56 protein-coding genes and 1 pseudogene (2 of these 57 running past the window's edge) are annotated in these 55,858 nt (G+C 71.1%); 21 read left to right on the top strand and 36 right to left on the bottom strand.

Features of this window, described 5'->3' with window-relative positions:
• A protein-coding gene (locus tag NO900_RS09945) for a hypothetical protein (RefSeq protein WP_256409071.1) crosses the window boundary here: on the top strand, positions 1–824 show its 3' portion. The gene continues 256 nt to the left of window position 1, outside the view; the window shows 824 of its 1,080 coding nt (coding positions 257–1,080); its start codon lies beyond the left edge, outside the window; the stop codon is at positions 822–824.
• 39 nt (positions 825–863) lie between these two features.
• Here the strand turns inward: NO900_RS09945 and ncsA are convergent, their stop codons facing one another.
• The 5 genes from ncsA to NO900_RS09920 form a co-directional block, all read right to left on the bottom strand.
• On the bottom strand, positions 864–1,847 hold the full coding sequence (gene ncsA, locus NO900_RS09940; protein WP_256409070.1) for a tRNA 2-thiolation protein NcsA: 984 nt from the start codon (positions 1,845–1,847) through the stop codon (positions 864–866).
• Between the two features lie 557 nt (positions 1,848–2,404).
• Complete coding sequence (locus NO900_RS09935; protein WP_256409069.1) at positions 2,405–3,190, bottom strand: response regulator; 786 nt, start codon at positions 3,188–3,190, stop codon at positions 2,405–2,407.
• A gap of 96 nt (positions 3,191–3,286) precedes the next feature.
• Positions 3,287–4,243: an alpha/beta fold hydrolase gene (locus NO900_RS09930; RefSeq protein WP_256409068.1), complete on the bottom strand. Its 957-nt coding sequence runs from the start codon at positions 4,241–4,243 to the stop codon at positions 3,287–3,289.
• 46 nt (positions 4,244–4,289) lie between these two features.
• A complete protein-coding gene (meaB, locus tag NO900_RS09925; RefSeq protein WP_256409067.1) occupies positions 4,290–5,414 on the bottom strand; it encodes a methylmalonyl Co-A mutase-associated GTPase MeaB in 1,125 nt (374 codons plus the stop codon).
• Positions 5,415–5,834 (bottom strand): cobalamin B12-binding domain-containing protein, encoded by a 420-nt coding sequence (locus NO900_RS09920; RefSeq protein WP_256409066.1) that lies wholly within the window; start codon positions 5,832–5,834, stop codon positions 5,415–5,417.
• 90 nt (positions 5,835–5,924) lie between these two features.
• On the opposite strand from NO900_RS09920, the gene NO900_RS09915 reads away from it, so the two are divergent.
• A complete protein-coding gene (locus tag NO900_RS09915; RefSeq protein WP_256409065.1) occupies positions 5,925–6,881 on the top strand; it encodes a VOC family protein in 957 nt (318 codons plus the stop codon).
• Positions 6,882–6,928: 47 nt separating this feature from the next.
• Here NO900_RS09915 and NO900_RS09910 read toward each other — a convergent pair whose 3' ends face one another.
• From NO900_RS09910 to NO900_RS09870, 9 genes are all read right to left on the bottom strand, one after another.
• Positions 6,929–7,981, bottom strand: coding sequence for a sodium:calcium antiporter (locus tag NO900_RS09910; protein ID WP_256409064.1), 1,053 nt, complete (start codon positions 7,979–7,981; stop codon positions 6,929–6,931).
• 140 nt (positions 7,982–8,121) lie between these two features.
• Entirely contained in the window at positions 8,122–8,958 is an 837-nt protein-coding gene (gene pstB, locus NO900_RS09905; RefSeq protein WP_256409063.1) for a phosphate ABC transporter ATP-binding protein PstB, read from the bottom strand.
• A 1-nt stretch (position 8,959) separates the two neighbouring features.
• Positions 8,960–10,726, bottom strand: coding sequence for a phosphate ABC transporter permease PstA (gene pstA, locus NO900_RS09900; RefSeq protein ID WP_256409062.1), 1,767 nt, complete (start codon positions 10,724–10,726; stop codon positions 8,960–8,962).
• Complete coding sequence (gene pstC / locus NO900_RS09895) at positions 10,726–11,700, bottom strand: phosphate ABC transporter permease subunit PstC (protein ID WP_256409061.1); 975 nt, start codon at positions 11,698–11,700, stop codon at positions 10,726–10,728. Before pstC ends, pstA begins: the two co-directional genes overlap by 1 nt.
• 57 nt (positions 11,701–11,757) lie before the next feature.
• The gene (locus NO900_RS09890) at positions 11,758–12,795 is read right to left on the bottom strand and encodes a PstS family phosphate ABC transporter substrate-binding protein (protein ID WP_256409060.1); all 1,038 of its coding nucleotides are present in this window, start codon (positions 12,793–12,795) and stop codon (positions 11,758–11,760) included.
• A gap of 167 nt (positions 12,796–12,962) precedes the next feature.
• On the bottom strand, positions 12,963–15,155 hold the full coding sequence (locus tag NO900_RS09885) for a (Fe-S)-binding protein (protein ID WP_256409059.1): 2,193 nt from the start codon (positions 15,153–15,155) through the stop codon (positions 12,963–12,965).
• A gap of 101 nt (positions 15,156–15,256) precedes the next feature.
• Positions 15,257–15,970: an energy-coupling factor transporter transmembrane component T family protein gene (locus NO900_RS09880; protein WP_256409058.1), complete on the bottom strand. Its 714-nt coding sequence runs from the start codon at positions 15,968–15,970 to the stop codon at positions 15,257–15,259.
• Positions 15,967–16,746, bottom strand: a complete 780-nt coding sequence (locus tag NO900_RS09875; RefSeq protein ID WP_256409057.1) for an energy-coupling factor ABC transporter ATP-binding protein — start codon at positions 16,744–16,746, stop codon at positions 15,967–15,969. Before NO900_RS09875 ends, NO900_RS09880 begins: the two co-directional genes overlap by 4 nt.
• A gap of 78 nt (positions 16,747–16,824) precedes the next feature.
• On the bottom strand, positions 16,825–17,406 hold the full coding sequence (locus NO900_RS09870; RefSeq protein ID WP_256409056.1) for a biotin transporter BioY: 582 nt from the start codon (positions 17,404–17,406) through the stop codon (positions 16,825–16,827).
• 171 nt (positions 17,407–17,577) lie between these two features.
• On the opposite strand from NO900_RS09870, the gene NO900_RS09865 reads away from it, so the two are divergent.
• Positions 17,578–18,270 (top strand): hypothetical protein, encoded by a 693-nt coding sequence (locus NO900_RS09865; protein ID WP_256409055.1) that lies wholly within the window; start codon positions 17,578–17,580, stop codon positions 18,268–18,270.
• A 427-nt stretch (positions 18,271–18,697) separates the two neighbouring features.
• Here the strand turns inward: NO900_RS09865 and engB are convergent, their stop codons facing one another.
• Both engB and NO900_RS09855 read right to left on the bottom strand, forming a co-directional pair.
• Positions 18,698–19,318, bottom strand: coding sequence for a GTP-binding protein EngB (gene engB, locus NO900_RS09860; RefSeq protein WP_256409054.1), 621 nt, complete (start codon positions 19,316–19,318; stop codon positions 18,698–18,700).
• Between the two features lie 82 nt (positions 19,319–19,400).
• Positions 19,401–20,117, bottom strand: a complete 717-nt coding sequence (locus NO900_RS09855) for a DUF4013 domain-containing protein (protein WP_256409053.1) — start codon at positions 20,115–20,117, stop codon at positions 19,401–19,403.
• Positions 20,118–20,277: 160 nt separating this feature from the next.
• On the opposite strand from NO900_RS09855, the gene NO900_RS09850 reads away from it, so the two are divergent.
• A complete protein-coding gene (locus tag NO900_RS09850; protein ID WP_256409052.1) occupies positions 20,278–21,117 on the top strand; it encodes a 5-formyltetrahydrofolate cyclo-ligase in 840 nt (279 codons plus the stop codon).
• Positions 21,118–21,155: 38 nt separating this feature from the next.
• On the opposite strand, the gene NO900_RS09845 is transcribed toward NO900_RS09850, so the two are convergent.
• The 3 genes from NO900_RS09845 to NO900_RS09835 form a co-directional block, all read right to left on the bottom strand.
• Positions 21,156–21,359, bottom strand: coding sequence for a DUF8106 domain-containing protein (locus NO900_RS09845; protein WP_256409051.1), 204 nt, complete (start codon positions 21,357–21,359; stop codon positions 21,156–21,158).
• 172 nt (positions 21,360–21,531) lie between these two features.
• On the bottom strand, positions 21,532–22,626 hold the full coding sequence (locus tag NO900_RS09840; RefSeq protein ID WP_256409050.1) for an archaeosine biosynthesis radical SAM protein RaSEA: 1,095 nt from the start codon (positions 22,624–22,626) through the stop codon (positions 21,532–21,534).
• A 37-nt stretch (positions 22,627–22,663) separates the two neighbouring features.
• Complete coding sequence (locus tag NO900_RS09835; RefSeq protein WP_256409267.1) at positions 22,664–23,152, bottom strand: hypothetical protein; 489 nt, start codon at positions 23,150–23,152, stop codon at positions 22,664–22,666.
• Positions 23,153–23,440: 288 nt separating this feature from the next.
• On the opposite strand from NO900_RS09835, the gene NO900_RS09830 reads away from it, so the two are divergent.
• The 3 genes and pseudogenes from NO900_RS09830 to NO900_RS17695 all read left to right on the top strand — a co-directional run.
• Positions 23,441–25,372 carry an aldehyde ferredoxin oxidoreductase family protein gene (locus NO900_RS09830; protein ID WP_256409266.1) on the top strand — a complete coding sequence of 644 codons (1,932 nt, stop codon included), beginning with the start codon at positions 23,441–23,443 and terminating at the stop codon, positions 25,370–25,372.
• A gap of 77 nt (positions 25,373–25,449) precedes the next feature.
• Entirely contained in the window at positions 25,450–25,767 is a 318-nt protein-coding gene (locus NO900_RS09825) for a DUF8066 domain-containing protein (RefSeq protein WP_256409049.1), read from the top strand.
• Between the two features lie 62 nt (positions 25,768–25,829).
• A pseudogene (locus NO900_RS17695) lies at positions 25,830–25,997 on the top strand (DUF8147 domain-containing protein); the annotation flags it as partial.
• A gap of 272 nt (positions 25,998–26,269) precedes the next feature.
• On the opposite strand, the gene NO900_RS09815 reads toward NO900_RS17695, so the two are convergent.
• The 4 genes from NO900_RS09815 to NO900_RS09800 are packed head-to-tail and all read right to left on the bottom strand — an operon-like array spanning position 26,270 to position 28,767.
• Complete coding sequence (locus NO900_RS09815) at positions 26,270–26,623, bottom strand: AzlD domain-containing protein (RefSeq protein WP_256409048.1); 354 nt, start codon at positions 26,621–26,623, stop codon at positions 26,270–26,272.
• Positions 26,620–27,309 (bottom strand): AzlC family ABC transporter permease, encoded by a 690-nt coding sequence (locus NO900_RS09810; RefSeq protein ID WP_256409047.1) that lies wholly within the window; start codon positions 27,307–27,309, stop codon positions 26,620–26,622. The genes NO900_RS09815 and NO900_RS09810 overlap by 4 nt, the downstream gene beginning before the upstream one ends.
• Position 27,310: 1 nt before the next feature.
• Entirely contained in the window at positions 27,311–28,177 is an 867-nt protein-coding gene (locus NO900_RS09805) for an RNA methyltransferase (RefSeq protein ID WP_256409046.1), read from the bottom strand.
• A complete protein-coding gene (locus NO900_RS09800; protein WP_256409045.1) occupies positions 28,174–28,767 on the bottom strand; it encodes a DUF8114 family protein in 594 nt (197 codons plus the stop codon). The genes NO900_RS09805 and NO900_RS09800 overlap by 4 nt, the downstream gene beginning before the upstream one ends.
• Before the next feature lie 146 nt (positions 28,768–28,913).
• Between NO900_RS09800 and NO900_RS09795 the strand changes: the two genes are divergently transcribed.
• Positions 28,914–29,507: a DUF192 domain-containing protein gene (locus NO900_RS09795; protein ID WP_256409044.1), complete on the top strand. Its 594-nt coding sequence runs from the start codon at positions 28,914–28,916 to the stop codon at positions 29,505–29,507.
• A 31-nt stretch (positions 29,508–29,538) separates the two neighbouring features.
• Here the strand turns inward: NO900_RS09795 and NO900_RS09790 are convergent, their stop codons facing one another.
• Entirely contained in the window at positions 29,539–30,933 is a 1,395-nt protein-coding gene (locus NO900_RS09790) for a sensor histidine kinase (RefSeq protein ID WP_256409043.1), read from the bottom strand.
• Between the two features lie 389 nt (positions 30,934–31,322).
• On the opposite strand from NO900_RS09790, the gene folP reads away from it, so the two are divergent.
• Together folP and NO900_RS09780 are read left to right on the top strand one after the other, a co-directional pair.
• Entirely contained in the window at positions 31,323–32,597 is a 1,275-nt protein-coding gene (gene folP, locus NO900_RS09785; RefSeq protein WP_256409042.1) for a dihydropteroate synthase, read from the top strand.
• A gap of 174 nt (positions 32,598–32,771) precedes the next feature.
• Positions 32,772–33,479, top strand: coding sequence for a 6-hydroxymethylpterin diphosphokinase MptE-like protein (locus NO900_RS09780; RefSeq protein ID WP_256409041.1), 708 nt, complete (start codon positions 32,772–32,774; stop codon positions 33,477–33,479).
• Here the strand turns inward: NO900_RS09780 and NO900_RS09775 are convergent.
• Positions 33,473–34,258 carry a creatininase family protein gene (locus tag NO900_RS09775; protein WP_256409040.1) on the bottom strand — a complete coding sequence of 262 codons (786 nt, stop codon included), beginning with the start codon at positions 34,256–34,258 and terminating at the stop codon, positions 33,473–33,475. The two genes, NO900_RS09780 and NO900_RS09775, sit on opposite strands and share 7 nt — an antisense overlap.
• Positions 34,259–34,402: 144 nt before the next feature.
• On the opposite strand from NO900_RS09775, the gene NO900_RS09770 reads away from it, so the two are divergent.
• From NO900_RS09770 to NO900_RS09740, 7 genes are all read left to right on the top strand, one after another.
• Positions 34,403–34,825 carry a nascent polypeptide-associated complex protein gene (locus tag NO900_RS09770; RefSeq protein ID WP_256409039.1) on the top strand — a complete coding sequence of 141 codons (423 nt, stop codon included), beginning with the start codon at positions 34,403–34,405 and terminating at the stop codon, positions 34,823–34,825.
• Between the two features lie 10 nt (positions 34,826–34,835).
• On the top strand, positions 34,836–35,576 hold the full coding sequence (locus tag NO900_RS09765) for a methyltransferase domain-containing protein (RefSeq protein WP_256409038.1): 741 nt from the start codon (positions 34,836–34,838) through the stop codon (positions 35,574–35,576).
• Between the two features lie 41 nt (positions 35,577–35,617).
• Entirely contained in the window at positions 35,618–36,748 is a 1,131-nt protein-coding gene (locus tag NO900_RS09760; protein WP_256409037.1) for a transcriptional regulator TbsP domain-containing protein, read from the top strand.
• An 87-nt stretch (positions 36,749–36,835) separates the two neighbouring features.
• Positions 36,836–37,957 (top strand): pyridoxal phosphate-dependent aminotransferase, encoded by a 1,122-nt coding sequence (locus NO900_RS09755; protein WP_256409036.1) that lies wholly within the window; start codon positions 36,836–36,838, stop codon positions 37,955–37,957.
• A gap of 93 nt (positions 37,958–38,050) precedes the next feature.
• Complete coding sequence (locus NO900_RS09750) at positions 38,051–39,253, top strand: methionine adenosyltransferase (protein WP_256409035.1); 1,203 nt, start codon at positions 38,051–38,053, stop codon at positions 39,251–39,253.
• Between the two features lie 88 nt (positions 39,254–39,341).
• Positions 39,342–39,794 (top strand): DUF5804 family protein, encoded by a 453-nt coding sequence (locus NO900_RS09745; RefSeq protein WP_256409034.1) that lies wholly within the window; start codon positions 39,342–39,344, stop codon positions 39,792–39,794.
• Positions 39,795–40,269: 475 nt separating this feature from the next.
• Positions 40,270–41,013 carry a ThuA domain-containing protein gene (locus NO900_RS09740; RefSeq protein WP_256409033.1) on the top strand — a complete coding sequence of 248 codons (744 nt, stop codon included), beginning with the start codon at positions 40,270–40,272 and terminating at the stop codon, positions 41,011–41,013.
• 265 nt (positions 41,014–41,278) lie between these two features.
• On the opposite strand, the gene NO900_RS09735 is transcribed toward NO900_RS09740, so the two are convergent.
• From NO900_RS09735 to pyrB, 3 genes are all read right to left on the bottom strand, one after another.
• Positions 41,279–42,139, bottom strand: coding sequence for a family 10 glycosylhydrolase (locus NO900_RS09735; protein WP_256409032.1), 861 nt, complete (start codon positions 42,137–42,139; stop codon positions 41,279–41,281).
• Between the two features lie 283 nt (positions 42,140–42,422).
• Positions 42,423–42,881, bottom strand: coding sequence for an aspartate carbamoyltransferase regulatory subunit (gene pyrI, locus NO900_RS09730; protein ID WP_256409031.1), 459 nt, complete (start codon positions 42,879–42,881; stop codon positions 42,423–42,425).
• Positions 42,878–43,819: an aspartate carbamoyltransferase gene (gene pyrB / locus NO900_RS09725; RefSeq protein ID WP_256409030.1), complete on the bottom strand. Its 942-nt coding sequence runs from the start codon at positions 43,817–43,819 to the stop codon at positions 42,878–42,880. The genes pyrI and pyrB overlap by 4 nt, the downstream gene beginning before the upstream one ends.
• A gap of 187 nt (positions 43,820–44,006) precedes the next feature.
• Between pyrB and NO900_RS09720 the strand changes: the two genes are divergently transcribed.
• Positions 44,007–44,327, top strand: a complete 321-nt coding sequence (locus tag NO900_RS09720; RefSeq protein WP_256409029.1) for an ASCH domain-containing protein — start codon at positions 44,007–44,009, stop codon at positions 44,325–44,327.
• Between the two features lie 42 nt (positions 44,328–44,369).
• On the opposite strand, the gene NO900_RS09715 is transcribed toward NO900_RS09720, so the two are convergent.
• Positions 44,370–44,729, bottom strand: coding sequence for a 2Fe-2S iron-sulfur cluster-binding protein (locus NO900_RS09715; RefSeq protein WP_256409028.1), 360 nt, complete (start codon positions 44,727–44,729; stop codon positions 44,370–44,372).
• Positions 44,730–44,879: 150 nt separating this feature from the next.
• Between NO900_RS09715 and mvaD the strand changes: the two genes are divergently transcribed.
• On the top strand, positions 44,880–45,878 hold the full coding sequence (gene mvaD, locus NO900_RS09710) for a phosphomevalonate decarboxylase MvaD (RefSeq protein ID WP_256409027.1): 999 nt from the start codon (positions 44,880–44,882) through the stop codon (positions 45,876–45,878).
• 329 nt (positions 45,879–46,207) lie between these two features.
• Here the strand turns inward: mvaD and NO900_RS09705 are convergent, their stop codons facing one another.
• The 7 genes from NO900_RS09705 to dacZ form a co-directional block, all read right to left on the bottom strand.
• Positions 46,208–47,740, bottom strand: a complete 1,533-nt coding sequence (locus NO900_RS09705; RefSeq protein WP_256409026.1) for a cryptochrome/photolyase family protein — start codon at positions 47,738–47,740, stop codon at positions 46,208–46,210.
• Positions 47,741–47,837: 97 nt separating this feature from the next.
• Entirely contained in the window at positions 47,838–48,284 is a 447-nt protein-coding gene (locus NO900_RS09700) for a phosphate-starvation-inducible PsiE family protein (protein ID WP_256409025.1), read from the bottom strand.
• 37 nt (positions 48,285–48,321) lie between these two features.
• Entirely contained in the window at positions 48,322–50,733 is a 2,412-nt protein-coding gene (locus NO900_RS09695) for a DEAD/DEAH box helicase (protein ID WP_256409024.1), read from the bottom strand.
• 122 nt (positions 50,734–50,855) lie between these two features.
• A complete protein-coding gene (locus NO900_RS09690) occupies positions 50,856–51,515 on the bottom strand; it encodes a GNAT family N-acetyltransferase (RefSeq protein WP_256409023.1) in 660 nt (219 codons plus the stop codon).
• A gap of 72 nt (positions 51,516–51,587) precedes the next feature.
• Complete coding sequence (locus NO900_RS09685) at positions 51,588–52,805, bottom strand: ATP-binding protein (RefSeq protein ID WP_256409022.1); 1,218 nt, start codon at positions 52,803–52,805, stop codon at positions 51,588–51,590.
• Positions 52,806–52,868: 63 nt separating this feature from the next.
• The gene (locus tag NO900_RS09680) at positions 52,869–53,657 is read right to left on the bottom strand and encodes a mechanosensitive ion channel domain-containing protein (RefSeq protein ID WP_256409021.1); all 789 of its coding nucleotides are present in this window, start codon (positions 53,655–53,657) and stop codon (positions 52,869–52,871) included.
• A gap of 6 nt (positions 53,658–53,663) precedes the next feature.
• On the bottom strand, positions 53,664–54,473 hold the full coding sequence (gene dacZ / locus NO900_RS09675; protein ID WP_256409020.1) for a diadenylate cyclase DacZ: 810 nt from the start codon (positions 54,471–54,473) through the stop codon (positions 53,664–53,666).
• A gap of 171 nt (positions 54,474–54,644) precedes the next feature.
• Between dacZ and NO900_RS09670 the strand changes: the two genes are divergently transcribed.
• Both NO900_RS09670 and NO900_RS09665 read left to right on the top strand, forming a co-directional pair.
• The gene (locus tag NO900_RS09670; RefSeq protein ID WP_256409019.1) at positions 54,645–55,682 is read left to right on the top strand and encodes a hypothetical protein; all 1,038 of its coding nucleotides are present in this window, start codon (positions 54,645–54,647) and stop codon (positions 55,680–55,682) included.
• Positions 55,683–55,741: 59 nt separating this feature from the next.
• Positions 55,742–55,858 carry the start of an aldo/keto reductase gene (locus NO900_RS09665; protein ID WP_256409018.1) on the top strand. 1,002 nt of this gene lie beyond the right edge of the window, so the window shows 117 of its 1,119 coding nt (coding positions 1–117); the start codon lies at positions 55,742–55,744; the stop codon falls past the right edge of the window.

Genomic DNA, 55,858 nt, shown 5'->3' with positions numbered 1-55,858 from the left:
CGCCGGGCGAGACGCGGTACGTCGCCGTCGACCGCGACGCGGAGGCGCTCGCCGGGGTCGAGCCGTTCCTCCGGGAGTGGGCGGCGAGTAGGGAGGAACCGGCGTCCGTCGACGACGCCGACGGCGACGCGCTCGTCGTCGAGACCGACGCGCGCACCGTCGCGGTCGAGCCGGTCGCCGCCGACGCGGTCGCGCACGCCGCGGAGCGACCGGGGGAGTTCGACGCGCTGATCGGGATGGCGCTGCTCGACGTGCTCGACCTCGACGGGCTCGACGCCCTGCTCGGCGCGCTCGCGCCCGGCGGGACGTACTACTTCCCGATCACGTTCGACGGCGGGACGCGCTTTCGCCCGGCGCACCCCGACGACGAGGCGATCGAGCGGCGCTACCACCGGCACATGGACGGGAAACCGGGCGGGAACAGCCGCGCCGGCGGCGAGGCGCTCGCGCGGCTGCGCGAGGCGGACGGCTCGACGCTCCTCGGCGTCGCCGGCTCCGACTGGGTCGTGCGCCCGGTCGACGACGAGGGCGGTCGTCCGGACGACGACGAGGGCGGTCGTCCGGGCGACGGAGCCGGCTACCCGGGCGACGAGGCGTTCTTCCTCCGACACATCCTCGACACCGTGGAGGCGGCGGTCGGCGAGGTGATCGCGGTCGACGGGGACGCCGCCGGTGAGGTGGTCGTCGACGGGGACGCCGCCGGCGTGTCGGCCGCCGACCTCGACGCGTGGCTCGAAACCCGCCGCGAGCAGGTCGATTCCGGCGAGCTCGTCTACCTCACCCACCAGCTCGACCTGCTCGGGCGCGTCGACGGTGACGCCTGACCGCCGCCGGTCGGGCGGTTCACCCGGCCGGCGTCGAGGTCAGGTCGCCGCCTCGATCGAGTCGAGCAGGCGACACTTCCGACAGACGTCGCGGCTCGTCTTCGAGCCGCAGCGCTCGCACTCCCCGAGGTCGGGCGAGTCGTCGGCGGCGTCGCCGCCCTCGCGGTACGCCTCTGCCGCGAGCGCGGAGAGCTCCTCGTAGCCGGCCATGATCGAGTGGCGGGCGCCGGGGTGGTTCGCCTCCAGCTCGTGGATCGTCGACTGGATCTCGTCGCGGTACGCCTCCGACGAGTGGGGACATTCGGCCATGTGGGTCGGGAGATCGCGGACGTGGCAGTAGAGGGCGACCTCCTTCTCGGGCACGTCGCGGAGGGGCTTGGCGCGCGGGACGAACGCGTCCGTCTCCTCCCGCTCGTCGAAGGGGCCGAGCGAGGCGTCGAAGTGTTTCGCCACCTGTCGCACGTCGCCTTCGAGGAAGTTCATCATCGCCGTCTGCGCCTCGTCGTCGAGGTTGTGACCGGTGAGCAGCTTGTCGGCGTCGAACTCGGCGGCGTACGCTTCGAGGAGGTCGCGCCGGAACACGCCGCAGTACGCGCAGGCGGCCATGTCCTCCGGGTCGCTCTCGACGACGTCGTCCATCCGCACGTCGAACTCCTCCTCGTAGGAGACGACCTCGTGGCGCAGCGAGAGGTCTTCGGCGAGCTCGACGCAGGCGTCGAGGCTCTCGTCGCGGTACCCCTCGATCCCCTCGTGGATCGTCAGCGCGAGCATCTCGACGCGGGGGTCCTCGCCGAACACGTCGTCGAGAATCCGCGTCAGCGCGACGCTGTCCTTCCCGCCCGAGAGGCCGATCACCCAGCGGTCGGGATCCTCGGGTGTCGCGTCCGGGTCGAGGAGGGCGTCCTCGCGGATCCGGCGCTTCACGCGCTTCTCGACCGACCGGCGGAGGTGGTGGCCGCAGAGGTGCGCCCCGGAGTAGGCGGCGTGGTGGACGGCGTCGGCCCCGCACTTGTCGCACTCCATCGGTGTCGGGTTGCGGACGCGCGCGGATACCCGTTTCGGGCCGCATACGTGAGAATGGTATCGAGACTGAGTGGGAGCGACATCGACGCGAACGCCCCCGAAGCTCCGACCGCTCGGTGATAGATACCAGACCGTGAGTCGACGGGTAATTCCTCCAGAGCTTCAGCCCCTCGGCCGTACGTGATCGTCGAGATTGAGACCAACCACAAAGCCCCAGCCGTGAGGCGGGCACACGCTCGCTGCGCGCTTCAGTCGCTCGCGGGGCTCGCTCCTTGCAGTGCTTCCGTCGCCTGTGCCCGCCTCACGGCTGCCCCTTTGAGTCCCGTCCGACCGCACAGCGACCGCACCTCACGCCTCCCCAGCCTCGCGGCTCCCTTCGGTCGCCGCGTCCCTCGCGCGTGCTCCTCGCGCCCGATGGGCGCTCGGAGGCACGCGCCACCGTAATTAGCGTCAGGAAGCGTCCACTGTCGACGACCCCGGGCGCGCTGCCGTCGGTTCCGACACGGGCTTGTCGTCGTCGAAGAGTTCCCCCGGAACGCGACTAATTCGCCACCGCCTCAGTCGCTCGCGGCCCGTCCGCCGGCGACCTCGTCGAACGGGGACACCGAGATGACGAGCCGGCCGTCGCCCGCCGCGCTCACCAGCTTCGACTCGGTGAACGTCGTCCCGTCGGCGCGGAGCCCCTCGCTCGTCCCGGTCCACCGCTCGCCCTCCATCACCGCCGGGATGACGTGCGTCCGGATGTGTTCGACCTCCTCGTCCGGGTGGAGGCGCTGCCAGCGCTCGCCGACGAGCTCGTCCGGCTCGTAGCCGTACAGCCGCCCGTACTCATCGCCGACGAACTCGAAGGTCCCGTCGGGCGCGACCGTACAGACCCCGTCGAGCGCGACGTCGGCCGCGGGGTCGACGGCCGCGGCCGACTCGCCCTCGTCGCCCGCCCCGAAGCTCCCGCCGTCGCCGTCGATCGCGTGTCCGACGCGGCGCAGGAGCGCGGTGTACCCGTCGACGCCGCCGCGCTTGGCGACGTAGTCGCTGACGCCCGCGCGGACCATCTCGGCCGCGATGGCGTCCGGCTCGGTCGCGGAGAAGAGGAGGAAGGGGAGGTCGGGCTCGCTCTCGCGCGCCGCCGAGAGGAGCTCGATCCCGGTGCGGCCGGGCATGTCGTAGTCGCTCACGACGCAGTCGAACGCCTCGCGCTCGATGCGGTCCAGCGCCGCCTCCGGGTCGGTCTCGGCGACGGCCTCGCAGCCGATCCCGTCGTCGCGTTCGAGGTACGCGGCGACGAGGGCCGCGAGCCCCGGCTCGTCGTCGACGCAGAGCACTCGAAGCGATGAGTCGGTCATGGCTCGGAGTCGCCGGTTCCGGAATAAACCGGTTACCCCGCGATACTCAGCGCTGATACTCGCGCGCCGGACGCCGGACCCTACGGGATGCCCGCCTCAGGCGGTCGCGCCCGCGACGAGGCTCTCCCGCACCGTCTCGACGAACCGGTCCGGGTGTTCGACGTGCGGGAGCAGTCGCGCGCGGTCGAAGACGACGAGGCGCGCGTCGGCCGCGTCGGCCAGCTCGCGGCCCTCGGAGAGGGGGCTCACCTCGGCCTCGCGCCCCCAGACGACCGTCGGCGGCACGTCGAGGTCGGCGAGCGCGGCCGCGAGGTCCAGGTCGCTGTTGAGGTAGCCGGAAACGAACGAGGCCGGCGCGAACCGGGCGTTCTCGACGTGGGTCGTCCGCCACTCGTAGTCGGTCCACTCCTCGCTCGGGTTCGTCGGGTCGTCGTAGCCGTGGTCGGCGTTGAAGTAGCGGATCGACGGCTTCGACGCGATGACGTTGAAGAGGGCGTCGCCGATCAGCGGCGACCGGAGCAGCTCGCGGAGCCACGACTTCGGCGGGCTCGGTCCCGCGGTGCTCGTCGGACAGACCCCGACGAAGCCGCGCACGTCGACCGCGTCGCTTCCGGACCCGTCCCCGGTCGCCGCGGCGGCGGCGTACGCGGCCGACAGCGACGAGGCGACGACGGCCGGCTCGTGGAGGTCGGCGAGGAAGTCGCGGACGAAGTCCTCGTACAGCGCCGCGGAGTACCGGAGCGGCGGCCGGTCGGAGCGGCCGTACCCCGGGAAGTCGGGCGCGATCACGTGGTAGTCGGCCGCCAGGTCGTCGAACACCGCGCGCCACTCGCCCGAGGAGCCGGCGGCGTTGATCCCGTGGAGCAGCGCGAGGTCCGGGTCGTCGGGGTCGCCCGCCTCGGTGAACGCGACGTCCATCCCGCGCCAGCGGAAGACGCCGTCGTCGCCGTCGAGCGGGGCCTCCAGCTCGCCCTCGTAGCGGAGTCCGGTGTTGACCGCGGCGAGCGCGCCGACGCCGAGGAGGGCGGTCCCGGCGAGGTTCCTGAGCTTCATGGAAACCTGTTGGTCCGCGGGCGACTTATACCTCGTGGCGGAGGGGTCACTCCCCGTCCGGCTCGACGCAGTCGACGATGGGGGCGACGACCTCGGCGGCGACGCTGTACGGGTCGGTCTCGCGTCTCCGGACCGCCTCGGCGAGCCGGTCGATCCCGCCGCGGCGCTCGATCTCGCCGGCCGCGAGCGCGCCCACGTCCGAGCGCACGAGCGTCCGGATCTCCTCGGCGTAGCGCCGGCGCTCCGTCGCCTCGATCTCGCCCGACTCCCGGAGGTGCGCGGCGTGGGCGTCGAACGCCGCGATCAGCTCGTCGACGCCCTCGCCCGTGTTCGCGACGGTCCGGAGCACCTCGGGGGTCCACTCGGGGGAGCCCGAACTGTCCTCCGCGTCCGAATCGTCCGAATCCTCCGGGTCGTCCGGATGCTCCGGCGCGTCGAACCCGTGGTGGCCCGTTTCGAGCCCCTTCGTGGGCCCCTCCCGCCGGTGGACCATCTCCTCCAACTCGGCGAGGGTGCGCTCCGCGCCGTCCATGTCGGCCTTGTTGACGACGAACACGTCGCCGATCTCCAGGATGCCGGCCTTCAGCGTCTGCACGTCGTCGCCGGAGCCGGGCTGGACGAGCACCGCCACCGTGTCGGCGGTGCGGACCACGTCGACCTCGTTCTGCCCCGCGCCGACCGTCTCGATGATCACGGCGTCCTTCCCGAAGGCGTCGAGCGCCTTCACGGCGTCCGCCGTCGCCATCGAGAGCCCGCCGAGCTGGCCGCGCGCGCTCATCGACCGGAAGAACACGTCCATGTCGCCGACGTTCGACCCCATGCGGATCCGGTCGCCGAGCACGGCGCCGCCGGTGTACGGCGAGGAGGGGTCGACGGCGACGACGCCGACGGTGTCGCCGCGCTCGCGGTAGGCGGCCGCCAGCTTGTCGACGAGCGTCGACTTCCCCGCGCCGGGCGAGCCCGTGATCCCGATCACGTCGGCGCCGCCGGTGTGCCCGTGGAGCGCGGAGACGATCGCCCGGTGGCCCGCCGCGCGGTCCTCGATCCGCGTGATGACCCGGGCGAGCGCCCGGTGGCTCCCGGCGAGCAGCTCCTCGACGAGCTCGGCGTCGCGGTCGCTCAGCTCCGGGGCCCGCGCCGTCGACTCCTCGTCGGGGGTCGGCCCGCCCATCTACGCCCGCTCCGGCACGTTGTCCCGGATGAACTCGATCGTCTCCTCCATCGGCGTGCCGGGGCCGAACACCTCGGCGACGCCGAGCGACTTGAGCTCGTCCTCGTCGTCGTCGGGGATGATCCCGCCCACCAGGATGAGGGTGTCCTCGAACGCGTCGTACTCCTTGAGCCCCTCGATCACCTTCGGCACGAGGGTGTTGTGGGCGCCCGAGAGGATCGAGATGCCGAGCACGTCGACGTCCTCCTGGACCGCCGCCTGCACGATGTCCTCGGGCGCGCGGTGGAGCCCGGAGTAGACGACCTCGAAGCCGGCGTCGCGGAACGCCCGCGCGATCACGTGTGCGCCCCGGTCGTGGCCGTCGAGGCCGACCTTCGCCACCAGACACCGGATGGCCCGCTCCTCCTGTTCGACGCTCATGTCGGGTACTGCGTCGCCCCGCCGTTTGACTCTAACGGACGATCGGGTGGGATCGACGCGTTGAACGCGCGGGCGCCCCTCGACGGGGGTATGCCCGACGACCCTCGCGTCGACCGCCCCGACGCCGACCGATCCGCGAGCGACCGCCTCCCCGCCGACACGCGGATCGGCCGCGTCGCGCTCCGCGTCGCCGACCTCGACGAGACGACCGCCTTCTACCGCGACGTCGTCGGCCTCGCCGTCCTCGACCGCGACGGCGACGCGGCCGTCCTCGGCGTCGACGGCGCGGAGGCCGCGGGGCGCGAGGCCGTTCCCCTGCTCGCCCTTCGCCGCGACCCGGACCGCCCAGAGCGCGGCCCAACCGAGGCCGGCCTCTTTCACGTCGCGTTCCGGGTCCCCTCTCGGGCCGCGCTCGGCGGGGCGCTGGGCCGGGTGCGCGAGCGCTGGCGGCTCGACGGCGCGTCCGACCACCTCGTCAGCGAGGCGCTGTACCTCGACGACCCGGAGGGGAACGGGGTGGAGATCTACCGCGACCGCCCCCGCGAGGAGTGGCCGGTCGACGACGACGGGACGCCTCGGATGGCGACCGAGCCGCTCGACGTCGAGGGCGTCGCGGCGGCCGCGGGGGCGGCCGACGCGGGCGACGCCCCCGCCGACCCCTCGCCCGTCGACCGCGTCCCGTCCGGCACCGACGTCGGCCACGTCCACCTCGAAGCGACGTCGCTGTCGGCGTTCGAAGCCGTCTACGTCGACGGGATCGGCTTCGAGGTCGGCGAGGCCGGCCCGGACGTCCGGTTCGTCGCGGCCGGCGGCTACCACCACCACCTCGCCGCGAACGCGTGGCGGGGGCGGACGACGCCGGCCGCGGGCCGCGGGCTCGCGTGGTTCGAGGTCGTGGTTCCCGACGCCGCCGCGCTCGACGCGGTCCGGACTCGGCTGGAGGCGGTCGCGGCCGGCGGCGACGTCGACGTCGCGGTCGCAGAGCGGGAGGGCGGAGTCGCCGTCACCGACGCCGACGGGATCGAGGTCTGGATCCGGACGGAGTAGCGGCGGGCCGGGGACTCGGTCGCGCCACCGATCGAGTCACCGCCGGCTCACCCGACGATCGTCCGGAGCGTCGACTCGGTCAACAGGGTGGTGATCCCGAGCGCCTCGGTCGTCATCCAGCCGAGGAAGGCCGCGTACATCGCGAGGAAGGCGTACCCCTCCTCGGTGGTGATCTCGAAGTCCGTCGCGGCCATCACCACGACGACGAGGGTGGTGTAAAACAGGAACAGCATGAGGGGGACCGAGGTGAGGAACCCGATCGAGACGCCGCCGGCGAGGATGACGCCGATTGGCAGCGCGGCGACGAGGTTGAACGTGTTCGTCCCGAAGACGTTGGCGACCGCGGCCCGCTTGTCGCCGGCCTTGCCCATCTTCACGCCGACGAGGAGGTCCGGGAACGAGCTCATCACCGACAGCACGGTGACGGACATCAGGAACGGCGGCGCGCCCAGCGCCTCGGAGGCTTCGAGCGTCATCCCGATCATCGACTCGACGCCGACGAGCACGACGGCCAGCCCGGCCGCGAACAGCCCGACCTGCTTCGGGACGTTCGTCGACTCGGCCTTCTTGCGCGCCGACGCGCCGCTCTTCCCGCCGACGAGCAGGATGACGTACACGCCGTACAGCACCAGCAGTCCGACGCCCATCTGCGGCGTGATCCGCGCGAGCTCCCGCCCGTCGGTGCCGAGGACGCCCAGGGCGATCACGCCGAAGAGCGCGAGGACGGCGACCATGTAGAAGATGGCGTCGCGGTAGACGATCCCCTGCGTCGTCGTGGTGTCGCCGCTCGTGACGGCGACGGCCGCGGGGATGACCAAGATGTTGAACACCGCGGTGCCGATGAGCGCGCCGGCGCCGACGCCGAACTCGCCGAGGACCAGCACGGAGATCACGATGATCGCGAGCTCGGGGAACGAGGTCGCGGCCGCGACGATCAGCCCGCCCTGGATCGCCTGCGAGACGCCGAAGTGGTCGCTGATCTTCGACGTCGTCGACTCGACGACGTTCGCGCCCTTCCAGGTCAGGAGGAACCCGACGACGCCGATCGGGATCCAGACGAACAGCGACTGATCGCCGATGAGCTCCCCGAGTAACGTCACGGTGGAGGATGCGCGCGGAACCGATTAGTGGTTCCGGAAGCGGGCGCTCCGGCCCGCCCCTCACGCGCCGGTCCGCACCGCCCGCCGTCGAACGGTCCGGACCGCTCGCCGCGGAGCGAGCGGCGGGCGACGCGGGGCGCCTACCCGAACTTCCCCGTGATGTAGTCCTCGACGCGCTGCTCTTCCGGATCCTCGAAGATCTTGGTGGTGTCGTCGTACTCGACCAGCTCGCCGCCGGTGAGGAACACCGCGGTCCGGTCGGAGATGCGGGCCGCCTGCTGCATGTTGTGCGTGACGATGATGACGGTGTACTCCTCCGCGAGGTCGTCGATGAGGTCCTCGATCTTCGAGGCCGCGACGGGGTCGAGCGCCGAGGTCGGCTCGTCCATCAGGATGACCTCCGGGTCGGGCGCGATGGCGCGGGCGATACAGAGCCGCTGCTGTTGCCCGCCCGACAGTTCGAGCCCCGAGGAGTCGAGCTGGTCTTTCACCTCGTCCCACAGCGCGGCGCCCTTCAGCGACTCCTCGACGCGCTCGTCGACGTCGCCCTCGTACCCCTGGATCTTCAGGCCGTACGCGACGTTGTCCCGGATCGACTTCGGGAAGGGGTTCGGCTTCTGGAACACCATCCCGATCTTCCGGCGTAAGGCGACCGGGTCGACGTCGTCGTCGTACACGTTCTTGCCGCCGAACTCGACGTCGCCCTCGACGCGGCAGATCTCGATCATGTCGTTCATCCGGTTGATACACCGGAGGAACGTCGACTTGCCGCAGCCCGACGGCCCGATCAGCGCGGTGACGCGCTTCTCGGGGATCTCCATCGTCACGTCGTCGATCGCCTGCTCGTCGCCGTAGTAGACGTCGAGGTTCCGCGCCGCCACCGCGGTGCCGGCGTCGGCGAGCGGCGCCCGTCCGTCGTCCGTTTCCGCCTGTACCTCCGTCGTGATCAGCGAGTCGTCTGATGTCGTGTTACTCATGTTAGCTCCCCCGCTCCGCGCGGTTCCGCAGCAGTATCGCCGTCCCGTTCATGCCGACGAGGATGATCAGCAGCGTGATGACGCCCGCGGCGACGACGCCGTACCGGAAGTCGGCCTGCGGGAAGCCGGCCCACGTGTAGATCTGCATCGGCATCGCGCTGAACCGGCTGAAGAGGCTGTCCGGCGCCCTGAACACCGTCGTCGCCGCGCCGATCATGATGAGCGGCGCGGTCTCGCCGATGGCCCGCCCGAGCGCGAGGATCGTCCCGGTGAGGATCCCCGGCATCGCCTCGGGCAGCACCACGTTCTTCGTCGTCTGCCAGCGCGTCGCGCCCATGGCGTCCGAGCCCCGCCGGAGGTCGTCCGGCACCGACCGGATCGCCTCCTGTGCCGAGATGATCGTGATCGGCAGGATGAGCAGCGACAGCGTCAGCGCCGCGGTCACCGCCGTCCCGATCCCGAGGCCGAGGAGGTTCGCGAACAGCCCGAGGCCGAGGAGGCCGTAGACGACCGACGGCACCGCCGCGAGGTTCGCGACGTTGACCTGCAGGATCCGCGTCAGGGTACCGAGCGGCCCGCTCTCCGGCGTGTACTCCTCCAGGAATACGGAGGTGCCGACGCCGAGCGCGAACGACAGCACCGCGACCATCGCGATGATGATGACGGAGCCGACGATGGCCGGGTAGAGCCCCGCCTCGGTCGGCGTTCGGGAGGGCGCCTCCGTGAGGTACGACGGGTCGAGCCACGGGTCGGGCGCCGGGACGCCCCACGCCTCGACGATCAGCGCTCCGGCGACCACGCCCGCGGCGAGCAGCAGCGGGAGCCCCAGCCCGACGAGGCCCTCCCCGCTGTCGACCACGCGGGAGACGTAGACCGCGGTCGGCACGCCAGTCAGGACGAGCACGAGGAGGACCGTGGGGGCCGGCAGCCCGGCGCCCGCGGCCAGGAACCCGCCGGCGGTCGCGACGGCGAGCGGAACGCCGCCGGCGACCGCCGCGGCGGTCCGGCCCCGACGGTCGGCGACGAGGAACGCCCCCGCGGCCGCGACCGGGACCGCGATCGTCCAGAGGTAGATGACGAGGTCCGACGGGAACACCGGGACCACGCCGCGGAGGAACACCGCGGCGACCAGCCCGACGAGCCCGACCGGCGCCGCCGCGGTCTGCGCGCGCGACGACGACCGACCCCGCCCGAGCGCGTACAGCCCGACGGCCGGCAGGATCCCGAGCGTGTACGCGAGGAACCACACGAGCGGGTCGAGCACCAGGAACAGGGTGCCGACCGCGAGCCCGATCGCGACGCCGCCGATCAGCCGCCCGAGGAGCCCGAAGCCGACCGCGCCGACGCGGCCGCGGCTCCCGACGTACGCGAGGTACGCCGCGACGGGCCCGGCGACGACGAAGAGGTACGCGAGCTGCCAGTTGAGTCGCGGGATCGGGGCGACGAGCGCCTCGACCGCGGTGAAAAGCACCGCGACGGCGACGAGGCCGCCGCCGAGCGCGCCGAGCGAGCGCCGGGTGACGTCGGGGTCGCTCGCGCTGAACAGGCAGAACGCGAGGAACGGGACGACCAGCGTGAGGAAGTACGTCAGCAGCCACTCGGGGCTGGCGTTCGCCAGGTCGAAGGCGTCGATCGCGACGTACACCAAGAGGACGCCGAGCGCGACGAGGCCGAACACGCTCGCGCCGAACGAGAGGTACTCGAAGGCGATCCCCCTGACCCGGCTGACCTCGCCGAAGCCGTCGGCGTTCGGGTTCTCGGTCGCCATCAGTACTCCTCCCGGTAGCGTTCCGCGATGATGTCGCTTATCACGTTCATGACGAGGGTGACCGCGAACAGCGCGAGACCGAGCGCGAACATGGAGTTGTACGGGAGCGTGCCGCCGGTGAGGTCGCCCCCGGTGATCTGGACCATCGCGACGGTGATGGTCATCCCGGACTCCAACAGGATGTCGGCGGGGTCGACGAACGGGATCCCGAACAGCGCCCGCTGGACCTCCGGCATCCGCGCCTGCGCGCCCATCGCGACGACGACGATCATCGTCTCGCCGACGGCGCGGGAGACGGCGAGGATGTACGAGGAGGCGATCCCGGAGATCGACGCCGGAACGACGATCCCGGTCGACACCTCGAACTTGGTCGCGCCGAGCCCGTAGCCGGCCTGTCGGAGCTGGTCCGGCACCGCGCTCATGGCGTCCTCGGAGATCGACGACACCATCGGGATCGTCATGATCCCGACCATGATCGACGCCGAGAGCGCGTTGAACGTGCTCATCTCGGGGAACAGCGTCGCCTTCAGTGCCGGGGTGACGTACACCAGCGCGAAGTAGCCGTAGACGACGGTCGGGATGCCGGCCAGGATCTCCAACAGCGGCTTCAGGATCGACCGGGCGTTCGGGGTCGCGTACTCGCTGAGGTAGATCGCGGTGAGCGTCCCGATCGGGATCGAGATGAACGCCGCGGTGACCGTCACGGTGATCGTCCCGATCAGCAGCGGGATGATGCCGAACGCCTGCCCCCCGCCGGCCGGGTTCGGGCTCCAGTTGGTGCCGGTGAGGAACTCGGCGACGGGGATCGACCGGAAGAACACCACCGCGTCCGACAGGAGCGTGACGAAGATCGCGACGGTCGTGAGCAGGGTGATCGCCGCGCACGCCGCGAACAGCCCGCCGTAGGTTCCCTCCTTCAGTCGTGTGAGCCCGCCCCGCCGGGACAGGTCGGGACTCTCTGTGCTGTCAGTCACGAACGGTGAGGTATCGAACGCTGTCGTAAATCAATACACCGGTTCATTCCGGGGGCGCTACCCCTGGGCCCGCTCGATCGCGTCTTCGAGCTTCCCCATCTGCTCCTCCTGCGTCTCCTCGGTGGCGGGGACGTAGCCGACGTCGCCCGCGACGAGCTCCTCGTTGGTCGTCTGCTCGACGAAGTAGCGGGCGAACTCCGCGATGTGCTCCTCGGCGAGCGAGGAGATCGACGGGTACGTGAACAGCGGCCGCGAGAGGGGCGTGTACTCGCCCGAGGAGGCCGTTTCGAGGCTCGGCTCGACCGGGCCGTCCCCGTCGTCGATCCCGAGCGCCTTCAGCTGGTCGGGGTTCTGGAAGTAGTACGCGAAGCCGAAGTAGCCGATCGCGTACTCGCTGCCGGCGACGCCCTGCGCGATCGTGTTGTCCTGCTCGGTCGCCTGGTAGTCGCTGGTGTGGCCCTCCTCGCCGAGGATCGCCTCGATGAAGTAGTCGTACGTGCCGGAGGTGTCGGCGGCGCCGAACCGCTCGATCTCCTCGTTGGGGAACTCGTCGCGGACCTCGTCCCAGGTCTGTGCGGGGTCGGACCGCCAGATCTGCGCGAGCTCGTCGGTCGTGAGCGAGTCGACCCAGTCGGCCTCGGGGTTGACGACGACCGTGACCGCGTCGGTCGCCGCGATCAGCTCCACGTACTCGACGCCGTTCTCCTCGCACAGCTCCTCCTCCTCGGGCTGAATCGGGCGGCTGGCGTTGTTGAAATCCGTGTCGCCCGTACAGAAGAAGTTCGAGAAGCCGCCGCCGGACCCCGTCGAGCTGATGTCGGGGTCGACGCCCGGGTGCATCTCGGCGAAGTCCTCCATGACCGCGCTCATCAGCGGGAACACCGTGCTCGACCCCGCGATGTTGATCGGGCCGGAGAGCTCCCCGCTCCCACCGTCGGCGCCGTCCCCGGAGCCGCCGTCGGAGCCGTCTCCGGAGCCGCCGTCACCGCCGCTCTGCGTACAGCCGGCGAGCGCCAGCGCGCCCGCCCCGCCGAGCGCCGCGAGCGATTGCCGCCGCGTGATCCCCGTCGCGTCCGTGTCGTGGCTGGATGCCATTACCAGTCGATCGGCGAGTTTCGGTTAAGTAGTATGCTATGATGGGTACGGTCCGAGGGGTACCGCTCGGGTGCGCTATATACGCTATATAGATCGGTCGGCGAGCTCCCCGCGAGTGCTCGTCGGGGACCGAGCGCGGACGCGAACCGGAACGCCCCACGCCTCCGTTACGCTCTCCCGGCCGCCACCGCCTCGATCAGGAGCTCCGCGACGTCGACGATCTCCACGTCGTCCTCGAAGTCGCCCGTCTTCCGGCCGTCCTCGAACATCGTCGTGCACATCGGACAGGCGACGACGAACTTCTCGACCGCGTCGCCGGCGTCGGTGTCCTCCACCGCCTCGCGGAGGCGCTCCTCGCTCGGTTTGACCGCCTCGTCGTGTTCGGTCCAGAGCCCGCCGCCCCCGCCGCCGCAGCAGAACGAGTCGTCCCGGGAGCGCGGCATCTCGTGGAGGTCGGCGCCGGTCGCGCGAATCAGCTCGCGGGGCGCCTCGTACTCGTCGTTGTACCGGCCGAGGTGGCAGGGGTCGTGGTAGGTGACAGTGTAGTCGAGCTCGTCGCCCGACAGGCCGAGCCGCCCCTCGTCGACCAGCTCCTCGACCACCTGCGTCCAGTGGAACACGTCGACCTCGCCCTCCGGGTTCCACGGCTCCTCGCGGTCGAACGGCATCATCGGGTCGTCGGCGAACGCCGCGAAGTCGACCTCGGGGTACTCGTTTTTGATGGTGTTGTACGAGTGCGGGTCCGTACAGACGATGCTCTCGAACTCGCAGTCCGCGAACGTCTCGACGTGGTGGCCGGCGAGTTCGAGGTAGAGGAACTCCTCGCCGATCCGCCGAATGTCGTTGCCGTCCGTCTTCTCGTCGTCGAAGAGGATGCCGAACGACACGTCGGCCTCGTCGAACAGCCGGGCGAGCGCGCGGGCGACCTTCTTGTTGCGGTCGTCGAAGCTCGGGTAGTCGCCGACGTACCAGAGGTACTCCACCTCCCGCTCGCGGGCGTCCGGGACCTCGACGTCGTCGAGGTCGTCCGCCCAGTCGCCGCGGTTCGCCTGGGACTCGCCGAAGGTGTTCCCCTTCCCCATGACGTCTTGGAACACGTCTTGGAGGTTCGAGTCAACCGCCCCCTCGTCGACGAGCTGGCGGTTCATCTTCGTGAACGAGGTGAGGTGCTCGATGTCGACCGGACAGGCGTCCATGCAGGCCATACAGGACATACACGACTCCATCGATTCGGCGTCGATGACCCCGCCCTCGTCGGCGACGATGGGGACGGTTCCTCCGTCGTTGACGGCGGCGGAGCCGGCCACGCCGCCGTCAGTCGCGACCGGACCGCCGCCGCTCCCCGCGACCGGGTCGTCGGTCACGGACTCGCGGTACGCCTTCAGGTCTAAGATCACGTCTCGCGGGTCGAGGTTCCGGCCGACGGTGTCGGCCGGGCAGGCGTCGGTGCAGCGGCCGCACTTGGTACAGGCGTCGCCGTCCATGAGCTCCTTCCAGGTGAAGTCGTCGAGCGACTCGGCGTTGGTGTGGTCGAGGTCGGCGGGGACGTTCGGGAGCCGCGCGCCGGCCTTCTCGTCGCGGGCGACGACGTTCGCGAACGAGGAGATCATGTGGAACGGCTTCGCGTACGGGATCCAGGCGATGAACGCGAACGCCAGCAGCGCGTGGCTCCACCAGACGACGCCGTAGACCGCCTCGGCGCCGGCTGGGGTCAGCCCCGCGGCCTCGAACCCCGCGGCCATCGCCATCCCGACGAAGCTCACCGTCTCGTCGGCGCGCGCGGGCTGGCCGACGATGCCGAGCGCCTGCACGACGAAGCCGCCGACGCCGAGCGCGAAGAGGGTCCAGACGAACGCGTCGTCCTCCAGCGAGGTGTGTCTCCCCCACAGCCGCCCCTCGCGGTTCCGGTAGCGGCGGACCATCGCCATCCCGACGCCGACGACGAACAGCAGGCCGAACGCGTCGACGACGAACTGGTAGGCGAGGTAGAAGTCGCCCACCCAGAACGACTCGCCCGCGATCGGGCGGTAGACGTCGATGTCGAACCCGAGGATCGTCGTCGCGACGAGCAGGGTGAGGAACCCCCAGAGGACGAACGTATGCATCACGCCGGTGTACGCGTCGCCGTCGAACTGGTTCTCGTTCGAGAGCACCGTCCTCGTCGCCGCGACCGTCCGAGAGGGCAGGTCCGACAGCCGGTCGCGAGGGTCCGCGCTCCCGCGGGCGTACGCCGCGAACCGAGCGTACACCCCGTACAGGAACACGAGGATCGCGACCGCGGCGAGCCAGTAGAACGCGGCCTTCCCGACCGGACCGATCGTCCAGAACGTCTCCCGGGTGGCCGCCTGCAGGGGCGTCATGGTAGGTTAGCCGGATACGGTCCGGTTAAAACTTGCCACGGCGCGGGATCGGTCCGGTCTCCGGGCCCGGTCTCTGGCCCCGATCGATCGCGGGGTCCCCGTCAGATCACGCCGGTCAGCGCGGCCGCGAGCAGGCCGACTCCGACCGCCAGCGCGACGGCGTCCCCCCGGCCGAACGCCAGCCGCGGGAGCGTCGGGTTCCACGCGAAACACCGGGCCGCGAGGGCGGTTCCCAGCCGGTCGGCGCGGCCGAACGCGCGGTCGATCCCCGCGACGGCGACGATCCGCATCCTGTCCCGCACCGGTAGCTCGTCGCCCAGGCGCGCCCGCATGGCGTCGCGCGCGGTCAGCAGGTCGCGCTTCAGCAGCGGGAGGAACCGGAACACGAGCGCGACGCCGGCCGCGAGCAGCCGCCCGGGCCTGCCGGGGACCGCGTACTGGACCGCCGCCCGGGAGTCGCGGACCGGCGTCGACCGCACGTAGGCGGCGGCGACGACGAGCACCAGGAGGACCCGGTAGCTCGCCAGCGCCGTGTCGGCCGCGCGGTCGAGGCGGAACCAGGGGTCGCCGACCGTCGCGCCCGCCACGACCGGGGCGACGAGGAGGAACGGGAGCGCGACCCGGTACGCCCACAGGTCGCGGGGGCCGCCGCCGGCCGCCCGCAGGCAGCCCGCGGCGAGGACCGTCAGCGCCGCGAGCCCGCGGGGCGTCGTGTGCGCGAAGGCCGCGGCCGCGAACCCGACCTGCACGAGGAGCTTCGACCGCGGGTCGAGCCGGTGGGCGAGCGAGTCGCCGGGGGCGTACGAGAGGGTCACGGGTCGGAGGCCGGGACGTGGTCACCGCCGCGGTCCGTGAGCGCGCCTTCTGGGACCCGCACGTCGAGTCCCGGGAGGTCAGCGACGGCCGCGTCCGGGGGCGCGTCGACCGCGATCCGGCCGTCCGACAGCCCCACCACGCGATCGGCGAGCCCGAGCACGTCGCGGAGGTCGTGGGTGACGACGACGACGCCCGTCCCCGCGCGGTGGCGCTCTCGCAGGCCGTCCACGACCGACCGCCGGGCCGGCTCGTCGAGCCCGGTGAACGGCTCGTCGAGGACGAGGTGGTCCGGCTCCATCGCCAGCGCGCCGGCGATCGCGACGCGCTCGCGCTCGCCGCCCGACAGCGACGCGATCCGGTCGTCCCCGCGCCCGCCCATGTTCACGGCGTCGAGCGCGGCCCCGACCCGGCGGTCGATCTCGGCGTGCGAGAGCCCGAGGTTCTCCGGGCCGAACGCGACGTCGGCGCCGACGGTGGCCGCGACGAACTGGTCGCGGGGCTCTTGGAACACCATGCCGACCGCGGTCCGGGCGGCGACGAGGTCGTCGCCGACGGGGGTCCCGTTGACCGAGACCGACCCCGAGTCCGGCTCGACGAGCCCGTTAAACGTCCGGACCAGCGTCGTCTTCCCGGAGCCGTTCGCGCCCGCGACGACCAGGAACTCGCCGTCGGGGACCGAGAGGGAGACGTCGTCGACGGCGACTACCCCGCCCCCGTCGCGCTCCCCGGCGCCCGTCCCGCCGTACCGACACGTGACGCCGTCGACGTCGATCACGGCGTCGCCTCCGGGTCGGTCACGGCGCCACCTCGGGAAGGCTCACGCGGTCACCTCGGAATCGCTCACGGCGTCGCCTCACGCGGCCGCGATCGCGTCCGAGCGCACGATCCCGACCGCGGCGGCGATCTTCGCGGCCTCCGCGGGGAGGAACACGGCCGCGCCCTGGACGAACGCCTCGGCGGGGGTGAGCTCCAGCACCAGGTAGAGGCCGGCGACGCCCATCGCGTAGACGACGGCCGTGCCGACGGCCATCGCGCCCACCAGGACCGGGACGGAGACGCCGTCGAGGTCGCGGATGTCGCCGCCGCGGTGGACGATCGCGCCGACGAGCGCGGCCGCGATGGGGTAGGACCAGAGGTAGCCGGCGGTCCCGCCCACGAGCTCTCCGAAGCCCGCGGAGCCGCCCGCGAACACCGGCGCGCCGAGCGCGCCGGCGGCGAGGTACAGGACGAGCGCCGCGCCGCCCCAGACGGGACCGAGGAATATCCCGGCGAGGAAGACGCCGAGGACCTGTAGCGTGACCGGCGCGGGCGACACCGGGAACGGGAAGGAGACGTACGCGAACGCGCCGACGAGCGCGGCGAACAGCGCCGCGCGGGCGAGGTTCGTCGCGGCCTCGTCGCCGACGAGATCCACCGACTCCGTGTTGGTTGCCATGTCCGTGACAGGCTCGTAAACCAACTTGAAGATACTGGTTGACGACGCGCCCGCGGCCGGACGGCGTCCACCGGCCGCCGCGCCTCCCGTCGCCGATCCGGAGCGACTGCGCCCGAGCCGGCCGAAATCGGACGCGAGGCTTTTCTATCGGGAACGCGTAGGGGGGAGCCCATGGACGAGAAGACCGCCGAGCTCCGCGACATCTTCGTCGAGACCACCGGGTCCGACACGGTCACCGAGCGGCAGGCGGAGTCCCCCGGGACCCTCACCGACCGCGACGAGGCCGCCGTCGCCGAGCGCGTCCGCGAGCTGGTCGCCGCGATGCGCGAGCGGTACGACTTCTCGACGCCCCTCGACGACGCGACCTACGCCCGGATCGCCCGCGGACGCTTCGAGCTGGACGACGACGCGGCGATCGCCGCCGCGCTCGCCGCGGGCGACGACGCGGTCCGCGCGCCCGACGAGGTCGGCGGCGACGGCTCCGAACCGGTCGACGCTCCCGAACCGGTCGACGTCGACCCCGACACCGTGCGCGACGCCCGCTTCGACCTCCACCTCGTGCGCGACGCCGACCGCGAGGTCGACGACGCCGAGTTCGACTACGCCGCCCTGAAGTCGCTCACGGCCGAGGGACGCTCCATCGTCGACTGCGCCGAGGCGCTTGGCACTGACCCCGACGTCGTCGCGAAGTACGCCCGCGTCGCCCGCGTCGACCTGACCTCCACGCGGGCGAACGACCGCTTCCGCGACGAGTTCCGCGACCTCCTCACCGACGCCGAGATCGAGGGCACCCACGCCGAGTCCGCCCGCGAGGACGGCCTGAAAGAGGCGACCGAGGATATCGAGACGGACGTCTCCCTGTAAATCGCCGCTCGTTGTAGCCGGTTTCGCGGTCCGTCGCCTCCCCGCTCTCGCTCGACCACCACCGTACGCTCACGAGTCCCAACGACGAATGGGCGCGCCGGGTCGCGTCCGCCGGACGCGACCCGCCCGCGAGGGAGGCGGCGGGCCGGCGCGGCGCGGGGCCCCCCCCGGCCCCCCCCCCCGCGGGGGGGGGGCGTGGGGGGGGGGGGGGGGGGGGGGGCCCGGGGGGGGGGGGGGGGGGGCCCCCCCCCCCCCCCCCCCACGAGGCTGGGGAGGCGTGAGGTGCGGTCGCTGTGCGGGGCGGGACTCAAAGGGGCGCCCTCACGGCTGGGGCTCTGGAGGTGTTCGCCGACGATCCGCAGTCGGCCATTTACAAACAGACAATCGCAGTCACGGAGCAACCAACTCTGCGATTAGACACGACGACTTACGAGACGAACTTCAGCAGGTCGTCGCGGTTGTGCTCGTGGAACCGCGTTCGCAGGCACTCCTCTAACGCCTCGATATCGCCCCGCTTCGCACAGATCGGCGCGATCCGGTCCGACCACTGCTGCCACGGCGGGTAGAGCCCCAGGCGGTCGCAGATCTCGTCGAGGCGCTCGTCGAGGTCGTCGATCTTGTCGGTCTTGTTGACGGCGACGATCGGTTCGACGCCCACGTCCTCCAAGAAGCCGTACATCTCGATATCGTGGGGGAGATTTCCGCGCTCGGCGTGGCGGTCGATGATGTCGACGGCGGCCTTCCCGTCCATCACGACGACGCCGGCCAGGATCGAGTCGGCGTTCGCCTCTAGGTAATGGACGATGTCCGTCTTGATCTGCTCGCGGTGCGCCTCCTCGACGCCGGACATGAAGCCGAACCCGGGCAGGTCGGTGAACATGAAGCCCTCGCTGGCCCAGTCGAAGTGGTTCGGCTGCCGGGTGACGCCCGGCTTCCCGCCGGTCGAGAAGTCGTGGCCCGTCAGCTCGCGCATCAGCGTGGACTTCCCGACGTTCGAGCGCCCCACGAGGACGACCTCGGCGTCGCGGTCCGGCCGGTCTTCGAACATAGGCGTCCATGGGCGACTGAGCGGTTTAAAAGGCGCGTCGTGGCCGTGTCGCCCCCGGACTGCGAGGCCGACGTCGCCGCGGTCAGACCGCCGCGCCGCCGTCGTCGGCCCGACCCTCCGGGTCCTCCGGGCCCGCCGGCCCCTCGATGCGGTCGTTGACGGCCGCGAACGCCGACCCGAACATCCGGAACACGGCGACCTGGCCGTAGAACTGGACGAACGGGACCAACACCGCGCCGACGATAGTCACGATGAGCACGACGGAGACGAGGAAGACGCCGACCGAGATCAGGAGCGGCATCACCACGGCGAGGAGGTACTCCGCGCTGAACAGCGTCGGCTTGAGGAGCCTCACGTCGAAGGCCGCGCTCACCTCGCCGCGGACCGCGTACGCCGTGAGCGCCGCCGGGACCGCGTAGTAGATGAGGAACAGCACGGGGATGAAGGCCACCGCGAGCAGCGCGCCGGTGAGGCCGATCAGCGCGCCGAGATCGCCGCCGACTCCGGACCCGATCCCGACGACCACCGAGACGACGATCCCGTACGCGACGAGGGGAACGATCGAGTACGCGAGCGCGATGAGCACCCCGACCGCGCCCTTCGCCAGCAGGTCGCCCCAGTCGTCGAACGCCGGCGGCACGTCGTCGCCCGCCACGGTCCGCTCCAGCACCCTGACGAGGTAGCCGAAGACGGCGAACGTCGGGATCACGAGCACCGAGAGCAGCCCCAGGACGCCGCCGATGACGATCCGCCCGACCCAGTCCTCGCGCATCGGATACGACAGCCCGTCTTCGATCATATCCCGACCCAACACCGATCTGATATATAAAAACGGCGACACGGTCGCCGACGGCCCGCCGTCTCGCCGACGACGCACCGTCGCGTCAGTCGAGATCGGGGCCGATCCGCGTCGACCTCGCGTCCGTCGCCTACTTGTCGCCCCGCGCCCTCCGTCCGGCATGGACAAACAGGCCGTCCGCGAGGCCGTCTGGGACGCCTTCGAGGCGGGCGACCAGGCGCGGTTCCCGTTCCCGCCGCACGACCGGATCCCGAACTTCGCGGGCGCGGACGCGGCGTGCGAGCGACTGACCGCGACCGACGAGTGGGCCGGCGCCGAGACGCTCAAGTGCAACCCCGACGCGCCCCAGCTCCCGGTCAGGCGCGCCGCGCTCCGCGCCGGCAAGACGGTGTACGTCGCGCAGCCGCGGCTCCGCGACCCGGACCCCTTCCTCCGTCTCGATCCGGCCGAGATACCGCCCGAGGAGATCGACGACGCGACGACGGTCTCCGGCATCTCCGAGTACGGCACGCCGGTCGGACCCGGGGACGTTCCCCGCGTCGACCTCGTGGTCGCCGGCTCCGTCGGCGTGACGACCGACGGCGCCCGGATCGGGAAGGGCGAGGGGTACAGCGACCTGGAGTGGGGCGTGCTCAGCGAGCTCGACGCCGTCGGCAGCGAGGCGCAGCGCGCCTCTGGCAGCGAGGGACAGCGTCCCTCGGGCGACCGGGCGTCGCCCGGTGAAAGCCGGACGCAGTCCGGCGACGCCGACACGACGGTCGCGACCACGGTCCACGAGCTGTCCGTGATCGACGGTCCGGACTCTCCCGTGGCGGACGGCGCGGACCGTCCCGAACCGGACGCGCACGACGTACCGCTCGACCTGATCGTCACGCCGGAGCGAACGGTCCGGACCGAGACGCCGTACGACCGGCCGAGCGGGATCGACTGGACCGCGCTCGACCCGGAGCGGCTGGACGAGATCCCGGTGCTCGCGGAGCGGGCACCGGAGCGAGGGTAGGAAGGACGACCGACCGTCGGACGTCGACCGGGGACCGCTCAGTCCGCGCGCTTCGGCGACGGCGCGGACCGCTCCGTGCGGTGGTCCGCGACGTGACCGCACTCGGGGCAGACGATGGTGCGCGCGTCGCCGTCGCTGACGACGAGCCACCCCTCCGAGACGGGGCTCTGGAAGCTGCACTCCGCACAGAAGAGGACCGACTTCCGGGGGGACGACCGGGGACCGCTGGCGACTGCGTTCATACCTATCCGTACCGTCCCGACGTATATGGGTCTTGTCCGGCCTGATCGTTCGGTATATTCCGAATTATAACCCGGAAGCGCGTCGATATTCGTGCCGAAAGAAAACGACCGTTTCAGGGATTCGAATCGAACTGATCGGTTCTGTCACCGTCGTTCCGGATCGATCGGCCCCCTACCGCGCCAGCGGCATGTTGTAGCTCGTCTCCGCCGCCATCACGTGTTCCCACGTCGCCTCGCAGTCGCAGGAGACCTGGTCGAAGACGCTCGGGTCCTGGCGCTTGTCGAAGTCCTTGATCGCGGTCTGGACGCGGTCGTCGCACTCGCCGCAGTTGTGCGCGCCGCGGTCGGAGCCGTGTCCGACGGGATCCGAGACGACGATGGCGTCGACGTCGGCCGTCGCTTCGAGGACGTGCGCGACCGACCAGAGCCACGGCGGCCGGTAGCCGCCCTCGAAGAACAGCTCGTCGACCATCGTGTAGCGCTGGACGTTCGTCGGGTTCATCGAGACGGTGTGGCAGCCGTCGACGTCGGCGCAGCGCCGGATCGAGTCGACCATGTCGGCGGCGGCCTCGGGCTCCGCGAGGAAGGGCGGCTTCATGAGGAGGTACGCCTTGATCCCCACCGCCGCGTCGAACTCGGCGTCGGCCGCGGCCGCCTCGGCGCAGGCGTCCTCGAAGTCGGCGAAGTCGAAGTACTTGTTCACGCAGTCGTGCCGCACCCGGTCGGTGGCCGTCTCCAGCCCGACCGCCACGTCGGTCGCGATCCCGTGATCGGCGAAGTCGCCGATCTTCTCCCGGCTCACGAAGTCCGGCAGCGACTCGACGACGATCCGGTCTCGGTCCACGAACGTCTCGGCGATGGCCCGGCGGGTCTCCGCGGGGACCTCGCGCTCGTCGAGGAACGAGCCGGAGGTGTAGATCTTGATCAGCTCGGCGGGGGCGTCCGCCTCCTCGCGCTCGTGGTCGAGACAGACCTCGATCTGGTTCATGAGGGCCTCGTGGCTCACGCTGCCGCCCTCGACCGACTCGGCGACGTAGCCGCACATCGTGCAGCCGCCGGCGCGGGCCCACCGACAGCCGCCGGTGTTGAGGATGATCGTGAGGGAGTTCACCACGCCGTCGGGCGTGTTGTCCTCGTCGATCCAGACGCGGGTCGGCTGCGTCGGGTCGTACGTCTCCGAGCGCTCGGCGCGGATGTCGCGCATCACGGCGTTGTGCGCGTCCATCCCGCGCCCCTGCTCGTACGCGTCGGGGCTCGGCTTACTCATTACCGGAAGAAGCGGTCGAGCGCGTAAAGCCGTGTCGTCATCGGGGCTCGCCGGCGATCTCTCGAAGCGCGGCGGCCGCGACGACCGCCGCGGCTCCCAGCCCCGCGCCGACCGCGTTGACCGCGGCGTCGCCCCACGCGAACGACCGCCACGGGATCGGCGCCTGGACGAGTTCGATCCCGAACCCGAACGCGACGGCCGCCCCGGCGGCCAGGGGGAGTCCCCGCCGTCCCCGGCCGATCGCGCGGCTCGCGAGAACGGTGAGGACCGCGTAGCCGACGAGGTGGAAGGGGTCGGTGAGGCCGATATCGACGGGGAGCGTTCCGCCGCCCCCGCCGAGCGGGTCGCCCCGCCCCACCGCGTCACCCCCGCCGACCGCACCGACGACGCGACCGACCGCGTCGACGGCGCGCGCGGCCCACGACACCGGGAGCGTCGACGCGACGAGGACCGCCAGCGCGAACCCGACGGCGGCCCGGCCGGCGCTGGGTTCGGCGCGGTCGTCGTCGGTCCCGGTCACGCGCACCGGTTCGCGCCCCGCGGGGTTAGCGCTCACGGACCGGCGGCGTCGCGTCCGACCCGACACCGTCGGTCCGGCCCGTCGTCCGGTCGAAACCGCTCGGAAGTACTCTCGTTTTCGGCCGGCCTAAAACTGTTCGATCTCGCTTCGGTCCCCGATTTTTCTCCCCGCCGGTCGCGGTCGTCGTTTATATACCAGGGCAGCGATTGAGCCACCCCGACGTAATTGATATCGGTTTCATCCGGAGGTGAACACCTAACAGGCTACGGTCCTTCTATAATGAACGAGCATTACATGACTGAAATGGGCGGCTACAGGGACCGAGTTGCACAGGTCGACCTCGGTGACGAGGCGGTCGAGTACCGCGGTATCGACGACGAGGACGCGAAGAAGTACATCGGCGCGCGCGGGCTGGGCGTCAAGTACGTCTTCGACGCCGGCCCGGACGTGGACCCGATGGGACCGGACAACCGGCTGGCGTTCATGACGGGCCCCCTCACCGGGACCCAGACCGTGATGAGCGGCCGCATCGCGCTGGTGACGAAGTCCCCGCTCACGGGGACCGTCACCGACTCGCACCACGGCGGCTGGTCCGGCGCGCGGCTCAAGTGGGCCGGGCTCGACGGGATCCTGCTCGACGGCGAGAGCGACGAGCCCGTCTACCTGCTCGTCGAGGACGGCGAGGTCGAGGTGCGCGACGCCTCGCACCTCTGGGGTCAGGGCGTCCACGACACGGTCGACCAGATCGGCGAGGAGGTCGACGGGAAGGTCGGCCGGGACCTCTCCGTGATGGCGATCGGGCAGGGCGGCGAGAACGGCGTCCGCTACGCCTGCGTCATCAACGAGGACGACCGCGCCTCGGGTCGGGGCGGCACGGGCGCTGTGATGGGCGCGAAGAACGTGAAGGCGGTCGTCGTGAAGTCGGGGACCGACATGCCGAAGCCCGCCGACCCGGAGACGTTCCAGGAAGGGTACCAGCAGGCGATGGAGGTCATCCGCGAGTCCGACGTCACCGCGCCCAACGAGGGCGGGCTCTCGATGTACGGGACGAACGTCCTGATGAACGCGACCGAGGAGATGGACGGCCTCCCGTCGAAGAACGCGAAGTACACCTCGACCGAGGCGTACCACGACGCCGAGGGCGTCGACATCGAGGCCGAGCGCGTCTCCGGCGAGAACGTCCGCGAGAACATCCTCGTCGACGAGCCGACGTGCCACTCCTGTCCGGTGGCGTGTAAGAAGGAGGTCGACGTCAACGTCACGCACAAGGGCCAGGACATGAACGTCCGCACGGAGTCGTACGAGTACGAGTCCGCGTGGGCGCTCGGCCCGAACTCCGGCCACTCCGACCGCGACGAGATCGCGCTGCTGCTCCAGCGCTGTAACGACCTCGGCGTCGACACCATCGAGGCCGGCAACATGATGGCGATGGCGATGGAGATGAGCGAGGAGGGCAAGCTCGACGACGTGGGCCACATCGACTGGGGCGACTCCGAGGCGATGATCGACCTCATCGACGAGATCGGGCACCGCTCCTCGGACCTCGGCGACCTCCTCGCGGAGGGGCCGGAGCGCGTCGCCGACGCGAAGGACGCGCACGGCAACAAGCTCTCGGTCAAGGGCCAGACGATGGCCGCCTACGACCCGCGCTGCATGAAGGGGATGGGGATCGCGTACGCGACCTCCAACCGCGGCGCCTGTCACCTGCGCGGCTACACGCCCGCCGCCGAGATCCTCGGCATTCCGGAGAAGGTCGACCCGTACGAGTGGGAGGGCAAGGGCGAGCTCACCGCCACCTTCCAGGACCTGCACGCGGTGTCGGACTCGTTCGACATCTGCAAGTTCAGCGCCTTCGCCGAGGGGATCGAGGAGTACGTGCTCCAGTACAACGGCGTGACCGGCCGCGACGTCACCGAGGACGAGCTGTTCGAGGCCGGCGAGCGCGTCTACAACCTCGAACGCTACTACAACAACCTCGCCGGCTTCGACGGCGCGGACGACACGCTGCCGAACCGCTTCATCGAGGGGCACCCGGACGCCATCCCCGGCACGGGCGCCAGCGAGGGCGAACTGGTCGAGCTCGACGAGATGAAGGCCGAGTACTACGAGACCCGCGGCTGGGTCGACGGCGTCGTGCCCGACGAGAAGCTCGACGAGCTCGGCATCGACGTCGGACCCGGCACCGGCGTCTCCGCCGGCGACTCCGCGGCCCCGGCCGACGACTGAGCGACCGCGTCGCGGGCGCGGACGCTCGGCCGGCGCTCGCATTCATTTTTAAGTGATTCACGCCGGTAGCGACGCGTATGGCGCACGACCCGCTCTCGCCGGCCGAGGCCCTCCGAACCCGTATCGGGACGGTCGTCGCGACCGTGGCCCTCCTGACGTTCGTCTACTCCGTCCTGATCGTCGCGCAGTTCCTGCTCGGGGTCGTCGTCGGGGTCCTGCTCCCGGTCGGCCTCTACCTCTCGTACCGCACGTTCGCCGCCCTGGACGCGCTCGCCGACGCGGCCCAGCGCATCGCCGACGCCCGGGAGCGCGAGGTCGAGAGGGAGTCCGGGTTCGGGGCCGCCGCCGAACGCGAGGGATCGTCCGCGGACCGCGTCGCCGAGCGCGACCGGTAGGCCGTCGCTCGCGGTCGGGTCCCGGCGCGAAGTTTAAGCGGCGAGCCGTCGTTCGGCCGCGCATGAACGCTCGTCTCCCGGCGGCGGTCGGCGTCGCCATCGCGACGTTCCTCGTCGTCGCCGGAGCCCTCACCGAGGCGCTTTCGGCCCGGATCGCCTTCTCCGCGCTCGTCGGCCTCCCGGTCGGGATCGCGGCGGGGGTCGTCGCCGGGGCCGCGACGCGGACGTCGCTCTGGCGGTCGCCGCGGGCGCGGCCGGCGCTGCTCGGGACCGCCGCGTTCGGCTACGGTCCTCGTCGCCGCCGCGGTCTCGTATTCCGTGCCCCCGGCTCGCGACCTCGTGAGCGTCGCGACCGCGGTGCCGTTCGCCGGGCTCTGCGCGGTCGCGGTCGCGCTCCTGGCCCGGCGGTACCCGGACCGGATCGAGTGAGGGCGCCGTGCAGGTTGGGGCTGGGCAAGGTTAGATCAAACGGGGTTGGGCGGGCCGGGTCGAGCCGAGCGCCTCACGCGAAGACGACGAACCGGAACAGCCACAGCACGCCCATCCCGACCGCGATCGTGGCGAAGACGTTCTCGGTGCGCCACGCGACGACGCCGGCCGCGGCGCCCGCGATCAGCCGCTCGTCGAGAAGCGTCGCGCCGACCGAGGGACCGAGCGTCACCAGGTCGGGGAGGACGAGCGCCGCGAGCACCGCCGGCGGGACGTAGCGCAGGGGGCGCTCGATCCGAGGCGGCACCTCGTCGATCCGTCCGAACAGGTGGATGAAGGAGAGTCGGAAGCCGTACGTCGCGGCGCCGATGACGAGGATCGCGAGCCAGACGCCGAGCGAGCCCGCGGCCGGGGGTGCGCCCGTCACGCCTCGCTCACCTCCGCCGCGAGGCCGACGGCGATGCCGGTGACAGACCCGACGAGCAGGCCGAGGTTCAGCGGGAGCCCGGCCGCGACGACCGCGACCGCGCCGCCCGCGACGCCGGCCGCGGTGGTCGGGCGGTCCTTCATCGCGGGGACGAGGAGCGCGAGGAAGACGAGGGGCACCGCGAACGTGAGCCCCCACGCGTCGGGGACGCCGGCGCCGACGACGACGCCGACGACGGTCCCGACCTGCCAGACGACCCACAGCGACGCCCCCGCGCCGAGGTAGTAGCGCCACCGGCTCCGGTCGGGGTTCTCGTCGAACTCCGCGACCGAGAGGGCGTACGCCTGGTCGGTGAGTACGTACGCGAGGCCGGCCCGGAGGCGGCGGCCGTAGTCGGCGAAGTGCGGCGCGATGGAGGCCGAGTACATCACCATCCGGACGTTGATCACGACCGCCGTGCCGACGACGACCGCGAGCGGCGCGTTCGACCCGAGCAGGTCGAGCGCGGCCAGCTGGGAGGCGCCGGCGAACACGATCACCGACATCCCGACCGCCTCCGCGAGCCCGAGGCCGGCGTCGACCGCGGCGATGCCGGCGACCAAGGCGAACGGGACGATGCCGAGCATGAGCGGCGACACGTCGCGGACGCCGGCCCAGAGGTCGCCGTCGAGGGGGGAGTCGCGCACGCTATCGCTCCCGCGGGTAGACCGGCTCGTCGTACTTGGCGGCCAGGTGCTCCGCGTGCTCCAGCTTGGCGTTCGCCTTCCGGAACGTCCCCAACAGGGAGTGGACCTCCCGCTCCGTGGGATGCGCGCGTCCGAGCAGCCGGCGCATCAGCAGCGCGTTCTTCTCGACCTGGTGGTCGCGCTGGCCGGTCGCTTCGAGGAAGTCGCGGAAGAAGCCGTGGAAGCGCTCCACGTCGCCCTCGGGCGCCCGCGTGACCTCGGTGTCCGGGAGCTGCGTCTCGTCGACGGTGAGCTCGCGGAGCTCGTAGAGGAGGACGGTCGCGGCCTGCCCGAGGTTCAGGACCGGGTAGTCGTCGTCCGCCGGGATCGAGCAGACCTCGTCGAGCCGCGAGAGCTCCTCGTTGTTGAGCCCGCGGCCCTCCCGGCCGAACACGATCGCGGTCGGCGCGTCGACGGCCTTCAGCGACTCGCGGAGCTCGGCGGGGGTCTTGAACGGGAACCGCTCGTGGCTTCGGTCGTCCTCGCCGGTGATCGCGGTGGTGCCGACGGTGTGGTAGTTCGCCACCACCTCGTCGAACGTCACCTCCTCGGCGTTCGGGAGCACGTCCTCCCGGGCGTGGCCGGCGAAGCCGTACGCCTCGCCGTCCTCCCTCAGCGCCGGCGGGTCGACCAGCTTGAGGTCGGATAGGCCGAAGTTCTTCATCGCCCGGGCGATCGTGCCGACGTTGCCGGGCGTCTCCGGCTCCACGACGACGACGACCGGCTTCCGGCGGGTCGGCGAGGCGGGATCGTCGCCCTCGGGAGTCGCGTCGCCCTCAGGAGTCGCGTCGTCGCGCTCGACGCTCTCGCTCTCGTCGTCGCCGCTCATCGGTTCGACGGGTAGTCGGTCGAGAGGTCGACGGCCTCGAAGTCGTCTTCGCTCAGCTCGTTGTCCGCGTCGTCTCCCTCGTCGCCCTCGCCGGCGAGTTCGAGGATGTCGATCCGGTCGCCTTCGAAGTCCTGCTCGACGCGCTCCTGGACCTCCTGTTGGTCCGGCAGGTCCGGGAGCCCGTCGGGGTCCTCCTCGACGTGCTCGACCGAGCCGTACCCCTCCGGGGCCTCGTTGCCGGCCGCGACCCACTCGTGGAAGCGGTCGCCGAACTCCAGGCTGCCGGCGTGCTCGCTGCCGCCCTCCTCGCGGTACCAGTAGATCAGGTCGGGCTCGTGTTCGGGGCAGACCAGCACCTCCCCCTCGGGCTCGCCGTAGACGATCTCGGCCTGGTTACAGCGGTGGACCTCGCTTTCGCCGTGCTCCAGGTAACAGACGTCGCAGGGCTCCTCGACGAGCGAGACGAGCCGAAAGAGCCGCTCCCGCGGCCCCTCGGGGATCTCGTCGAGCGGCTTGAGCTCGCCGTCGTCGGTGAAGATTTCCTCCTCGTCGAACCGCCATCCGCGGAGGCCGACGCTCACTTTCGCCATGCGAGCGCCTAGACGAGGCGCGGATAAAAGCGCGTCCTTCCCGGAACGAGCGCCGCCGACGCGACGAGCCCGTCGCTCTCGTCGAGTCGCCGTGAACGCAGACGCCCTCCGCGGGGCATATACGCGAGCGGGTCGTAGACCTAGCGATGCGACGACGAGAGCTGTTCCGCGCGGTCGGTGCCGGGTCGATCGGCGCTCTCGCCGGCTGCGCCGGGCTCGGACCGACCGGGAGCGACGGGCGAGCAGGCGATGGCGGAGGAAACGGCGACGACGGCGACAGGAACGGCGACGGCAATGACGGCGAGGACTCGGGAGGGGCGACCGAGTGGCCGTCCGGTCCATACGCCGACTACGACGCGACTCCCGTCGCGGTCCGGACCGCCGACGGCGACCGACTCGGGACGGTGACCGCGGCGATCGCCGAGACCGGTGACCAGCGCTTTCTCGGGCTCAGCGACGCCGAGACACTTCCCGAGGACGCCGGGTTGCTGTTCGTCTTCCCCGCGGAGCGCGAGTCGCTCACGTTCGTGATGCGCGAGATGGACTTCGGAATCGACATCGTCTACGCCGATAGCGAAGGGACGATCACCCGGATCCACCACGCGCCAGAACCGGGGCCGAACGAAGACGGGAGCGAGCAGGAGTACCCCGGATCGGGCCGGTACGTGCTCGAGGTCCCTTATAAATGGACCGACGACCACGGCGTCGAGGCGGGAGACGTGCTGGCGTTCGAGCTGTGATACCGCACGGAACACAGGACGCGTATCTCGCTCACTGACCGAAACTAATATCAGTGAACTCGAACCGGGCTCCCCCGTCCGTCCCATCGACGACCGCAACCTGCCAGCCGTGGGCCTCGGCGATCCGTCTGACGATGGTTAATCCGAACCCGGTTCCGCCGCTCGCTGAGGTATGCCCGGGGTCAAACACAGTCTCACGAGCGTCTTCGGGAATCCCCGGACCGGTATCTTCCACGTAGATCCCGCGGTCATCGATCCGGCCGACACGAACGATCACGTCTTCCCCGCCGTGTTCGACTGCGTTCCGAAAGAGATTCTCGAAGACGTGCTGGAGTCGGCTCCGGTCGCCGGTAATCGTGACGTCGTCCTCGATTTCGATGGTTGCCTCGCCTGTCTGGACGTTTTTCCAACACGTGCCGACGATATTGGTCAGATCTATCGGTTCCGGGTCCGAAACGACTTGACCCTCTCTGGCGAGCGTGAGCGTATCAGTGATGATCTCCTCCATCCGGTCGAGCGCTCCGACGATGGGTGGGAGATGGTCGCTATCGCAGTCGTTGGTGAGCAGCGCTGCCCGCCCCTGTGCGATATTGAGCGGATTTCGCAAATCGTGGGACACTACGCCCGCGAACTCGTCGAGCTGTTCCTTCTGGCTCTGGAGCTGTCGTTCCTGCTTGACGCGCTCGGTGATGTTCCGCGTGATCCCGATGATCTGGGTTACCTCGCCGTTCGTAACAACCGGTGTGAGAACCGTCTGCCAGAACCGTGCGCCCGTCTCGACGGGTAACTCTTCTTCATACGAGATCGGTTCGCGGGCTCCGACACAGCGACGGTAGTTCGCTCGGATCTCCGCCCCGAGGTCTTTACCGAACACGTCGGTCGGGGTTTTCTCCTTGACTTCTTCCGTTGTGATTCCGGTCTGTTCCTCGTAGGCCCGGTTCAGCCGTTCGAACCGAAACACGTACCCCGTCTCCGCCGAGTCAACGGAGAGGAAGAAGATACTGTCCTGGACGGTCTCGAGGAGCGTTCTGTACTCTTCGGCGAGCCCCTGGAACTGTTGCTCCTGGCGTTTCCGCTGGGAGATGTCGCGGCTATTCACGAGAATCCCGCCGATATCCGGGTCGTCGAACCGGTTTTGCAGCGTTGCCTCGATCCAACACCACGAGCCGTCGGCTCGCCGAAACCGCGTCTCGATTATCTGGGTCTCGTCGGGGTTCGTCTGAATGGTTTCGATAGCGTCGGCGACGGCCTCACGGTCGTCCGGCTGTTGATACTCGTAGCCGACCTCTCCGACCAACTCCTCCGGCTCGTGTCCGAGAGTCCGAGTGACGGAGGGACTGACATACGTAATCGTCCCGTCTGAATCGATGACCGTCGCAATATCCGAAGATTCTTCGACAAGCTTGCGATGCAATTCCTCACTCATGTTGATGTAGCAATGGGTCGCCGAACAGCTAATACTTCCGAACTCAACGGTGCGGCTCCGGTGAAATCGGTCTTAGAGCCAGTCATACCGTCAGTAGCAGAAATGATAGTTCACCGCGGGGTTCTATACGGACAGCGCGACTCTTGCAACCGTTCTTCGGGTTTTCAGTCTTTTCCGGTCGAGTTCACCGGAGAGGTGCGTGTGTCTGAACCCAGTCGGGTACTTCAGCACCACCGGTTGTGTGCCACCGGTATCGCGGCGATCACGACCGGCTGGTGGTTCGAACGAATCGTATGTCGGCGTGGATTCACTCCGTGTTTCCCGTCAAATTCCCGGCGAGGGCGTCGGGTACTCGCCCCGTTTATGTCGCTCGCGCCCGTGGTGAGCGTATGCGAAACGTGGACGCCGCGGGGCTCGGGATCGGCGACGACCACCCGCCCCGGATCATGGGCGTGCTCAACGTCTCCCGGGAGTCGCCGTACGACCCGAGCGTGTACGACGACCCCGGCGAGGCCGCCGAGTACGTCGACGAGGAGCTGATCGGCGAGGGGGCCGACGTCGTCGACGTGGGGCTCGAATCCGCGAACAAGGACCTCGACGTGCTCTCGGCCGAACAGGAGTTGGACCGGCTCGACACCGCGATCGAGACCCTCGAATCGACCTCCGGCGACGCCGTCTGGTCGATCGAGACCCGCTACCACGAGGTCGCGGACGAGGCGCTCTCTCGGGGGTTCGACATGGTCAACGACATCTGCGGGTTCGCCGACCCGGAGATGCCCCGCGTCTGCCGCGAACACGACGCGGCCGTCTCGAAGATGGCCTCGCCGCCGGACCTGGAGCGTCCGGGCGCGATCGAGGACGTGGACGAGATCTACGAGGCGCTCTCGATGAACGGGTTCACCGACAAGACGATCCTCGACCCCGCCTTCGGCGGCTGGTCCGAGGCGAAGACCCACGCCGACGACCGCGAGACGTTCCGCCGCCTCCGGGAGTTCCGGGGGTACGGCCGCCCGCTGCTCGTCTCGATCAACCGCAAGAGCTTCCTCAAGACGATCGCGGGGCGGACCACCGAGGAGGCGCTCCCCGTCTCCCTGGCCGCCACGTCGATGGCGGTCGAGCGCGGCGCCCACGTGGTCCGTACCCACGACGTGGCGGAGACCCGCGACGCCGCGCTCGTCGGCGCGGAGCTCGCCCGCGACCGCGTCCGGTCGGGCCGCGACGCGGGCGACGTCGCCGTCGAGGAACTGGACGTGACGACCGCGCGGGAGGCGGAGCGCCACCTCGACCGGCTCGGCGCCGACCGCGACGTCGCCGGCGCCGCGGTCGTTCGCACCTACGAGCTGACCGGGCTGCCGGAGCCGGCGGTCGGGGCGCTCAGGGCCGCGACCGCGGGGTCCGAGGGGGTCGACGGAACCGCGTTCGCCCTCGCGGGAGCGGTCGACGCGGCCGCCGGTCCGCCCTCTGCGACCGACGGCGGGGCGCTCGGCGACGACGGGGTCGAGGCGTCCGTCGGTTCCGGAGCGACCGCCGACTCCGGAGGGGCCGGCGCGACCGGGCTCCTCGTCTGTACGCCCGCCGGGCTCTCAGCCCTCACGGAGGCCGTTTCCGGCGTCTCCGACCCGCTCGACGCCGCGCTCGAAACGATCGGCGCCGGTGGGAAGTAAGAGAAAGTTTATGCCGTCGTGCAGACAACCGATCGACCGGACGCCGGAGGGGCACGCGGGTAGGGGTACTCTGTGCCACTCCGGTCCATACCGTACTCCACCCCGCCAGCGGCGGCGCCGCGCGGCGCCGACCCGAGACGAGAGGCCCGACGGTTCGGACCCGGGGGAGACGCCGTGAACTTCGAGGCGTTCGAGCCGCTGTACGAGGCGATCCTCGCGGACTTCGGCTTCGATCGGGCCGCCGACGAGCGCGCCCGCGACGTCGCCGCCGAGCTGGCGACCCCCTTCCCGCTCGACCGCCTCGGGGACTGGCGCGGCGAGACCGTCGCCGTCGCGGGCGCCGCGCCGCGACTCGTCGACGACGTCGGTATCGCCCGCGACGCCGACGTCGTCGTCGCCGCCTCCACCGCCGCCGACGTCCTCAGGGACCGCGGCGTCGCGGTCGACTGCATGGTGACCGACCTCGACAAGAACCCGGAGACCGCGGCGGCGCTGACGCGGGAGGGCGTCCCGGTCGCGGCCCACGCCCACGGCGACAACGTCCCCGCGGTCCGCGAGTGGCTGCCGCGGTTCGCCGACGAGCGGACGCTGGCGACGACGCAGGCCGCGCCGGCGGGTCCCGTCGCGAACCTCGGCGGGTTCACCGACGGCGACCGCGCCGCCTTCCTCGCCGACCACGTCGGCGCCGGGCGGCTCGTCTTCCCGGGCTGGGCGTTCGACGACCCGGACGTGGGCCCGACGAAGGCGAGGAAGCTCGACTGGGCCGCGCGCCTGCTGCGGTGGCTCGAACGCCGCCGGGGCGAGCGGTTCGGGGTCCTCGACGGGCGGCGGGAGGCAGCCGACGCGGCGCTCGACGCGGCGTTGTCCGGAAGCGGTCAGTAGGGCGACGACTCGACGCGCTCCTTCGGAAGCAGCTCCTCGCGGTCGCGGGCCTCCAGCCACTCGACGAGCCGCACGAGCTGGTCGGTCGCCGCCTCGAACAGCCGCTCGGCCTTCTCCGGGGTCACGTCGGTCGGGTCGCCGAACGCGCCGTTCGCGGAGTTGTCGACCGAGTCGTAGAAGGTCCGGGCGCCGTGGACGACCGCGTCCGACTCGTCGAGGTGGACCAGCCCGTCGTCGCGGGCGTTCTCGAACTGGTCCTCGCGGACGAGCTCGGGGGCGATGTGGGTGATCATCGCGGTCTCCTTCGGCCCCGCGTGCGGCCCGTTGTGCTCGAACAGCTCGTCGACGAGCTCCGGGATCGACTCGTCCCACATCCACTCCAGCGCGTAGGTCGTGCCGTCCTCGTGGAGCCGCCGACCGACCTCGCGGAGGTGCTGGACGTTGCCGCCGTGGGCGTTCACGTAGACGACCCGGTCGATCCCGTGGTACGCGAGGTTCCGGGTGAACCCCTCGACGTAGTCCCGGAACTCGGGCGGGTCGACCCACATCGTCCCCGGGAACTGCCGGTGGTGCGGGCTGACGCCAACCTGGACCGTCGGGGTTCGGACGACGCCGGTCTCCTCCGCGGCCGCGCTCGCGAGCGCCTCCGCGATCAGGTGGTCGGTGGCCAGCGGGAGGTGCGGGCCGTGCTGTTCCGTGGAGCCGAGCGGGACCAGCGCGACGGACTCGTCGGACAGTTTCGCTCCGAGCTCCGGCCACGTGTGGTCGGCGAGGTACATACTCTGAGGTGGGGTTCGGGACGTATGAACCCGGCCGTTCCGGCGCGGTTCGCCGTCTCGGTCCCGCTCGCCCGATTCGGCCGTCGACGGGGGTATCGTCCCGTGTCGCCACCCTTTTTGTGCCGTCCGGCCGAACGCTCTCCCATGTTTGGAGGCGGCGGCATGAATCCGCGGAAGATGAAACAGATGATGAAACAGATGGGGATCGACGTCGAGGAGATCGACGCCGAGCGGGTCGTCATCGAGACGGCCGACGGCGACGACCTCGTCTTCGACGGCGCCGACGTGACCAAGATGGACGCGCAGGGTCAGGAGACCTACCAGATCGTCGGTTCGCCCGACGAGGTCGCCGACGCCGGCGGGACCCCCTCGGCGGTCGAGGGCGACTCGGGCGCGGCGGCGATCGAGGACGAGGCGGCCGACGACGGCGACGGGACGGCCGACGCGATCCCCGACGAGGACGTGGCGCTGGTCGCCGAGCGCGCCGGCGTCCCGCAGTCGACGGCCCGCGAGGCCCTCGAAGACGCGGACGGCGACCTCGCGGCCGCCATCGCGGCCCTGGAGTGACTGATCGGGCGTGACGGACGCCGCGTACCTGCTGGTTCGCGACGACCGGGAGTACCTGCTGGAGCCGGGCGAGGAGTTCGGCACCGACCTCGGCGTGCTCGACGTCCCCGAGGACGTCGAGGGCGGCGACACCGTCGAGACGCATCTCGGCACCGCCTTCGCGGTCCGCGAGCTCCGCGGGCCGGACCTGTTCAACCACCTCGAACGCACCGGCGCCCCGATGATGCCCCGCGACGTGGGGCTCGTGATGGGCCACACCGGCGCGTCCGGCGGCGACCGCGTCCTCGACGCCGGCACCGGGACGGGGATCCTCGCGGCGTACCTCGGGCGGGCGGGCGCCGACGTGACGACCTACGAGGTCGACGCCGAGTTCGCCGACGTCGCCCGCGCCAACATGGCGACCGCGGGGGTCGCCGACCGCGTCGAGGTCCGGACCGGCGACCTCACCGAGGAGCTCGACGCGCTCGCCGAGGGCGAGCCGTTCGACGCCCTCACGCTCGACACCGGCGACGCGCCGACTGTCGTCGAGCGCGCCGACGAGCTGCTCGTCTCCGGGGGCTGTCTCGCGGTCTACTCCCCGTTCGTCGAGGGGACGCGCGAGGCGGTCCTCGCGGCCCGCGAGGCCGGCCTCGACGGGATCGAGACGCTGGAGACGATCCAGCGCGAGATGGAGTTCTCGGAGCGCGGCTCCCGCCCCTCGACCGCCGGCGTCGGCCACACCGGGTACCTCGTCCTCGCGCGGGCGCCCTGAGCCGGCGCAACGTTCTTTCCGGTTCCGCCGCCACGGAGCGTATGGCTCCCCCGGGAGGCGGGAACGGCGACGCATCCACCGACGAGCCCTCCGAGGTCGCCGCCGCGGTCGACGAGTACGACGAGGGGCTCTCGTCCGCGTTGGAGTCGGCCCTCGCGGGCCGGTCCGGCGTCGTCGCCGTCGGCGTCCCCCTCGGACTGCTCCCGCCGGTCCTCGCCGCTCGTCGGCGGACCGACGACGACGAACCCTGGCGGATCGCCTGTCGTCCCGGGGCCGTCGACGCGCTCGGCCGGGCGGTCGTCCTCGGCACCGCCGTCGCCGAGGCGGTCGCAGCCGGGGAGTTCGAGCTCCGGACGCTCGCCGACGACGCGGGGCGAGGCGGCGCGGCCGACACCGAGACCGCGGGTCGCCCGCTCGCGTTCGCGACGCCCGATCGGGTCGACGCGGTCGCGGGCCCGGGATCGGCCCGAACGCTCGTCTCCGAGACGAGCGGTGAGACCGCCTCGGCGGCGTTCGGCGCGGCGGCGGCGCGGTTCGACGCGGCGACGCCCGCGACCGTCGGCATGCCCCCGCGCACCCGCCTGCTGGACGCGGCGCGCGAGACCCTCGACGACCGGTTCGCGGACGACGTGGCCGCGATCTTCGACGCGCTCGACCACGGGGCGGTCGGGCGGACCGGGACCGTCACCGACCGGACCCTGCTGGTCGCGCTCGCCGCGCGCCACGACCACCTGTTCCGAGACCTCCGGCAGTGGGTCGACGGCGGCGGGAACCGGGGCGACGGGAATGAGGGCGACGCGGCGGACCGCGGCGCGGAGGACCGCGTCGCGTCCGGAGAGGACCGGGTCGCGGCTGGGAAGGACCGCGTCGCGTCCGGAGAGGACCGGGTCGCGGCTGGGGAGGACCGCGTCGCGGTCGCGCCCGGACAGGAGCTCACGGCCGACCGGCGCGCGCTCGTCGAGCGCGAGCTGATCGAGTCGATCAGGGTCCCCACCGGACCGGGGCGGCCGCTACTCCGGCTCAGGGCGGTCGACGAGGCGCTCCTCCGGGCCGAGCCGACGGAGGTGCTCAGCGTGCTCCGCGGGCGGTTCGCGCTCCCGCTCGACGGGAACGGGACGCCCCGCTCCGGTGCGGGCGGCGCGGGGCGTCGACCGGTGTGGGACCGCAAGTAGCGGTCGGCCGTCGCTCCGCTCCCGCCGAGCGCGCCGCCGGGCGCCAACGTGACAAGAACTAACTCCCGGCGGCGCCCCCGAACGGGTATGCCGAACTTCTCCGAGAGGGTCGAGCGGATCTCCATCAGCGGGATCCGCGAGGTGTTCGAGGCGGCCGGCGACGACGCGATCAACCTCGGGCTGGGACAGCCCGACTTCCCGACGCCGGAGCACGCGCGCCGGGCGGCCGTCGACGCGATAGAGGACGGGAAGGCCGACGCCTACACCGAGAACAAGGGGATCCGGTCGCTCCGGGAGGCGATCGCGGCGAAGCACCGGGCGGACCAGGGGGTCGACCTCGACCCCGCGAACGTGATCGCCACCGCGGGCGGGAGCGAGGCGCTCCACGTCGCGCTGGAGGCGCACGTGGACGAGGGCGACGAGGTCGTGATCCCGGACCCGGGGTTCGTCTCCTACGACGCGCTCACGAAGCTCGCGGGCGGCGAGCCCGTGCCCGCGCCGCTGCGCGACGACCTCACGATCGACCCGGCCGCGATCGAGGACGCCATCACGGACGACACCGCGGCGTTCGTGGTGAACTCGCCCGGCAACCCCACCGGCGCGGTCTCCTCCGAGGCCGACGTGCGGGAGTTCGCGCGGATCGCCGACGAGCACGACGTGCTCTGTCTCTCCGACGAGGTGTACGAGTACACGGTCTTCGACGGCGAGCACTACTCGCCGATGGAGTTCGCGGAGACGGACAGCGTCGTCGTCGTCAACTCCGCCTCGAAGCTGTTCTCGATGACGGGCTGGCGGCTCGGCTGGGTGTACGGCTCCGACGAGCGCGTCGAGCGCATGCTGCGCGTCCACCAGTACGCGCAGGCCTGCGCGTCGGCGCCGGCGCAGTACGCGGCGGAGGGCGCGCTCCGGGGCGACCGCGGGATCGTCGACGAGATGACCGCCTCCTTCGAGCGCCGCCGCGACCTCCTGCTGGAGGGGTTCGACGAGATCGGGCTCGACTGCCCCACGCCGCAGGGCGCCTTCTACGCGATGCCCCGCGTGCCCGAGGGGTTCGTCGACGAGTGCATCGACCGCGGGGTGATCGTCGTCCCGGGCGAGGCGTTCGGCGAGCACGGACGGGGCCACGCCCGGATCTCGTACGCGACCGACGAGAGCGAGCTCCGCGAGGCGCTCGACGTGATGGGCGAGGCGTACGAGGCGGTACGGTAGCGTCGGGCGCCGCCGAAAAATAACCCTAGGGCATTAGCCGGGGGCGAGAGGTTTCCGCAAGTTATACTGCGACCGACGAAGTACCGAGGGGTAATGGACCGGAACATTCAGGTCAGCCGCCTCGACCGGCGGGCCGTCGAGGACCAGGAGGTCGAGATCGTCGAGCGGAAGGGTGTCGGACACCCGGACTCGATCTGCGACGGTATCGCCGAGTCGGTGTCGCGGGCGCTCTCGCAGCTCTACTTGGACCGCGTCGGCAAGGTGCTCCACTACAACACCGACGAGACGCAGCTCGTCGCCGGCCGCGCCGCGCCGGCGTACGGCGGCGGCGAGGTCGTCGAACCGATCTACGTGCTCATCGTCGGGCGCGCCACGAAGGAGTACGAGGGCGAGCAGCTCCCGGTCGACTCGACCGCGCTGGCGGCCGCCCGCGACTACCTCGGCGAGGCGCTCCCGGAGCTGGAGTACGGCACCGACGTCGTCATCGACGCGAAGCTCGGCGAGGGCTCCGGCGACCTCCAGGACGTGTTCGGCGAGGAGACCCAGCAGGTGCCGATGGCGAACGACACCTCCTTCGGCGTCGGTCACGCGCCGCTCACCGAGACCGAGACCATCGTCCGCGAGGCCGAGCGCGCGCTCAACGGCCGGTACCACGACGACCACCCCGAGCTCGGCCCCGACGTGAAGATCATGGGCAAGCGCGAGGGCGACCGGATCGACATCACGGTCGCGGCCGCGATGGTCGACGCCTACGTCGACGGGCTGGAGGAGTACGACGACGCGGTCGCGAGCGTGCGCGAGTTCGTCACCGACCTCGCCGAGGCCCGCACCGACCGCGAGGTCGGCGTCGACGTCAACACCGCCGACGACTACGACGAGGGCTCCGTCTACCTCACCGTCACCGGCACCTCCGCCGAGCAGGGCGACGACGGCTCCGTCGGCCGCGGCAACCGCGCGAACGGCCTCATCACCCCGAACCGCCCGATGTCGATGGAGGCGACCTCCGGGAAGAACCCGGTCAACCACATCGGGAAGATCTACAACCTCCTCTCGACGCGGATCGCCGAGTCGGTCACCGACGAGGTCGACGGGATCCGCGACCTGCAGGTCCGGCTGCTCTCGCAGATCGGGCGCCCGATCGACGAGCCGCACGTCGCCGACGCGCAGCTGGTGACCGAGGAGGGCGTCGCGATCGGCGACATCGAGGCGGACGTCCTGGAGATCGTCGACCGCGAGCTGGCCGACGTCACCGACGTGACCCGCAGCGTCATCGACGGCGACGTCTCGACGTTCTGAGCCGAGGACGGCCGTGCCGTCGGTCGGCTCCTTACTCGACGCCCCGACGACCGCAACCGATTTGGGGGGCCGGCGAGTCCGGTAGCGTGTGACGCGGGTGTGTCTCCTCGGCGACCCGGACGTCGACCTCACCTACGAGCTGCTGTCCCGCGAGACCGCCCGGGACGCGCTCGCGACGTACGACATCGAGGAGCCGTACGCGAACAGCCTCGCCGTGGACACCGTGAGCCTCGGCGCCGCCGTGGCGCTGTTGAACGACCTCAACTGGTACCTCGCGCGCTTCGTCGACGAGGCGCTCGTCCGCGAGCCGTCGATTTCGACCGACGAGTGGCTCTCGCGCGACCTCGCCCGCGAGGTGCGCGACGGCGCGGTCCCGCCCGAGGAGACCGACCAGCGCCTGAAGGTGTTCGGGCTCGTCGACGAGCGGCCGGTCGAGCCGCTGTACGTCCGGCGGACGCAGGGCGAGACGCCCGAGTACGACCTCCGCGACGTCGACGAGACGGTGATCGTCCGGGTGAGCGAGTCGGAATTTTCGGGATAAGTGGTGGAGGCGAGCGTTCGCTCAGCGTGGAGCGCGGTAAGCAGGTCCGAAGTCTTGACTGTTCTCGTTTATAAGTGACTGACCGAGACCTGGCGGTGAAGAGATCCGAAGCCCCAGCCGCTCGATTATAAATGCGTACTGGCGGACCCGCGGCAAACGCCTCCAAAGCCCCAGCCGTGAGGCGGGCGCACGCTCGCTGCGCGCTTCACTCGGTCGCTCACTCCGTTCGCTCCCTCGTTCCAGTGCTTGCTTCGCCTGCGCCCGCCTCACGGCTGCCCCTTTGATTCCCACCCCGCTCCACACAGCACCACAGCCTCACACCTCCCCAGCCTCGCGGTTCGCGCTCTCCGAGCGCTCACCGCGTCCCTCGCACGCGCTTCTCGCGCCCTTCGGGCGCTCGAAGGCGCGCGCCACCGCACAGATCGCTTTCGCTCCGGATACGATCCTACAAGTCGGTCCGGCGGAGACGGGGCGTATGGCACGCGTCACGGTCTGGAACGAGTACCGCCACGAGCGCGAGAGAGAGGTCGTCGCCGACGTGTACCCCGACGGGATCCACGCGGTCCTCGCCGAGGTCTTCGAGGCGGCGGGCCACGACGTCCGCACCGCCACGCTCGACGAGGGGCCGGAACACGGGCTCACCGAGGAGGTATTGGCGGATACCGACGTGCTCACGTGGTGGGGGCACGCCGCCCACGACGAGGTGCGCGACGCGGTCGTCGACCGCGTCCGCGAGCGCGTGCTCGACGGGATGGGGCTCCTCGTCCTCCACTCCGCGCACTACTCGAAGATCTTCAAGCGGCTCATGGGCACGAGCTGCTCGCTGAAGTGGCGGGAGGCGGCCGAGACGGAGCGGCTCTGGACGATCGAGCCGGGCCACCCGATCGCCGACGGGATCGGCGAGCACGTCGAGGTCGAGGAGGCGGAGATGTACGGCGAGCGCTTCGACGTTCCCGCACCGGACACCCTCGTCTTCAACTCCTGGTTCGAAGGCGGCGAGACGTTCCGCTCCGGCTGCTGTTACCGCCGCGGCAACGGGAAGGTGTTCTACTTCCGACCGGGTCATGAGACGTATCCGATATACTACAACGACGACGTTCGACGGGTGCTTCGGAACGCTGTCGAGTGGGCGGCGCCGGGCGACGGGCCGACGCCCGACTTCGGCAACGCCGACCCGATCGAGGAGATCGACACGAGCGACGATCGGACGGTCCACTGATCGGACGGCGGGCGCCCCGATGCGGGCGCTTTCGACGCGCGACCGCCCCGCTGTGTCGACGGCGACCGCCTCACGGGACCGACGAGCCGGCGGCTCGCGACTGTGGGGCGACCGCCGCTACGGCGCGGACGTTGAAAGGCGACCGCCTCGCGCGAACGCGAGACGACCGGTGATGTCGCACGCCGGCGGCCGGTCGAGTAGGCGTCCGCCGCGGCCGTATTTAAACCCTCGTTCACGTGACCGTCGGACGGGCCGCTGCGATCCCTCACTCCGGCCGATGGACTTCGCCGTCGCGCCCGTCGGCGTCCTTCCGGCGGAGCGCGGCGGCCGCGTTGTTGGCGTCGTAGCCGAAGAACACGTCCTTCGCGTACGTCTCGGCGACCTCGGTCGCGTGGATCAGGTCGTCGACGGCGACGTCGACCGCGTACAGCTCCAGGGAGAACGGGGTCTCCGGCGGCGCGCCGTGAACGTCGTAGTCGCCGCCGAGCCGCGTGCGGAAGCCGCGGGCGATGGTCTCCAGCCAGTAGGTCGTCGCGTACTCCGTGTCGTACAGGGGGACGACGAACTCGTCGACGTGCTCGGCGAGCCGGTCGAGGTCGAGCCCGGCCCGCGCCCGGAGGTGGCCCGGGTACGGGTCGGGGTACAGCGTGAGCAGCACGCGACCGGGGACCAGGTCGGCGGCGTCGGCGACGAACTCGGTGATGACGTCGGCGCGCCAGTCGGTCCAGTCGTCGCGGTCGCTCTCTGCGAACAGCCGCTCGCAGCGGTCGCACCGGCAGAACCCCTCGCGCGGGAACCCCACGTCGTCGAGCCGCACGTCGTCGCTCTCGGCGGCGCAGTCCTCGATGATCTCCAGCAGGCCCTCGCGGTACTCCGGGTGGGTCGGGCAGATGTACGCCCAGTCGAAGTAGTCGCGGTCGCGGGTCGCCGGCTCGCCGCGCCCGTCCACGGGGACGAGGTCCGGGTTCTCGGCGGCCGCGGCGTTGTCGCCGAAACACGACACCATGTTCACGGCGTTCGCGAGCGGCGCGGCCGCCCGCCCCGTGACGTCTTTCACCTCGTAGAAGCCGAGGTCGAACGGCTCCATCTCGACCTCGTCGGCGTTGCGCGTGACGACCCCGTACATACCCGTCGCTACGCGGTTGCGGGGTAAAAACGGCGGGCATCCGCCCGCGCCGAGTTCGCCGCCGGTATCGGGGTGTGCCGGGTCGACGGGGTCGCTACTCGACGGTCACCGGCTCCTTGTCGCCGGCGAACAGGAAGTACGCGAGCGCGACGAGCGACACGACTAGGACGAGCTTGACTTTCTTGCTCATGTTCGATACGTCGAGCGGCGGGCGCTAAAATCTACCGGAGCGTCGGACGCGGCGGGCGAGCGGACGAGCGAAGACCGCGAGACTCCGTGCGGATCAGACGTCGATGTGGTCGGCGATGTCGGCGCGGAGGATCGTCGAGCAGTAGTCGCAGCGGACGCCGTCGGCGACCACGTCGAACCGGGTCTCGACCGGTTCGTCGGCGTTCGTGATGCAGTTTCGGTTCGGACACGAGAGCACGCCGGTGACGGTGTCGGGGCGCGTCACCCGGTTCTTCTCGACGACCTCGAACTCCCGCACGATGTTGATCGTCGCCTCGGGCGCGATGAGCGAGAGCACGTCGACCTCGGACTGCGAGAGCTCCCGCTCTTCCACCTTCACGATGTCCTTGCGGCCGAGCCGGTCCGAGGGGACGTTCATCCCGACGGAGACGCCGAACCCCTCAGAGCCGTCGATGCCGAGGATGGCGAGCACGTTGAGCGCCTGCCCGCCCTCGACGTGGTCGATCACGGTGCCGTCGCGGATCTTCGAGACGCGGAGCTCGTGGTCGCTCATCGGTCGGCCTCCACCCCCTCGGCGGCCTCGGCGTTCTCCAGCAGCGCGTCGAGCAGCGCCATCCGCACCGGGATCCCGTTGTGCGCCTGCTCGAAGTAGCGGGCGTGCTCCGTCTCGTCGACGTCGGGCGCGATCTCGTCGACCCGCGGGAGCGGATGCATCACGGTGAGGTCGTCGGCGGCGTCGTCGAGCGTCTCGGCGTCGATCCGGTACTCGCCGGCGACGCGGTGGTACTCGTTCTCGTCGGGGAACCGCTCCTTCTGGATCCGGGTGACGTACAGCACGTCGAGCTCGCCGAGCACCGCCTCCAGGTCGGTGTGCTCGCGCACCTGCGCGCCGGTCTCGTGGAGGTCGAACCGGACCGAGCGCGGGAGCCGCAGCGACTCCGGGCTGACGAAGTGCTGGTTGGCGTCGAACTCGGTGAGCGCGGCCGCCAGCGAGTGGACCGTCCGCCCGTACTTCAGGTCGCCCATGATCCCGACGGTGAGGTCGTCGAGCCCGTGGTTCTCGCGGATCGTGTGGAGGTCGAGGAGGGTCTGTGAGGGGTGTTGCCCGGCGCCGTCGCCCGCGTTGACGACGGGGACGGAGACGTTCTCGGCGGCCAGCGTCGCGGCGCCCTCGCTCGGGTGGCGGAGGACGAGCGCGTCGGCGTAGCCCTCGATGACGCGGACGGTGTCCGAGAGCGACTCGCCCTTGGAGACCGACGAGGAGTCGACGTCGCCCATGTCGACGGTGTCCATCCCGAGGCGCTTGGCCGCGCTGTCGAAGCTCATCCGGGTGCGCGTGCTCGGCTCGAAGAAGCAGAGCGCGAGCACGCGCCCGGCGTGCCGGTCCGCGAAGGCGGCGGGCTCGTCGGCGACCTCCCGTGCCCGGTCGAGCACCGCCTCGATGTCACCCCGCGAGAGCTGCGTCGCGGTGATGAGGTGGTCCTGACGCATCGTCGGAGAAGGGGATTGGCACGGTCTTGAATCCCTCGGCTCGGCCGGCGACTCGGGTGATCACGTCCGTGGAGATCCCCGCGGTTGGCGGCTTCGAGATTCGCAGAGCGCCGGGCGCGACGGCGCGGTTCGGCCCTCGACGGTTGCCGGCATCGCTTATAAGCCAATCCGTGCCTTACCAGCGTTCATGTCCGAGAACGACCCGGCCGACCTGCTCCCGAACGACCGCGTGAAGCGGAGCGCGCTCGACGGCGACGTGACCCAGCTCCACCGCGGGAATCGGTACGGCGAGGAGGGCGACACCTTCGAGGTCGACGGCGTGACCTTCGAGCTGACCGAGGTCACCGAGCGCACCCTCGGCGACATGACCGACGCGGACGCGAAGCGCGAGGGGTCGCCGTCGCTGGAGGCGTACAAGGAGCGGATGGTGCGCGCGCACGGCGGGAGCTTCGACTGGGACGACGACGCCGACGTGGTCCGTCACCGCTTCGAGCGCGTCGACGAGTAGCGGAGTCGAGAAAAGGAGCCGAGAGGGGGGTAGCGAGCCGATTCAGTCGTCGTCCGCGGCCGCGCCGTCGGCGCCGCCCGAGTCGCCCCCGCTCTCGGCGGCGGTCGCCTCCTCGTCCTCGATGCTCGGCGGGTACTTGCCGCGGCGGAGCTTCAGGTCGGACTGCGGGCGCGCCATGCAGGTGAGCGCGTACCCCTCCGCCTCCTCGTCGGTGAGCCCGCGGGCGGCCGGCTGGGTCACCTCCCCCTCGACGATCTCGGCGGAACAGGCGAGACACATCCCGACGCGGCAGGAGTACTCCTGAGCGATCCCCGCCTCGATACAGGAGCTGAGGACCGTCTCCGTGTCGGCCACCTCGATCGTCTCGCCGGTGCCGACGAACTCGACGGTGTACTCGGTCATGGCGCGGAGTACCCGCCGACCGGTCAAAAAGGGTTCCCCTCGATCGCGTCGCCGTCGCGGGGACCGAATGGGGAGGCGAGAGCCGGTCGCCGATCGACTCGGCTCCCGCCCATCGCAACGACTAATCCCCCGCCGGACGCTTCCCGAGGTATGACCGAGAAGGCAACCGCGCGGGCCCACCCGATCCAGGGGCTCGTCAAGTACCACGGGATGCGCGACCCGGAGCTCCGGCTCCCGTACCACGACAGCATCAGCCTCTGTACCGCCCCGACCGCGACGACGACCACCGTCGAGTGGCAGCCCGACGCGAGCGAGGACGCCTACGTCATCGGCGGCGAGGAGGTCGACGGTCGCGCCGCCGAGCGCATCGACATGGTCGTCGACCACGTCCGCGAACTCGCGGGCGTCGACGCCGCGGTCCGGCTGGAGAGCGAGAACTCCTTCCCGTCGAACATCGGCTTCGGCTCCTCCTCGTCGGGGTTCGCGGCCGCCGCGCTCGCCCTCGTCGAGGCCGCGGGGCTCGACCGCTCGCTCCCCGAGGTCTCCACGGTCGCCCGCCGCGGCTCCTCCTCGGCGGCCCGCTCGGTGACGGGCGCCTACTCCCGGCTCGACGCCGGGCTCAACGACGCGGACTGCCGCTCGCATCGGCTCGACGTCGGCGTGAGCGAGGACGGGTTCGACCCCGAGGAGGACCTCCGGATCGTCGCCGCACACGTCCCCGCTTATAAAGAGACGGAGGAGGCGCACCGCGAGGCCGCGGCGAGCCACATGATGCAGGCGCGGACCGCCCACGTGCAGGACCAGCTCGTCGAGATGACCGACGCGCTCCGCGACGGCGACTTCGACCGGATCTTCGAGACCGCCGAGCACGACTCGCTCTCCCTGACGGCCACCACGATGACCGGCCCCGCGGGCTGGGTGTACTGGCAGCCCGAGACGATCGCCGTCTTCAACGCGGTGCGCGAACTCCGCGAGTCGGGCGTCCCCGTCTACTTCTCGACGGACACCGGCGCCTCGGTGTACGTGAACACGCTGGCCGACCACGCCGACGAGGTCGAGAGCCGGATCGCCGAGATCGGCGTCGACACCGACGTCTGGGAGGTCGGCGGCCCGGCGCGCGTCCTCGACGAGAGCGAGGCGCTGTTTTAAACCGAATCGGCGATGCGGTGGCGCGCGCCGGTGAGCGCCCGTCGGGCGCGAACCGCGCGTGCGAGGGAGCCCGCGGCCGCCGCTGGCGGCCGCGGCGAGGCTGGGGAGGCGTGAGGTGTGGTTGCGGTGCTATGCGGGCGGAATTCAAAGGGGCAGCCGCGAGGACGAAGCACGGCGACGTAAGGACCGCAGACCGTGAGCGAAGCGAACGGTCGAGGACCGCAGCGAGCGTGCGCCGTCCTCGCGGCTGGGGCTTTGGAGGCCTTCGTCGTCGCAGCGACGACGTGTCTCGTCACGCGAACGACGACGTGTCTCTCACCGGCTTCCAGTTATTCCTCCGGATCCTCACCGCGCGCTCGCTTGTACATCGCGAGCGCTTCCTCCCGCCGTTCCGAGTGGTCGACGATCGGGGATGGATACTCGGGCGCCGCGTTCGCGCGCTGCGTCGGCGACAGCTCGTGCCACCCGTGGATCAGGTCGGCGTCGAGTCCCCGAAGCTCGGGGACGTACTCCTTGATATACTCCGCCTCCGGGTCGTAGCGCTCCCCCTGCGTCATCGGGTTGAAGATGCGGAAGTACGGCTGCGCGTCGGTCCCGGTGGAGGCCGCCCACTGCCACCCGCCGTTGTCGTTGGCGGTGTCGTGGTCGGCCAGTCTCTCCCGGAAGTGGTCGTAGCCGTGGCGCCAGTCGGCGAGCAGGTCCTTCGTCAGGAAGGAGGCGACGATCATCCGCACGCGGTTGTGCATGAACGCCTCCTCGCGGAGCTGGCGCATCCCGGCGTCGACGATGGGGTACCCCGTCTCGCCGCGCTTCCACGCCGCGATCTCCTCGGGGTCGTCGCGCCACTCGATCCCCTCCTCGTACGCCTTGTAGTTCTCGGTGACGACCGCCGGGTTGTGGTAGAGCACCTGCGTGTAGAACTCGCGCCACGCGAGCTGCTGCTGGTACTCCTCGACCGCGGCGACGGGGCCGCCGTCGTCCTCGGCGTCGCCGTCTCCGTCGGATCCCCCGTCCCCCTCGGCCCGCGCCTCCGCCGCGGCCATCGCCTCCTCGGTCGCCTCGTACGCCTCTCGGACCCCGATCTCGCCGTACTTCAGGAAGGCCGACATCCGCGAGGTCGCCTCGCGGGCGGGGTAGTCGCGCTCGTCGTCGTACGCGAACACCGCCTCCGAGAGGAACGCGTCGAGCCGCTCGCGGGCGGCCGCCGTGCCGGCGGGACCCACGTCGGCGTCGGGCTCCGCGAACCCGAGGTCCGCCGGCGCGGGCAGGTCGCCGACGGCGACGCGGTCGGTCGCGACGCCTCCGTCGGCGAGCGCGCCGTCGTCACCCTCCAGCGTCGCCGCCAGCGCGTCGGCGTCGACGAGGTCGGTCGCCTCGGGCGTCGGCGCGGGCGGGTCGGTCTCGCGGTCGGTCCACTTCCGCCAGTAGTAGGTGTACACCGAGTACGGGTCGCCGGCGTTCGTGCGGATCGAGTCCGGGGTGTGCAACACCGCGTCGTGGTGCGCCTCGCGCTCGATTCCAGCCTCGTTGAGCGCCTTGCGGACCGCGGCGTCGCGCTCGCGAGCGAGCCCCGAGTAGTCCCGGTTCCAGACGACGCGGTCGGCGTCGAGCGCGTCGGCCAGCCCGGGGAGGACGGTCTCGGGGTCGCCGCGGGCGACGAGGAGGTCGCTGCCGCGGTCGCAGTACTCGTCCCGCAGCGCCGCGAGCCCGTCGAGCAGGCGGCGGACCCGCACGTCGCTCGCGTGCGCGAGCACGTCGTCGTCGAAGACGAAGACGCCCGCGACCGCGCTCCGGTCGGCGGCGGCCGCGAGCCCGACGTTGTCGGCGAGCCTGAGGTCCCGCCGGTGCCAGAACAGCTCCATGGGATCGCCACGGGTGCGAGGACCGTGAAACCACCGGCGACCGTCGCTTCACGGCACCGACGGCGATCGGGTCACGGACCGCCGCCGTCCGGTCGGCTCACAGCTCCGGCCTGCCGGGCACGTCCACCCGGTCGAGGAGGAAGTACCCCACGGTGAGCGCGAGGACCAGCACCGCGATCGCGAGCGCCGCGAGGACCGTCTCCTGGCCCGTACCGTAGTCCTCCAGCCGGAAGCTGATCGCGCGGCGGGCGACCGCGATGATCGACGCGCTGACGACGATCCGGAGGACGGGCTCGCCCTTGGCGTACGCGACGAGCGTCCGGTGGACCTCGACGATGATGAGGAGGAGCAGGACGCTGTCGAGCAGGTCGACGACCGCGATCGGGTCGGCGATCGCGCCGCTGACGACGAGCCCGTACAGCGACAGGAACAGGTCGAACAGGCCGATGAGGAACAGTAGGAGGAGGAAGTAGGCGGCGCCGAGCACCAGCCACTCCATCGCCACCGCGGCCGGCTCCGTCGCGTCTTCGAGGTCGACCGCCATGGGCCCACCTCGCGCGGGGACGGCAAGTCGTTTTTGCCTACCCGTCGGGGGTCAACGCCTCCAGCAGACGGACCGCGGGCGCCTTCGCGAGCGGGTCGTTGGCGTTGCCGCAGTGGGGCGACTGGACGCAGGCCGGACAGCCGCCCTCGCAGTCGCAGCCGTCGATCAGCCGCGCGGTGCGGGCCATCAGCTCCGCGATCCGCTCGTGGCCGCGGCGGGTGAGCCCGACGCCGCCGGGGTAGCCGTCGTAGACGAACACCGCGGGCGCGTCGGTGTGCGGGTGGTACGGCGTCGAGATGCCGCCCACGTCGGCGCGGTCGCAGAGCAGGTGGAACGGGAACAGCGAGATGATCCCGTGTTCGGCGGCGTGGATCCCGCCGTTGAAGGCGTACTCGCCGTCGGGCGTGTCCTCGCCGCCGTCGGTGGCGGCCTCGCCGTCCCTATCGCTCCCCTCGGCCGCGTCGCCGTCGCCGGCGCCGATCGCCCGCATCTCCGACTCCAGGTCGGCCGGCACCGGGAGGTAGAGGGCCTCCGTCCGCAGCGTCGTCTCCGGGAGGTCCAGCGTCGACTCGCCGAGCGACTCCCCGGTCTTGGCGTCCTTCCGCACGAACCCCGTAATCCGCTCCGTGACGGTCACGTCCGCGAACCGGACCGGGACGTCGGGCCGAGCGGCGAGCTCCCGCTCCGCGAGGTCCTCGTTGACGACGACGTCCTTCTCCGTGAGCGGCTGCGTGTAGTAGTCGGCCCACGAGGACTGCAGCTCGGCGACGTCGCGGCCGAGGTCCAGCTCCGTCACCTCGTAGGTGCGGCCCTGCTGGTGGTAGATCGCGCCGGGGTGCGCGTCGCGCAGGGCGTCGCCGAAGCCGAGCGAGGCCACCGTCTCGCTCCGCGAGGAGTCGATCAGGTCGATCTCGCGGTCCCCGACCGTCCGGAGGCTCACGGACTGCTGCGGACTCGACGAGCCGGCGTGGGTCCACCGCAGCCCGTCGGCGGTCTCCCGCCGGTCGAGGACCCCCTCGTCGGTCAGGTCGGCGACGACGCCGGGGAACGACTCGCCGAAGAAGCGCTCGTCGGCGGGCGAGAGCCAGCTCTCGTCGGCCGCGCAGGCGACGTGGCCGGGGAGTAGCTCGGCGTTCTCGGGGTCGCAGATCGCGTCCTCCGGCGGCGCCTCGAAGAAGTCGGCGGGGTTGGTCATCAGGTACTGGTCGAGCTGGTCCTCGCCGCCCACCATCACGACGAGGGCGGGGTCGTCGCCCCGACCGGCCCGCCCCGCGCGCTGGTACGCCGACATCCGCGTGCCGGGGTAGCCGTCGAGGATCACGGCGTCGAGCCCGCCCACGTCGACGCCGAGCTCCAGCGCGCTCGTCGACCAGACGCCGCGGAGCGCCCCCGAGTGGAGGTCGGCCTCGATCTCCCGGCGGCGCTCGTCCGTCAGGGCGGCCTGGTAGGCGCCGACCTTGGACGCGAGGTCGCGCTCGCCGCGCTCGCGGAGGTCGCTCGCGCTGTCGGTCGCGTACTGCTCCGCGGTCTGTCGCGCCCGCGTGAACGCCAGCGTCTGGGCCCCCGCGGTGACGAGGTCACAGAAGAGGCGCTTCGACTCCGTGTGGCTCGACTTCCGGCGGCCGCTGCCGCGCTCCTGCCAGTCGTCGTCGTACTCCGGCGGGTTCCACAGCACCCAGTCGCGCGGGCCCCGCCCCGACGCGTCCTCGTCGACGAGGGCGATCCCGTCCGGGTCGCGGCCGGTCACCGCCGCGGCGTGCTCGACGGGGTTGTTGATCGTCGCCGAGCAGCAGACGAACCGCGGATCCGACCCGAACCGCTCGCAGGTCCGCGCGAGCCGGCGGAGGGTCATGGCGACCTGCGAGCCGAACACGCCGCGGTAGCTGTGGACCTCGTCGATCACGACGTGCTCCAGCGACGAGAAGAACCACTCCCACAGCCGCCCGGCGTACGGCAGCAGCGCGTAGTGGAGCATGTCCGGGTTCGAGAGGAGGACGGTCGGCTCGTGGTCGCGGACCTCTCGCTTCTCGCTGCGGGAGAGCCGGCCCGTGTACGACTCGACGGAGACCCCGCTCCCGAAGCCGAGCCCGTGGGCGAGCGCCGACAGCGACTCCTCCTGGTCCGCGATCAGCGCGTTCTGGGGGCCGATGTACAGGGTCCGCCCCCCGTGGTCCATCGCGGCCTCGAAGGCGGGGACGGTGTACGCGAGCGACTTTCCGCTCGCGGTCTCGGTGGCGAGCACGACGTCGTCCCCGCCGCGGACCGCCTCGATCGCGTCGGCCTGGTGGCGGTAGAGGCGGTCGATACCGTCCTTCGAGAGCGCGTCGGCCATCCGCGGCGCGAGGTCGACGTCGGCGAACTCGGGCTCGCGGGCGGGGAGGCGGCGGTGCTCCGCGATCTGTCCCTCGTAGAACGGTCGGTCCCGCAGCCACTCGATGGCGTCCTCCACGGCTATCGGTCCCTGGGGACGCGCGGGCCTAACGGTTGCGGTGGCGGGGAGCGTCGGTGGCGGGGAGCGTCGGTGGCGGAGGGCGCCGGTGACGGGGAGCCCCGGACTCCGACTCGGACCGCTCAGTCGTCGGCCGGCGCGTGCGATCGGTCGGCTGCGGGCGACTCGCCGGCGGCCGGCGCCGCGGGCCCCTCGCGCGCGAGCGGCGGCCACCGGACCGCGGTCGCGACCGGGTCGTCGAGGTCGAGCGCCATCCGGAGGGCGTGGCGGCGCTCGACGAGCTCGAAGCCGACGTTCCGGTAGACGCGGCGCGCGACGTGGTTCCCGGCCTCGACGTGGAGTTCGAGCCCGTCCCCGCCCGCGGCGGCGGCGTTCGCGATCACGTGTCGGCAGAGCTCGGTCCCGACCCCGCGGCCCTGCGCCGTCGGGTGGACGAAGACGGCGAGCTCCGGGCGGGCCGCGTCGGTCGGGGTGTACGTCGCGTGGCCGAGGACCTCGCCGCCGCGCTCGGCGACGACGTTGCACCCGTCGGCCAGCGTCGACTCGATCCACTCCGCCCGGCGCTCCCGCGTCACCGGCGGGAGCCCCTGCGCGCGGTCGTCGCCGCCGAACCCCTCGTACATCTCGGCGAGCGCGGCGGCGTCCTCCCGGACGGCGGGTCGGACCGTCCACCGGTCGCCGGTCTCGTCCACGAACCGCGGACAGCGCGGCGGGCAGTGCGGCGTCCCTTCGCACTCGCTGCCGTTCCACCCCTCGCAGGCGGCGGGGCCGTCGTGGTCCATACGCGTCGCTCGGTCCCGGACGGAGTTATATCGTGACAGGTGGTCCCACGCGGTGGGAACGGGGAGCCGACGTCATCCGCGGAGGGCTACCGTCACCGCGGTGCCGCCGAGGTCGTTGCCGTCGACCCGGAGTTCGCCGCCGGAGGCGCGGACGATCCACCGAACGAGCCAGAGTCCCACGCCGGTGCTGTGGGTGAGCTGCGTCTCGTCCGCCCGCGTCAGCACCTCGCGCTCGTGGGTCGGGAGCCCGGGCCCGTCGTCGTCGACCGTGACCAGGGCGCCGTCCCGCTCCGCGCGGACCGTCACGCGCACCCGAGGGGACGGGGCGCAGTGCTCGGCCGCGTTCTCGAGCAGGTTATCGAGCGCGTACGGCAGTAGCTCGTGAGCGACGGCCTCGACGCCGTCGGGCGCGTCGATGTCGAACGCGGCGTCGGGGTGCGCGGCCGCGAACTCCTCGACCCGGTCGGCGACGAGCTCCGACAGCTCGAACGCCCTCCGGCCCGCCTCGTCGTCCGACGCCTGGAGCCGTTCGACGCGTCTGGCCGCGTCGCTCAGGTCGACGATTCCGGAGAGCCGCCGCTCCATCGCCTCGACGTGTGGATCGCCGTCGGGACGCTCGGCCGCGAGCGCCTCGAGGTGGCCCGTCACGACGTTCACGTCGTTTCGGATGTTATGCCGTAACACCCGGTTGAGCACGGTCAGTCGCTGCTCGCGGCGCTTCCGTTCCCCCACGTCCGTCGCGACGTACGTCGCGCCGGTGAACCCGCCGTCGCCGTCGCGGAGCGGCGCGGCCCAGTACCGGATGTCCAGCAGCGACCCGTCACGGTGAGGGTGCCGAGTCTCGACGCCGGTCAGTCGGTCGCCGCGTCGAAGCCGCGAGAGCGAGTCGCCGAAGGGACCGGTCGCGTCGCTCCCCGTCGCGACGAGGCGACCGCCGAGCGCGTCCGCCTCCGACCAGCCGAACAGCCGCTCGGCCCCGGCGTTCCAGAGCTGTACGGCGCCGTCGGCGTCGACCACGACGATGGCGATCGGAGCGACTTCGACGACCGAGACCAGCCGGTCGAAGAGGAACTCGATCGCGTCCGTGAGGACGGCGGCGCCTTCCCGGGGACCGAGCTGTTCGTTGAGCACGGCGACGAGCTCCGTGATCAGCCGCTCTATCAGTTCGTCGCGGCCCTCGGACGCGCCGGACTCGTACGCGTCCAACAGGCGCTGGCGGGCCTCCCCGTGCCCTTCGGCCTCTAACACGTCGAACAAGGCGCCGACGAGCTGTTCCTCCTGTCGCCTCATTTTAGGCGAGCCTAAAGCGCAGCCGCCTAAGTGTGTTCCGAACGCGGCGGTCGCGTCGCCGACTCACTCCCGGATCAGGACGATCCCGTCGCGGAACACCGAGTGGTTCGGGATCACGTGGTCCTCCCCGTCGGCCTCGATGTGCGTGACGAACAGGTCGACCTCCTGGACGATGCCGCGCTCGCCGGCCACCTTCACCTCGTCGCCGACGCCGTAGGGCTGCCGGAGGAGGAGGAACACCCCGGCGGCCGCGCTCGCGACGAGGTCCTTCGTGGCGAGCGCGGCGAAGAGGACGACCGCGAACGCGTACGCCGCGAGCAGCACGATCAGGGCGAGCGTCTGGACGCCGACCTGCCCGAGCGCGACGAGCGCGGCGACGTAGGCGACGCTGTACTTGACGAGCGGGGGCAACACGCCGAGCTCCGGGAGCTTGATCCCGCGGAGCCGCTCGGCGACGAGCAGCTCCGCCTTGTCGCCGACGACGACGCCGACGATCATGACGACCGCGGCGACGAAGAGGCGGGGGAGGAAGGAGGCGACCGACGACCAGAACCGGTCGAGGTAGTTGACCTCGGCGACGGTCAGGGCGACGATGACGGCGACGGCGAGGATGAAGTAGCTGGACAGCCGCGCTAAGATCCGCACGGTCGACGTGTCGAACTCCCTGACGGTGCGCTCGAAGGCGGTCCCCTCTATCGCCTCGGGCACGCCGGCCCGGGTCAGCAGCCGCCTGTTGATCACGCCGACGAGGTACGCCGCGATCAGTCCGAAGACGAGCACGAACAGGGCGAGCCACGCTCGCTCGGGGACCCTCGCGACGAGCTCCCCGAACGCGTTCGGTACCGCGGACATGGGCGATCAGTACTCCTCCGGATCGATCTCCAGGACGAGTTCGCCCGCCTTGAACGCTCGGACCAGCCCGTCCGACTCCGAGAGCACGATCGCGGTCGCGTTCGTGTCCCGGGTGATCGCGCCGCCGGCCATGTGTCGCGCGCCGAGCCCCTTCGGGATGTCGACGCCCTCCGCGCCCGGTTCGAGGTAGCGGTACGCGGAGACGATCTTCCCTGAGTCGGAGACGACGAACGCGCCGTCGAGCCGGGAGAACTCCTTTAACATTACGTTGACGATGGGGTCGCCGACGTGGACGTGCGACTTCTCGAAGGGGTTGTACGACAGCGGGCGGGACTTGTTCATCACCTTCCCGGCGTCGCCGACGACGAACAGCGCGCCCACCGGCTTCCCCTTCTGTCCCTTCCGCCCGAGCTCGATCGCGACCTCGAAGACGTCGCGGATCACGCTCGGCTCGGCGCGGGAGTTGACGAACAGGTCGTAGATCCCGGTGTGGACCGTCTCGTCGACGGTGACGCGGACCACCGCGTCCGACCCCCCGTCGAAGACGCTCGCGATGCAGACGACCTCGTCGCCCTCGGCGACCAGGTCGGCGTCCATCGCGCCCTCGATCCCGAACCGGATCCGGTCTTTCACGTTGTCGAACGGGAGGGGGAGCTCGACGAACACGTCGGCGTCGACGTCGTTGTCGGGGGCGACGACGACGATCTCCGCCTCGTCGTCCTCGAACCGGTCGTGGAAGGAGCTCGTCGGCGAGAACAGCAGGGCGGCGTCCGCGTCCTCGACGAGGTCGGACAGGTGGTCGGTGAGCGAGGCCATTGTCCGAACTGACTCTCGGCCGACGTATAGTCGTTGCGTCGGCGTCGTGCGGGCGTCCGACGCGCTTCTCGGACGCGACGGAACGAAGCGCGAAACGACCGGCCGCCGAGGGGCGCTCCCGCGGCGATAGCGACGGAAGACATATCCCGATACCGCCGGGAGCGAAGGGACATGGTTCAGCCCTCCCGAAAGCGGGTTCGTCTCTCCCGGAGACGGATCCTGTCGTCCCTCTGTGCGACCGGTGGCGTCCTCCTCGCCGGCTGTGTGAACGAGCCCGACGCATCGAACGAGACGGACGGTGGCGACGCGACGGCGGGGGACGGCGGTCAGACGACGCCGCCCGACTCCACCCAGTCGGTTCCGGAGCTCCCCGAGGACACCGCCTCGGACGCGTGCCCGTCGTTCGAGAGCGCCGAGCGGGTCGTCTGCTACGAGGCGGTCGATCCCGAGGCGACGCCGATAGTGCTCGCTCCGGAGAGCCGGTCGGTCCGGTCGGACCGATCGACCGGGTTCACGCTCCGAAATCGAAGCGAACAGCGGTTCGAGACCAACTTCTATCACTGGCAACTGTACAAGCGCGCGGACGGCGACTGGTACTACATCGCGCCGCAGTCGTGGCCGGAGCCGCTGACACCGTTGGCGGCCGGCGACGAACACACGTGGACTGTAACGGTCGCGAACGGTCGCGTGGGCGACGGGGACTCGGTCGAGCCCGTAGAGGGGACGGAATCGCTCACGCTCGCCGGCCTCGGCGGCGGGCATTACGCGTTCGGGGCCGACGGATGGTTCGCGGCCGGCTCCTACGAGGATCCCATCGCGCTCGCGGCGGGGTTCGAGCTGGAGGCCGACCCGTTGCAGTTGAGGCCGACCGCGGCGATCGCGGAGACGGAGCGGGACGGCGAGACGCTCGTCGCGCGGTCGACGCGCGGCGAACCGGACGGCGACGGCGACCGACCGGACGCGTTCGTCCTCGAACGCGTCGACGGCTCCGAGACCGACGCCGAACGAGTCATCGTCGAACAGGTTGTTCGGAACGACCAGTTGCGCGACGCGATCGCGCTGAGCCGGGAACGCGACGCCGACCGGGTCCGGCTGGAGGAGTTCAGCAACTCGATCCCGCCGTTCGGGCTCGACGACGCTCGCACGTACGAATTCCGAGACGAACGCTACCGGGTGACGACGAGGGCGGGTGACGACGGGGGCGGGTGAAGCGCCGTGCGGCAACTTCCCGCGCGACTTTTCCCGCCGAGACGACTACCCGGACCCACATGGCGACCCGCGACGCGCTCTGGGCCTACCGCGACGAGTTCGGCGACGCCTTCGGACGCACCTACTTCCGGCGGTTCGGCCCCGGAGTGGCCTCCAGCGTCGGGATCGGCACCTAC

It is taken from the genome of Halorubrum rutilum, from assembly GCF_024494565.1.
The sequence above is the reverse complement of the archived record's forward strand: the minus strand, read 5'-3'. Positions and strand labels throughout refer to the sequence as shown.

Bases quoted from the DNA above. Each gene is read 5' to 3' on its own strand.
- ncsA (WP_256409070.1), bottom strand. From the start codon at position 1,847: ATGGAGTGCGACAAGTGCGGGGCCGACGCCGTCCACCACGCCGCCTAC.
- NO900_RS09935 (WP_256409069.1), bottom strand. From the start codon at position 3,190: ATGACCGACTCATCGCTTCGAGTGCTCTGCGTCGACGACGAGCCGGGG.
- NO900_RS09930 (WP_256409068.1), bottom strand. From the start codon at position 4,243: ATGAAGCTCAGGAACCTCGCCGGGACCGCCCTCCTCGGCGTCGGCGCG.
- meaB (WP_256409067.1), bottom strand. From the start codon at position 5,414: ATGGGCGGGCCGACCCCCGACGAGGAGTCGACGGCGCGGGCCCCGGAG.
- NO900_RS09920 (WP_256409066.1), bottom strand. From the start codon at position 5,834: ATGAGCGTCGAACAGGAGGAGCGGGCCATCCGGTGTCTGGTGGCGAAG.
- NO900_RS09915 (WP_256409065.1), top strand. From the start codon at position 5,925: ATGCCCGACGACCCTCGCGTCGACCGCCCCGACGCCGACCGATCCGCG.
- pstB (WP_256409063.1), bottom strand. From the start codon at position 8,958: ATGAGTAACACGACATCAGACGACTCGCTGATCACGACGGAGGTACAG.
- pstA (WP_256409062.1), bottom strand. From the start codon at position 10,726: ATGGCGACCGAGAACCCGAACGCCGACGGCTTCGGCGAGGTCAGCCGG.
- NO900_RS09890 (WP_256409060.1), bottom strand. From the start codon at position 12,795: ATGGCATCCAGCCACGACACGGACGCGACGGGGATCACGCGGCGGCAA.
- NO900_RS09885 (WP_256409059.1), bottom strand. From the start codon at position 15,155: ATGACGCCCCTGCAGGCGGCCACCCGGGAGACGTTCTGGACGATCGGT.
- NO900_RS09870 (WP_256409056.1), bottom strand. From the start codon at position 17,406: ATGGCAACCAACACGGAGTCGGTGGATCTCGTCGGCGACGAGGCCGCG.
- NO900_RS09865 (WP_256409055.1), top strand. From the start codon at position 17,578: ATGGACGAGAAGACCGCCGAGCTCCGCGACATCTTCGTCGAGACCACC.
- engB (WP_256409054.1), bottom strand. From the start codon at position 19,318: ATGTTCGAAGACCGGCCGGACCGCGACGCCGAGGTCGTCCTCGTGGGG.
- NO900_RS09855 (WP_256409053.1), bottom strand. From the start codon at position 20,117: ATGATCGAAGACGGGCTGTCGTATCCGATGCGCGAGGACTGGGTCGGG.
- NO900_RS09850 (WP_256409052.1), top strand. From the start codon at position 20,278: ATGGACAAACAGGCCGTCCGCGAGGCCGTCTGGGACGCCTTCGAGGCG.
- NO900_RS09845 (WP_256409051.1), bottom strand. From the start codon at position 21,359: ATGAACGCAGTCGCCAGCGGTCCCCGGTCGTCCCCCCGGAAGTCGGTC.
- NO900_RS09840 (WP_256409050.1), bottom strand. From the start codon at position 22,626: ATGAGTAAGCCGAGCCCCGACGCGTACGAGCAGGGGCGCGGGATGGAC.
- NO900_RS09830 (WP_256409266.1), top strand. From the start codon at position 23,441: ATGACTGAAATGGGCGGCTACAGGGACCGAGTTGCACAGGTCGACCTC.
- NO900_RS09825 (WP_256409049.1), top strand. From the start codon at position 25,450: ATGGCGCACGACCCGCTCTCGCCGGCCGAGGCCCTCCGAACCCGTATC.
- NO900_RS09805 (WP_256409046.1), bottom strand. From the start codon at position 28,177: ATGAGCGGCGACGACGAGAGCGAGAGCGTCGAGCGCGACGACGCGACT.
- NO900_RS09800 (WP_256409045.1), bottom strand. From the start codon at position 28,767: ATGGCGAAAGTGAGCGTCGGCCTCCGCGGATGGCGGTTCGACGAGGAG.
- NO900_RS09795 (WP_256409044.1), top strand. From the start codon at position 28,914: ATGCGACGACGAGAGCTGTTCCGCGCGGTCGGTGCCGGGTCGATCGGC.
- NO900_RS09790 (WP_256409043.1), bottom strand. From the start codon at position 30,933: ATGAGTGAGGAATTGCATCGCAAGCTTGTCGAAGAATCTTCGGATATT.
- folP (WP_256409042.1), top strand. From the start codon at position 31,323: ATGCGAAACGTGGACGCCGCGGGGCTCGGGATCGGCGACGACCACCCG.
- NO900_RS09775 (WP_256409040.1), bottom strand. From the start codon at position 34,258: ATGTACCTCGCCGACCACACGTGGCCGGAGCTCGGAGCGAAACTGTCC.
- NO900_RS09770 (WP_256409039.1), top strand. From the start codon at position 34,403: ATGTTTGGAGGCGGCGGCATGAATCCGCGGAAGATGAAACAGATGATG.
- NO900_RS09760 (WP_256409037.1), top strand. From the start codon at position 35,618: ATGGCTCCCCCGGGAGGCGGGAACGGCGACGCATCCACCGACGAGCCC.
- NO900_RS09755 (WP_256409036.1), top strand. From the start codon at position 36,836: ATGCCGAACTTCTCCGAGAGGGTCGAGCGGATCTCCATCAGCGGGATC.
- NO900_RS09750 (WP_256409035.1), top strand. From the start codon at position 38,051: ATGGACCGGAACATTCAGGTCAGCCGCCTCGACCGGCGGGCCGTCGAG.
- NO900_RS09740 (WP_256409033.1), top strand. From the start codon at position 40,270: ATGGCACGCGTCACGGTCTGGAACGAGTACCGCCACGAGCGCGAGAGA.
- NO900_RS09735 (WP_256409032.1), bottom strand. From the start codon at position 42,139: ATGTACGGGGTCGTCACGCGCAACGCCGACGAGGTCGAGATGGAGCCG.
- pyrI (WP_256409031.1), bottom strand. From the start codon at position 42,881: ATGAGCGACCACGAGCTCCGCGTCTCGAAGATCCGCGACGGCACCGTG.
- pyrB (WP_256409030.1), bottom strand. From the start codon at position 43,819: ATGCGTCAGGACCACCTCATCACCGCGACGCAGCTCTCGCGGGGTGAC.
- NO900_RS09720 (WP_256409029.1), top strand. From the start codon at position 44,007: ATGTCCGAGAACGACCCGGCCGACCTGCTCCCGAACGACCGCGTGAAG.
- NO900_RS09715 (WP_256409028.1), bottom strand. From the start codon at position 44,729: ATGACCGAGTACACCGTCGAGTTCGTCGGCACCGGCGAGACGATCGAG.
- mvaD (WP_256409027.1), top strand. From the start codon at position 44,880: ATGACCGAGAAGGCAACCGCGCGGGCCCACCCGATCCAGGGGCTCGTC.
- NO900_RS09705 (WP_256409026.1), bottom strand. From the start codon at position 47,740: ATGGAGCTGTTCTGGCACCGGCGGGACCTCAGGCTCGCCGACAACGTC.
- NO900_RS09700 (WP_256409025.1), bottom strand. From the start codon at position 48,284: ATGGCGGTCGACCTCGAAGACGCGACGGAGCCGGCCGCGGTGGCGATG.
- NO900_RS09690 (WP_256409023.1), bottom strand. From the start codon at position 51,515: ATGGACCACGACGGCCCCGCCGCCTGCGAGGGGTGGAACGGCAGCGAG.
- NO900_RS09685 (WP_256409022.1), bottom strand. From the start codon at position 52,805: ATGAGGCGACAGGAGGAACAGCTCGTCGGCGCCTTGTTCGACGTGTTA.
- NO900_RS09680 (WP_256409021.1), bottom strand. From the start codon at position 53,657: ATGTCCGCGGTACCGAACGCGTTCGGGGAGCTCGTCGCGAGGGTCCCC.
- dacZ (WP_256409020.1), bottom strand. From the start codon at position 54,473: ATGGCCTCGCTCACCGACCACCTGTCCGACCTCGTCGAGGACGCGGAC.
- NO900_RS09670 (WP_256409019.1), top strand. From the start codon at position 54,645: ATGGTTCAGCCCTCCCGAAAGCGGGTTCGTCTCTCCCGGAGACGGATC.